This window comes from Belnapia sp. AC561, assembly GCF_979252845.1.
In genome coordinates this window covers 1-55,521 of the sequence record NZ_CEEDBP010000012.1, presented here as the reverse complement: position 1 = coordinate 55,521, position 55,521 = coordinate 1, and the positions used below count along the sequence as shown (strand labels likewise).

Genomic DNA, 55,521 nt, shown 5'->3' with positions numbered 1-55,521 from the left:
GCGAGGTGGTGATCCGCGGACCCAACGTGACCCTCGGCTACGAGGCGAACCCGGAGGCCAATGCCAAGGCCTTCACCAATGGTTGGTTCCGCACCGGGGACCAGGGCATGTTCGATGCCGATGGCTACCTGATGCTGACCGGCCGGCTGAAGGAACTGATCAAGCGTGGCGGCGAGCAGGTCAGCCCGCTGGAAGTCGATGGCGTGCTGTCCGAACACCCGGCAGTCGCCCAGGCGCTGACCTTCGGTATCCCGCACGCGATGCTGGGCGAGGAAGTCGGTGCCGCCATCGTGCTGCGCGAAGGCATGGCGGTGACGGAACGCGAGCTGCGCGACCACGCCGCGCACCACCTGGCCGATTTCAAGGTGCCGCGGAAGGTGGTTTTCCTGGACGAGATCCCGAAGGGCGCCACCGGCAAGCTGATGCGTATCGGCTTGGCCGAGAAGCTCGGCATCAAGGCCTGATGGCGATGAAGATATGCATCTTCGGCGCCGGCGCCATCGGTGGCCTCATGGCGGCCAGGCTCGCCGCCAAGGGCGAGACGGAGGTCACCGTCATTGCCCGCGGCCCGCATCTCGCCGCCATGCAGGCCAAGGGCCTGAAGCTGGTCAGCGAGGGCGAGGAGACCATCGTCCATCCGCGCTGCGTCGAGACCGCCGTCGAGGCCGGGCCGCAGGACTATGTCGTCGTCACCCTGAAGGCGCATGCGCTGCCCAAGGTGGCGCCGCAGATGCAGCCGCTGCTGGGACCAGAAACCGCCATCGTCTCGGCGGTGAACGGCATACCCTGGTGGTATTTCTACAAGCTCCCCGGCGCCTACGAGGACCGTCGCGTCGCCAGCGTCGATCCGGACGGCGCCCTTTGGGAGACGTTACACCCGTCCCGCGCCATCGGCTGCATCGTCTACCCGGCGGCCGATGTGCCGGAGCCTGGCGTCATCAACCACACCTATGGCGACCGCTTCACCCTAGGCGAGCCCGATGGCAGCCGTTCGCCACGGGCCAATGCGCTCTCGGCGGCCCTGGTCTCGGCAGGTTTCAAGGCGCCGGTGCGGCCGAAAATCCGTGATGAACTCTGGGTCAAGCTCTGGGGCAATCTGGCCTTCAACCCGCTCAGCGCGCTCACCGGCGCGACGCTCGACGTCATCACCGGCGACCCGGAACTGCGCACCGTCTGCCGCACCATGATGCTGGAGGCGCAGGGCGTGGCGGAGGCGCTCGGCACCCGCTTCGCCATCGACGTCGACAAACGCATCGCCGGCGGCGCCGAGGTCGGCGCACACAAGACCTCCATGCTGCAGGACCTGGAACGTGGCCGGCCCATGGAGATCGACGCCCTGCTCGGCGTCATCGTCGAGCTTGCCGCGCTGGTGGAGCGCCCGGCACCGACCTGCCAGACTGTCCTCGCCCTGCTGCGGACCCGGGGGCGACTGGCCGGCTGCTACTGACCTGTATCGCACCGTAACGACGGGTTGCCGGCAGGTCATGGCGGGGCCAATTGTTTCTTCGGCGCAAATCCCGCATCTTGCGCCGAGGAGAATGCCCGTGCGCAAGCCTTTGGCCGCCGCGACCCTGCTTCTGTTGCTGCCGCTGCTGGGCTGCGGCCCGGTACAGCAATTCGCCACCCTGCCGCGGGATGCCACCACCGGTGTCGGCGACCCGACGCGGGCGGCCGTCATCGGCAGCGCCTATGCCTTCGCCACGCCGGATGTCATGGCCGGGCGGCCCGAGGCTGCGGCGCGTGCCGCCGCCCAGGTGGAGTACCTCGCCACCGAGATCCCGGCCGGCCCGCGCTGGGTGGATTTCAACCCGACCGTCGGCCTGGAGTTGATGGCTGCCCGGCACGAGTTGCGCGCAGCCCTCGGCATCGCCCCTGATGCATCGCCCCAGGCTTTGGTCGATGGCCTCTTTGCCGCATCCCGGGCACTCGGCCTCGGCAATCAGGACGCCGCGCGCCTGGCCTTGGCGGCGCCGAACTTCCCTGATGCACCGGTGACCCTGCAAAGGCTTGCCGGCCTGCCGGCGCTGCCCCGTACCCGCAGCGCGACGGCCTTGACCGAGCGTGAAATGTTCCGCACGGAACAGGACAACCAGCATTCGTCCAGCGGCGGTGGAACCATGTTCTGAGCCTGCCGGATCGATAAGGAAACCACCCATGTTCAAGCCTGTCCTGCCGATGCTTGCCGTCTTGGCCTTGGGTGCCTGTGCCCTCCCGCCGCCGCCGCAATATGCCAGCTTGCCGGCTGATGCCGTGGTCGGTGCCGGCGATCCTCTGCGTTCGGCGGTCGCCAATACCTCCTTCGCCTTCTCCAGCCAGAGCCAGCTGAACGGCCGTCCGGCCCAGGCGGCGCGGGCCGTGGCGCAGATGGAGTGGCTGACGGTGGAGATACCAGGCAATCCGCGCCTGACCGGCATCTCCCCCACGGTCCTCAACCAGCTGGTCGAAGCGCGGTCCGAATGGCGCGCAGCCCTCGGTATTCCGGCCGAGGTTGAGGCGCAGCCGGTCATCGATTCGCTCTATGCCGCCGCTCGTGCGCTCAGCACCGGGCAGTCGGGCGCCGCCGCTGCTGCCTTGCCGGCGGGCATCTTCCCGCAGGGTGGCCAAGCGACGATCAATCGCCTCGCCGCGCTTCCGGGCTTGCCATTGACCAATCAGGCCGCAGTCGGCGCGACGGATGCCATCCGGCAGCGCGACGCCGCCTCGAGCCGCAGGCTTTGAGGTACGGCGCCGCGCTGCTGCTGCTTGCGGTGGCGGGCTGCGCTGAGTTGCAGCAGCCACCGCCAGCCGCAGCGCCGGCGGGATTGGCGGAGGGCGCGGTCGATCCCGGACGCGGTGCCATCACCGCCGCAGCGGCGGCCTTCGCCGAACGCGGGCGTGGCCTCATCGGGCAGCCGGAAGCTGCGGCCAGGGCCACCGCGCAACTCGAATTCGCGACTGCCGAACTCGGCCGCAATCCACGCTTCGCCTCGGTACCGGACAGCGTGAGGCGGGAGATGCTGCTGGCGCGCACCGAAGTGCGCGATGCCCTCGGCATTGCCGAAACGGCTCAGCCGGAGGAGGTGGTGGGCGCCATGCTGGCCGCCGCCCGGGCACTTCGTGCCGGCAATGCCCGGGCCGCGGCGGCAGCACTCCCCAATCCGCTGTTCCGCCCAGGCGGGGAACGCTCGGTCGCACGGCTTGGCGAGATCGGGCCCCTGCCGCAGGCCACGATCGCCACGGCGCAGGCGGCCCGCCAGCTGGAACGGATGGATGCCGAGAGCAGTTGGGTCGGGACCCGCCCGGATGAGACCGGCGGCAGCCGGATTACGACCTTCGGCCTCGGCGGCAACCAGGGCCTGGGCTACTGAGGGCGAGGGGGCTAATCCGCCCCCATCACCGTCACATAGCTGCCCGGCGCATCCTCCAGCGCCGGCAGCGCGCCGGTCCCCGGCACGCGTGCCGGCACCTGCTCCTTTGCGGACTTGTCAGCCGCCGTCACCCAGCGATGCCAATCCGGCCACCAGGAGCCGGCCAGCTCGGTCGCGCCCTTGAACCAGTCCTCGGCATCCGGCGGCAGGGTCTCATTCACCCAGTGGCTGTATTTGCCGCTCTCGGGTGGGTTCACCACACCGGCGATATGGCCCGAGGCTGCGAGCACGAAGCGCACCGGCCCGGCATAGATCTGCGTCGCCCGGTAGGTCGATTTCCACGGCGCGATATGATCTTCGCGGGTCGAGATCAGGTAGCTCGGCACCTTGATCTTCCGCAGGTCGATCTTGACCCCCAGAAGCTCCAGCGCGCCCGGCTTAACCAGGTCGTTCGCCTGGTACATCTGGCGCAGGTAGAAGCTGTGCATCTTCGCTGGCATCCGCGTGGAATCATCGTTCCAGTAGAGCAGGTCGAAGGGGAAGGGCTCCTGGCCCATCAGGTAGTTGTTCACCACGAAGGACCAGATCAGGTCGTTGGCCCGCAGCATGTTGAAGGTGGTCGCCATCTCGCGGCCCTCGAGATAGCCGCGCTTGCCCATCTTTTCCTCGAGCCCACGCAGTTGCTCCTCATCGATGAAGACGCTGAGCTCGCCGGCCTCCTCGAAGTCGGTCATGGTGACGAAGTAGGTCGCGGTCTTGATCCGGGCGTCCCGCTTGGCGGCCATATGCGCGAGCGTCGTCGCCAGCAGCGTCCCGCCCAGGCAATAGCCGATGGCATTGACCTGCCGCTCGCCCGTCGCCTGCTCGATCGCATCGAGGGCGGCATAGACGCCCTCACGCATGTAGTCGTCGAAGCCCTTCTCGGCGAGGTGCTCGTCCGGGTTGACCCAGGAGACAACGAAGACGGTATGCCCCTGGTCGGTCGCCCATTTGACGAAGGAGTTCTTAGGCCGAAGGTCCAGGATGTAGAATTTGTTGATCCAGGGCGGAAAGATCACCAGCGGCCGCTTCAGCACCGAAGGCGTGGTCGGGGCATATTGCACCAGCTGCATCAGGTCGTTCTGGTAGACCACCTTGCCCGGCGTCACCGCGATATTCTCACCGACCCGGAATTTGCTGTCATCCGTCATGCGGATGCGTAGCTGACCCTTGCCACGCTCGAGGTCGGCCAGCAGATGGCTAAGCCCCTTCAACAGGTTCTCGCCGCCGGTCTCGGCAGTTTTCCGCAGCACTTCCGGATTGGTCAGCAAGAAGTTGGATGGGCTCATCGCATCGACGAACTGGCGAGTATAGAAATCCACCTTCTGCGCCGTCTTCGGCGGCAGGCCATCGACGCCGCCGACCACGTTCTGGAAAAACCGGGCGCTCAGCAGATAGGACTGCTTGATGAAGTCGAAGACCTCATTGTCGCGCCATGCTTCATCCTTGAAGCGGCGGTCCTTCGGGTCCTCGGCGATGACCGGGGCAGGCCCGTCCTGGCCCATCATCCGCCGGGCGGTATTCTGCCAAAGGGTCAGGTAGTCCTGCCAGAAGCCGAGCTGCGCCTGCACCAGCCGCGCCGGGTTGGCCATGAGCCGCGTGGTCATTTCAAGGAAGGCGCCGCCGATGTTCAGCGGGTCGGGCGAGGCGCCACCGCCCTCCGACTGGCGCTTGAGGAAATCCGTCACGATCCTTTGGCCGCGCTCGGCCACCTCGGACATGGTGCGGGTTACCAGTGCCGGATCGGGCAGCCGGAATTGCGGGCTTTCGGGCGTTTTTTCTTCGGCCATGGGCCATCTTACGCCCTGCCGGGGCAGGCCTCCAACCTGCTTTGTGACAAGCCGCGGCTTCCCTTGCCCCGGCCTTCCGCGCTAACCCAGGCTTGATGCGGAGGCAGCAAGACGATGTGGGGATGGCAGCTGTATCGGGGGGGCCTTGGGCTCCTGGCCATGTCCCTGGCCGGTTGCGAAATTCCCAAGGAAGTAAATCCGGTCGAGATCTACCGCACCATCTCCGGTGAGGCCGATGCCGGCCGGCTGCCTCCTCCAGGCATGGACCGCCCCCGGCCCAGCCTTGGCAGCGTGCCGCCGCGGCCGGAACGCCCGCCGCCGGAAGCCCGCGACGCCATTTCCGCCGCTTTGGCATTGGATCGCAGCGAGTCCCGCGACCCGCTGGCGGCCCGGTCCCAGCCGGCGCCACCTGCCGCCGCTGCCTCGCCCGGCGATCCGCTGCTGCCTGCGGCACCTCCGCCGCGGGCGGCGCTGACTTCGGCGCCCGCCATTCCCTGGGGTGGACCGGCGCCAGCCAGCCCGCGCCCGGGCCCCGCTGTGGCGCCCGCGCCGGAGCCCACCCCACCGCCGGCCATGCCGGATTTTGCCCCGGCCCCCCCGCCGCCGGATTTATTAGGTCAGCCTCGCCGCCAGTGATGTGGTCCGCTATACGGGCGCACCGGGCGGCTTTCTGGCCCGGGTCAACCCGATCGGACCATGTCGATGACCGAGGAATTCCACCGTATCCGCCGCCTGCCGCCCTATGTCTTCGCGGAAGTGAATGCCGCCAAGGCCAAGGCACGCGCAGCCGCAGAGGACATCGTGGACCTCGGCATGGGCAATCCCGATAGCCCGACGCCGCCGCATATCGTCGCCAAGCTGATCGAGGCGGTGCAGGATCCCCGCACCCATCGCTATTCCATGTCGAAGGGCATTCCCGGCCTGCGCAAGGCGCTTGCCGGCTACTACGACCGCCGCTTCGGGGTGAAGCTGAACCCAGAAACCGAGGTCGTGGCGACCCTGGGCAGCAAGGAAGGCCTGGCCAATCTCGCGCAGGCCATCAGCAGCCCGGGCGACACCATTCTGGTGCCCAACCCCAGCTACCCGATCCATCAGTTCGGCTTCATCATCGCCGGCGCCAGCGTCCGCAGCCTGCCCTGCACGCCGGATGACGAGATGCTGTCGGCCATCGACCGCGCTGTGCGGCATTCGGTGCCGAAGCCGACCGCCGTCATCGTCAACTTTCCCTCCAACCCGACGGCGCATCTCGCCAGCATCGAATTCTACCGTGACCTCGTCGCGCTCTGCCGGCGGCACGAATTGTTCATCCTCAGCGACCTCGCCTATGCCGAGCTCTATTTCGGCAGCACACCGCCGCCTTCGGTGCTGGAAGTGCCCGGCGCCAAGGATGTCACCGTCGAGTTCACCTCGCTCTCCAAGACCTACAACATGCCCGGCTGGCGCATGGGCTTCGCCGCCGGGAATGAGCGCCTGATCGGCGCGCTGACCCGGGTGAAGTCCTACCTCGACTACGGCGCCTTCGCCCCCATCCAGATCGCCGCCGCCGCCGCGCTGAACGGCCCGCAGGACACAGTGGCGGAGATGCGCACCTTGTACCGGGAACGCCGCGACCTGCTGGTGAAGGGCCTGCATGCCGCCGGCTGGGAGGCACCCTCGCCGGAAGGCTCGATGTTCCTCTGGGCGCCGATCCCGGAGAAATTCAGGCACCTCGGCAGCGTCGAGTTCAGCAAGCTGCTGCTGGCCAAGGCGAAGGTCGCCGTCGCCCCCGGCCTCGGCTTCGGCGAGCATGGCGATGGCCATGTCCGCATCGCGCTGGTGGAGAACAACCAGCGCATCCGCCAGGCGCTGCGGGGCATCCGCAGCTTCCTCCAGGGGGACAACCTCGGCCCGGCGGATGTCGAGAAGGAGCTGAGCGGCGCATGAGCAAGCCCCTGTCCATCGCGGTCGCCGGTCTCGGCACGGTCGGCGCCGGCGTCCTCAAGCTGCTCTCGGCCAATGCCGACATCATCGCCGCCCGAGCGGGCCGGCCGATCATCGTCGGCGCCGTCTCGGCGCGCGACCGCGGCCGAGACCGTGGCGTACCGCTCGATACGGTCCGCTGGTATGACGACCCCGTCTCGCTCGCGGCCGATCCCGGCATCGATGTGGTGGTGGAACTCATCGGCGGCAGCGACGGTCCGGCGCGCGCCCTGGTCGAGGCCGCCATCGCCGCAGGCAAGCCGGTGGTCACCGCCAACAAGGCTTTGCTGGCCGTCCATGGCGCCGCCATCGCCGAACAGGCCGAGGCTGGCGGCGTTCCGCTGGCCTTCGAGGCGGCGGTGGCCGGCGGCATTCCCGCCATCAAGGGGTTGCGCGAAGGCCTCGCCGCCAACCGCATCCTCCGGGTCGCCGGCATCCTGAACGGCACCTGCAACTACATCCTGACCGTGATGCGGGAGCAGAAGCGCGAATTCGGCGAGGTCCTGGCCGAGGCCCAGGCGCTCGGCTATGCCGAGGCCGACCCGAGCTTCGATATCGACGGCGTCGATGCCGCGCATAAGCTGGCGATCCTCGCCGCGCTCGCTTTCGGCCGGCCGGTCGATTTCGGCGCGGTGCATGTGGAGGGCATCCGCGAGGTTACTGCCCTCGACATCGCCTTGGCCGGGGAGCTCGGCTACCGCATCAAGCTGCTCGGCATCGCCAGCCGGACGGATGCCGGCATCTCCGCCCGCGTGCATCCCTGCATGGTGCCGGTGGCGGCGCCGATCGCCCGGGTCGATGGCGTCTTCAATGCCGTGGTGGCGGAAGGCGACTTCGTCGGGCGGGTGATGCTGGAAGGCCGCGGGGCAGGGGCGGGGCCTACAGCCAGTGCCGTGGTCGCGGATATCATCGATATCGCCCGCAACCGACACACCCCGGTCTGGGGGGCCGCCAGTGGTGCGCTGGATGCGGCCCCCTCCGTGCCAATGGACCGCCATGTCGGCGCCTACTACCTGCGGCTGATGGTGCTGGACCGGCCCGGCGTTATCGCCGACGTGACCGGTATTTTGCGCGACCAGTCGATCAGCCTCGAATCCATGCTGCAGCGCGGCCGCGCGCCCGGTGAGGCTGTCCCGGTGGTGCTGACCACGCATGATTGCGAGGAAGCGGCCATGCGTGCCGCTCTTGTGCGTATCGCTGCGTTGGGCGCGGTGCTGGAAAAGCCGGCGCTCATCCGCATCGAGCCTCTATAACCCACATCGCAGCTCCAGGGAGCAGATCATGCCAACCACCGAAACCCAATACGGCAAGGTCGTCGACCGCAACCTGGCGCTCGAGCTGGTACGCGTGACCGAGGCCGCCGCCATCGCCGCCTCCCGCTGGATCGGCCGCGGCGACAAGAATGCCGCCGATGGCGCTGCCGTCGACGCCATGCGCAAGGCCTTCGACACCGTCGCCATCACCGGCACCGTGGTGATCGGCGAGGGCGAGATGGACGAGGCACCGATGCTCTATATCGGTGAGAAGATCGGCCTCGGAGGCGCCCCGGTCGATATCGCCGTCGACCCGCTGGAAGGCACTTCGGTCACCGCCAAGGGCGGCCCCAATGCCATCGCCACCCTGGCCCTGGCTGAGCACGGCGGCTTCCTGCACGCCCCCGACATCTACATGGACAAGATCGCCATCGGCCCCGGCCTGCCGGATGACGTGGTCAGCCTGGATGCTCCGGTCGAGACCAATCTGCGCGAGCTGGCCAAGGCCAAAAAATGCGACATCAGCGACCTGATGGTCTGCATCCTCGACCGTGACCGCCACAAGGCGATCGTCAAGGCCTGCCGCGCCGCCGGTGCCCGCATCATGCTCATCGGCGATGGTGACGTTGCCGGCGTCATCGCGGTCAGTGAGCCCGAGACCGGCATCGACATGTACCTCGGCTCGGGCGGTGCGCCGGAAGGCGTGCTCGCCGCGGCGGCGCTGCGCTGCATCGGCGGCCAGCTCCAGGGACGGCTGCTGTTCGAGAACGACGAGCAGATCACCCGCGCCCGTGACATGGGCGTCACCGACCCGAACCGCATCTATAAGGTCGCCGATATGGCCCAGGGCGACGTGATGTTCGCCGCGACCGGCGTGACCGGCGGCCCGATGCTGCGCGGCGTCCGCCGCACCGCGACCGGAGCCATCACCCATTCCATCGTCATGCGCAGCAAGTCCGGCACCGTCCGCTACGTCGAAGGGCACCACAACTTCGCACGGAAGCCGGCGTCCTTCGTCGGCTGAGCGCATGACGGAGGCGGTTCTCGGCGTCGGCCGCAGCGTCACCGGCCGCCGCTGGATCTGGCGGGAGAGCGAGGCCCGCCTGGGCCTTGCCATCGCCCAGCGCATGGAACTGCCCGAACTGATCGGGCGGCTGCTGGCCGCCCGCGGCGTAGGCCTCGAGGCCGTTGCCGATTTCCTCGAGCCTACCCTGCGGGCGATGCTGCCGGATCCCTCCGGCCTGATCGATATGGATGCCGCAGCCGGGCGTCTGGCGAGCGCGGTGCGGGAGGGCGAGACGGTTGCCGTCTTTGGCGACTACGATGTGGATGGCGCCTGTTCCGGCGCGCTGATGGTTCGCGCGTTGCGCCGCCTCGGCTGCTCCGTCACCCATTACGTGCCTGACCGTCTGAAGGAGGGCTACGGCCCCAACCCCACTGCTGTCCGTGCCCTCTGCGAGCGCGGCGCCACGCTGATCGTCTGCGTCGATTGCGGCATCGCCGCCCATGCCGCCCTGGCCGAGGCCGAGGGCCGGGCGGATGTCATCGTACTGGACCACCACAAGGCGGAAGGCCCGGTCCCTCGGGTGGCGGCCGCGGTCAACCCCAACCGGCTGGACTGCACTTCCGGCCTGCGTCACCTCTGTGCAGCCGCGGTTGCCTTTCTCGCCGTCGTCGCCCTGCATCGGGCTCTGCGGCGGGCCGGCCATTTCACCCGCATGGCGGAGCCTTCGCCGCTCGACCTGCTGGATCTGGTGGCGCTGGCCACCGTCTGCGACGTCATGCCGCTGACCGGCGTGAACCGCGCCCTGGTCACCCAGGGCCTCAAGGTCATGGCGAAGCGTGGCCATGCCGGCGTTGCGGCGCTGCTCGATGTCGGCCTGGTGCGGGACGTGCCGACGGCGCATTCGCTGGGTTTCGTCCTCGGCCCGCGGATCAATGCCGCCGGCCGGGTGGATGAGCCCGATCTTGGCCTGCGCCTGTTGCTCTGCGACGACCCGGTCGAGGCTCGCGCCATGGCCGAGCGACTCGATATCGTGAACCGGCGCCGGCAGGAGGTGGAGGCGGAGGTCCTCGGGGCCGCCTTCGCCGCTGCCGAGGTCCAGGCTGCCGCCGGACTGCCGGTTCTGCTGGTGACCGGGGAGGGGTGGCACCCCGGTGTCGTCGGCATCGTCGCCGGCCGGATCAAGGAACGCTTCAATCGCCCTGCCTGCGTCGCCGGCCTGGCCGCGGGACTTGCCAAGGGCTCCGGCCGCTCGGTGCCCGGCCTCGATCTCGGCGCCGCCGTCATTGCCGCACGCCAGGCCGGGCTGTTGGAAACCGGCGGCGGCCATGCCATGGCCGCCGGCTTCAGCTTTGCTGCCGGGCGGCAGGCCGAACTGCATGCCTTCCTGAATGAACGGCTGGCCTTGGCGACGGGCCTGCCCGGCGCGGCGGATCTCGTGGTGGAAGGGACCATGGCAGTGCCGGCGGCGACTTCCGCCCTGGCCCAGCAGGTCGCCCGTCTCGCACCCTTCGGCGCTGGCAACGAGGAACCGGTCTTCGCCTTGCCGCGCGCCCGGGTGGTCCGAGCCGACCGCATCGGCAAGGAAGGCAATACCATTCGCGCCTTTGTCGAGGGCGAGGCCGGCGGCCGGCTCAAGGCCATCTGCTTCCGCGCCAAGGAAGGCCCTTTGGCTGAGGTGCTGCTTGCGCGGAATGCCGGCGCCTTGCATCTCTGCGGGCAACTTCGCGCCGAACGCTGGAACGACGAGACCACGGCCTGCCTGCATGTCGTGGATGCCGCACCTGCCTGAAGAAGGCTTTCGCGAGACAACGCAAGGGTGTTTGCCGGCTTCGGCAGCCTTTCAGGCGGTATCGCGTTGGTCCTGTCGTAACAATCGAAGGACAGGCCATGCGCCGACTGATGAATGCTGCTCTTGTCGTCCTGGGTTTGCTTGGTGGCTCGGCAGCCCTGGCACCGGTTCAGGCGGCGATGCCAAATATTGCCGCCGGCCAGGGCATCGCCGCGACGGAAGGCATGGTGCAGACAGCGCAGTACCGTCCCCGCTATGCGCCGCCGCCGCGGCCCTATTACCGCCGGGGCTACCGGCCGCCGCCGCGGGCCTATCGCCGGCCCTATGCACCCCGGCCCCGTTATGCCCCGCCGCCACGGCCTTACTACCGCCGCTGAGGCAATCGGCAGGCTGCCTGGTCGTATTGCGCCAGGCAGCCTTCAGCGCGGCCGCATCGCGGCCCAGGCTTCGGCGATGCGGGAAAGACGATCGGGCTCGGTCGGGGCATGCGGGCTGGTCGTCCCTTCGCCCCATCCCCAGCGCCGCACCGGTCCGCTGTCCAGATGAACGAAGCCCTTGCTGGCATAGAGCCCGACGCCCCCCCGCCGTAGCGCCAGGGCGGTGTCGGCAAATCCTGTCAGCCGTGTCGCACTGACACACACGTCCAGTGCGCTGGCCCGCAGGTGCTGGCTATTGCCGGCACCGCAGACGGCCGCATTGGTTTCCGGCGTGCGGAAGCCGGAAACGACCAGGAACTCACCGGTCTGGCGCGCGCGTTGGCCCGTCTCCCACAGGATATCCAGCACGCTGGGGTCATAGGCATGCACGCTGCCGGTCCGGCTATCCGCGAGCACTTGGGACAACTCGGCCATGGCGCCCGGATCCACCGCCCGGCCGTCATGGTAGACGCCCGCGAATCGGGCCCCCGTAGTGGCATGCCGAAGCGCGAGACGGCGTGGTGCCAGTGGCACGGCTCGGGTCGCCTGAGCGCTCTCCACCCGGGTGAGGACGAGAAGCGCTGGCGCGCTCAGGACGAGTCTTCGACGATGCATGGGACAGGCCTAGCGGCCGTTCCGCGTGGCGGGAACCCGCCCTCGCGCGATCGCGTTCCCGGTGCCGCAAGCGCGATCAGCCAAGGCCGAGAATATTACGGTCTGGATGAAATTCAGCCTCTCAAACAAAACTTGAGGTTGTGATAGCCGCTATCCGCGCCTGCTTGACCGAGGGTGGCTAGACGCCACGGTTCGACCAGTGTAGTGAGCGGCGCCGCGCCACCTGAGCGTTTTCGGCATCAGGTGGCTTCTTTGCGATGTCCCCATCGTCTAGAGGCCTAGGACACCAGCCTTTCACGTTGGTAACACGGGTTCGAATCCCGTTGGGGACGCCATCCGGCCTTCTCCCGCCGAGGTTGATAGCCCGGCACCCAAGCTTGTACCGGCCGGCACCAAGCGCAGATATGGGCGACGTGGAGCGACGAGAGGCGACCAATGCAAACCCCGGATACGACAACCCAGTCCAGGGTGAAGCCCGAGCTCAAGGTCGAGCGGCCGAAGCTGCACAAGGTGCTGCTGGTGAACGACGACTTCACGCCGCGTGCCTTCGTCGTCAGCGTGCTGCGAATCCACTTTCGCATGGGGGACGATCAGGCGCAGCGGGTGATGATGACTGCGCATCAGCGCGGCGTCTGTGTCGTGGCGGTCTTCACCCGCGACATTGCCGAGGAGAAGGCGACGGCCGCGACGGAGATGGGCCGCAAGCAGGGCTATCCGCTGCTGTTTACGACCGAGCCTGAGGAATAGCGAGGTCCCGCCGCGTCACCGTAGCATCGGACCCCAGCGGAAGACCTGCAGGTCCAACCCGCAGAGCCCGGTTACGCCCCAGTGCCCGGCATAGGCCTTAACCTCCCGCAGATAGTTCGGGTCATCCGGAATGCCGGCAGGCCAATAGGGTGGGTTGAAGGTGGAGATGCCATTGATCGTCGGCAGGTGCCGCACCGCCGCGATCAGCATCGCCTCGGTGTTGTGGTTGTAAGGATCGGCCACGGCCTCACCGAAGCGGCTGGTGGTGCGTGCCGCCGAGACATAGAAGGCGGCGCAGTCTGGCGGGGCCGGTGGAACCGCAGCCAGTCGGGCCGCTTCCTCCGTACGGTCAAGGAAGAGCGGTGCATAGCTATTGGCCTGTTCCGCCAGCAATAGGCAAACCAAGCCTGCCATCGCCAGCCGTGGTAGCCGATGCGCCTCCGCCGCCAGCATCGCCGTGGCAAGCAGGACCACGGGCAGGGTGAGGAAGATCTGATAGCGTGCCACGACTCGCGCCGCCTTGGCGCCCGGCACCAACCGATAAACCAGCGACCACGGGGTGACGCCATCGACCTGCAAGGTCAGCGCCCAGGTTATAAGCGTCGCCAGGGCTATGGCCCGCAGCAGCGCGACCCGTCCCGAGGATTGGTCGCCGCCCCCACGCCAGAGCCAGATCAAGGCTGCGGCAAAACTCAGCAGCAGCAGCGGCGGCAGCCCGGTCATCCGTTCCGACCAGAAGGGCATCTCCGGCCGGAAGGCGTGGTTGCCGGCACGCACCAGCCAGCCCCAGAGGATGTTCCGCTCCCCCACATGGAAGACATCCTGCAGGCTTGGGACGTGGCGCAGCACGTCGGCCCAAGGGTGCATGCCCGTCTCCGCCGCCTTGGGCAGGTAAAGGCTGAGGAAAGGCAGCTCGACCACTGCCGCCAGGATAGCCAGGCCCAGCAGCGGCACGGCCTGGGCCCGCAGGGCAGTGGCCAGCCGGCGCCGGGCCGGGCGGCCTGCGACCAGCAGCCAGGCAGGCAAGGCCGCGGCGGCGAAGAAGGCCAGGTACCAGGCCATGTAGAAGCCGGTCAGCAGGCAGGCTGCGAAGCCCAGCGCGAAGCTGGCGCCCCAGCCGAGCAGCGCGGCGCGGCGGCCCTCCAGCAGCGCCGCCCCCATGCCATGGGCCAGCAGCAGCAGCACCGGCACGAAGCCGACGCTGAAGAGCTGCGCATGGCTGCCGCGGATGAAGAGGTTGTTGCTGATGGTGAAGAGCACCGCGGCCAGCACCGCCCAGCCCGTCGCCAGCCCGAGCGCGCGCCTTGCCAGCAGATAGGTGCCGCCGAAGCCGATGCCGCGCAGCATCGCATTGACCAGTTCGCCACTGAGAAAAGGGTCGGCGCCAAGCCTGCGGAATCCGGCATGTAGCAGCCCGAACATCAGGTACCCGTCGTTGTAGCCCAGGGTCCCCGGCACTGGGTGGAAGTAGTCGGTCTGATCCCAGGGCGAGAGCCCACGCAGCACATTCGCCCAGTGTTCGAGAATGGCGAGCTCGATCACCGCGTCATGCCGGTCCCCCAGCAGCAGGGTGAAGCCATTGCCAATCTGATTTCGGAAGAAGAAGGCCACCGCCATTAGGCCAGCCAACCCGACCAGCAGCCGCCTGAACCAGCTCGGCATCACCGTGCCGCCGCCGCGAGGCGGGCCTGCCACAGGCACAGTAGCGGCGTGACCACCAGTTCCATGCCCAGCGCGGCCAGCATCGGCGCACCGGGTGGGCCCTGCAGCGCCAGCCCAAGCAACCGGCTTAGGCCGCCGAGGACGACGATTGTTGTTAGCAGCCGGAAGCGGCCGCCATGCCGGAGCGGATCGGGCAGCGTGCTCCAGAACCCCAGCCCGAGTCCCAAAAGGAGGCCAGAGAGATAGCGAAAGTGGCTATCGATATCCGCAGACCCCGGCAGCCCGCCGGTCATCGCCGGTCCCAGCATCACCCCGGCTAGACCAGCCGAGACCGGCACCATGCCACCAAGCGCCACGGCGATTCGGAAACCCAGAAGGGAGGGAAGGGGCCCCGGCGGCATCGCCCCGGAATATTGGCTGGCCGGGCTACTCGTATGGTCGAGGCTCATACGAAAGCGATAGGGTGCCGAGTGGGTGGCACGCAAGCCTGGGGTTCATCGCCGGCAACAGCCGGGCTGCCTGCGCGACCTGCGCCGATCCCGCCGAATACCTTGGGATTCTAAAAAGCCTCGCTGGCTCCGGCGGTTGGATTCGAACCAACGACCAACGGATTAACAGTCCGCTGCGCTACCGCTGCGCCACACCGGATCAGCCGCGAGGCGGGGCCTATAGCAGGGCACCGCCGCTGTTGGAAGCCCGAAACCGGACTTCCGTACCCAAGAAAACCTCTGGAGGTCCGGGGCGGAATTGAACCGCCGTAGCAGGTTTTGCAGACCTGTGCCTAACCACTCGGCCACCGGACCGCCTGGGATCGCCCTGCGGTGCGCCTCTATCGGGCCAGCGGCGCGGCAGGTCAAGCGGGCGCGCGGCGCTGCGCTGCAACAGTGCGACTTGGCGCGATGGCAGCCGGGCCCCTATAACCCCCGCAGGGCCGCTGCGGTTCGGCACCGTGGCGACCCATGGCTCAGGCCTGGCGTCCGTCCTGCCAGGAGGTTGCCTCTCGGCTTGTGGTCCGCGGGGCGTTCGGAGGTTGTGGCTTCATGGACTACGCGGATGCGCGCAAGCGCATGGTGGACGGACAACTCCGCCCCAACAAGGTGACCGACGTCAGGCTGCTCGAGGCCATGCGTGGCCTGCCGCGCGAAACCTTCCTGCCGCGTGCCGTCCAGGCCCGCGCCTATACCGACGAGGATATCCCCCTGCCGGGTGGCCGGGCGATGCTGGAACCCATGGTCCTGGCGCGGCTGCTGCAGTTGACTGCCGTGCGCCCGGGCGATCGCGCCCTGGTGGTCGCCGCCGGCACCGGCTACGGCGCCGCCGTCCTGGCCCGGATCGGCGCCCGGGTCACCGCGATCGAGACCGATCCCGCCCTGCTCGCCATTGCCCGTGCCGCGCTGCCCGCTTGCCTGCCGGCCGGGGCGGTACGGCTCGAGACCGGTGAGCCGACCCAGGGCTTCCCAGGCGCCGCGCCCTACGATGTGGTGCTGATCGAAGGCGAGGTGCCGGAGATCCCGGCTGCCCTCGCGTCGCAGTTGGCCGAGGGAGGACGGCTGGTCGCGGTGATCGGCACCGGACGGCGTACGGGCCGGGCAGTGCTGGGCCAGCGTGCTGGCGGCAGCTTCTCGACCACCGCCGTCTTCGATTGTGCGACTGCGGCCATTCCGGCCTTCGCCCGCGCTGCGGGATTCGTGTTCTGAATGGGTAACCCCCAGGCTTTATAACGTCCAGGGTGGGTACCGGCGGTTCGGCTCGCGCCACGGGCTTCAGTGTTGTAGGACAGAACGGATGTCGCGCCGTAAGGATCAGGCCACGATGAAGCTGACCCGCCCCCTTTTGGTCCTGACCACCGCCCTCCTGGCGCCTGCCGCCCTGCTCGGGCTGGCGCCGGCGGCGAGGGCGCAGAGCCTTCCGGATGCGCTGGCCCAGGCCTATTCCAACAATCCCGCCCTGCTGGCAGCACGGGCCAACCTGCGCGCCGTGGACGAGAACGTGCCGCAGGCCTTGGCCGGCTGGCGCCCGACCGTCTCCATCAGCAGCAGCGCTGGTGTCCTCGATGGGTCCGCCCGCCAGCGCCCACGCGGCTCCCCGGGCGCCTTCTACAGCGATACCGACCGGCAGGTGTACAGCAACAGCATCACGGTCACCCAACCGGTCTTCCGCGGCGGCCGCACCGTGGCAGGCACCCGCCGGGCGGAAAACCAGGTGCTGGCGCAGCGGGCCCGGCTGCTGGCGACCGAGCAGCAGGTCATGAGCGACACCGTCTCCTCCTATGTCAGCGTCATCCGCGACCAGGAGCTGCTGCGCCTCAATATCAACAATGAACAGGTGCTGACCGAACAGCTCCGCGCGACGAACGAGCGCTTCCGGGTCGGCGAGATCACCCGAACCGACGTTGCCCAGGCGGAATCGCGCCTCGCTGGCGCCCGCGCCAACCGCGCCCAGGCGGAAGGCAACCTGCAGATCTCCCGCTCCACCTTCCAGCGGCTGGTCGGCCTGCCGCCGCAGAACCTCGTGGCGCCGCAGCCCCTGCGCCCGCCGGTTCGCAGCGCCCAGGATGCTGCCCAGACCGCGGCGCAGAACAACCCCAATGTCGTCGCCTTGCTGTTCGACGAGGCCGGCGCGCGTGACAATATCAACCTGCAGATGGCGACCCTGCTGCCGCAGGTGAACGTCTCCTCCCAGACCTTCCGCAATGACGGCGCCACCACCGCTTCCACCCGGCTGACCGGCACCCAGCTCACCGCCAGCCTGACAGTGCCGATCTACCAGGGCGGTGCCGAATACGCCCTAGTCCGCCAGGCGCGCCAATCCGCCCAGCAGGCCCGCCAGCTCGTGGACGACCAGCGTCGCACCGTGGGGCAATCCGCGACCCAGGCCTGGGAACAGCTGCAAAGCTCCAAGGCCCAGGTGGACAGCGTCCGGGCGCAGATCCGCGCGGCGGAAATCGCCCTCGACGGCGTGCAGCGTGAGGCCATTGTCGGCAGCCGCACCACCCTCGACGTGCTGAACGCGGAGCAGGAATTGCTCAATGCCCGCACCAGCCTGGTGCAGGCCCTCTCCACCGTGGTCTCGCAATCCTACGCCCTGGCCGCGACCATCGGCCGGTTGACCGCGAGCGACCTCGGCCTCGCGGTCGAGCCCTACGACATGCGGGCCTATTACAACGAGGTCCGCAACCGCTGGGTCGGCCTCGGCGATTATTCCGGCGTCGCGGAACGCCGCTGATGGCCGAGGAGGGGGCTTCCCCGCCCGGTGCTGCTGCCGCCCCCGGCGGCGATCCGAGCATGGAGGACATCCTTGCCTCCATCCGGCGCATCCTCAACGAGGATGAGCCGGGCGCTGCGGCGCCCGACCCAACGGCGGCGTCCGAGCCGCTGGCTCTGACCGAGGACATGCTGGTCGCCGAGGAGTCGGAGGCCGAGCCCGAGGCGGAGCCCTTGTCGCCGCCAGCCTCCGTCGCGGCGCCCATCCCGGTGCCAGTTCCCTTGCCCCCCGCGCCATCCCCCTTTGCGCCGCCACCACCACCACCCGCGGTTCTGGCGCTGCCGGCCGAGGCCTTGCTTGCCCCGGCTGCCGCCGCCGCCGCCAGCGCGTCCATCGGTAGCCTGGTGCGGGCCGTGTCGCAGGACCGCGACGCCACCGTCACCCGCGGCGGCCCCAGCATCGAGGACGTGGTGCGGGAGGAAGTGCGGCCGCTGCTCAAGTCCTGGCTCGACCAGCACCTGCCTGAGATGGTGGAGCGCCTGGTGCGGGCCGAGATCGAAAGGGTCGTGCGGCGCGGCCTCGGCTGAACCCCGACCAGCTCTCCCGCTTTCGCGCCCTTCGAGCAACGAGGGCTTGACGGACGCCGGGCTGCGGAGGACGGATGCCGCCATGCTGGACAAGAACCTTACCCCGGGTAGCTTCGAGACACGCCTCTATGAGGGCTGGGAACGCTCGGGCGCCTTCGCCTGCGACCCGGCCTCGGAGGCCGCACCCTTCACCATCATGATCCCGCCGCCGAACGTCACCGGCAGCCTCCATATCGGCCATGCGCTGACCATGACCATCCAGGATACCCTGACCCGCTGGCGGCGGATGCAGGGGCGGGATGCGCTCTGGCAGCCAGGCACCGACCATGCCGGCATCGCTACCCAGATGGTGGTCGAGCGCCTGCTGGCCGCCGAGGGCCAACCCGACCGCAAGCAGATGGGGCGCGAAGCCTTCATCGAGCGGGTCTGGCAGTGGAAGGCGGAATCGGGCGGCACCATTACCCGTCAGCTCCGTCGCCTGGGTGCCAGCCTGGACTGGCCGCGCGAGCGCTTCACCATGGATGAGGGCCTGTCCGCCGCGGTGCGGGAGGTCTTCGTCACCCTGCACCGCCAGGGCCTGATCTACCGCGACAAGCGGTTGGTGAACTGGGATCCGAAGCTGCAGACGGCGATCTCCGACCTCGAGGTCGAGAGCCGCGAGGTGAAAGGCAGTCTCTCGCATATCCGCTACCCGGTGGAGGGCGGTGGCGAGATCACGGTCGCCACCACCCGGCCGGAGACGATGCTGGGTGATACCGCGGTCGCGGTGCATCCGACCGATGCGCGTTTTTCGGCGCTGGTCGGCAAGATGGTCGTACTGCCGCTGACCGGCCGCCGCATCCCCATTGTCGCCGATGAATACTCCGACCCGGAAAAGGGCACCGGCGCGGTGAAGATCACCCCGGCGCACGACTTCAACGATTTCGAGGTGGGCCGCCGGCATGGCCTGGCGATGCCCAGCGTGCTGGATGCCGAGGCGCGGATGGCCATCGGCGAAATCGATGCTGAACTCGCTGCGGTCGAGGGTCTGGCCGATCCGGAATTCGTGCGCGGGCTGCAAGGGCAGGATCGCTTCGCGGCACGCAAGGCGATCGTGGCGAAGCTGGAGGAACTCGGCCTGCTGCTGCAGGTCGAGCCGCATACCCATCAGGTGCCGCATGGCGACCGCGGCGGCGTGCCGCTGGAGCCGCGGCTGACGCTGCAATGGTATGCCGATGCCGCCACCCTGGCGAAGCCGGCGATCGAGGCGGTCGAGAGCGGCCGCACCCAATTCGTCCCGAAGCAATGGGAGAATACCTTCTTCGCCTGGATGCGCGACATCCAACCCTGGTGCGTCTCACGCCAGCTCTGGTGGGGGCATCAGATCCCGGCCTGGTATGCGCCGGACGGCAGCATCTTCGTCGAGAAGTCCGAGGCGGAGGCGCTGGCGGCGGCGCGGGCGAAATTCGGCCATGATGTGGCGCTGGAACGCGACCCGGATGTGCTGGACACCTGGTTCAGCAGCGCGCTCTGGCCATTCAGCACGCTTGGCTGGCCGGAGCAGACCCCGGAGGTGGCGCGCTACTACCCCGGCGACGTGCTGGTGACCGGCTTCGACATCATCTTCTTCTGGGTTGCCCGGATGATGATGATGGGCATCCACTTCATGGGCGAGGTGCCCTTCCGCACCGTCTATATCCATGGCCTGGTCCGCGACGAGAAGGGCCAGAAGATGTCGAAATCCAAGGGGAACGTCATGGACCCCCTGGAGTTGATCGACGCCTATGGCGCCGATGCGCTGCGCTTCACCATCTGCTCGCTGGCCGGGCCTGGGCGCGACGTGAAGCTCGGCCGCAAGCGGGTCGAGGATTTCCGCAGCTTTACCACCAAGCTGTGGAATGCGGCGCGCTTCTGCGAGATGAACGGCATCGCACCGCAGCCTGGCTGGGACCCGACGAGTGCCCAGTCGGCGCTGTCGCGCTGGATCCTCGATGCCGCCAATGGCGCGGTGGTGGAGGCGACGGCAGCACTCGAGGCCTATCGCTTCGACGAGTATGCTGCGGCCTGCTACCGCTTCGTCTGGGGCAGCTTCTGCGACTGGTTCCTCGAATTCGCCAAGCCGGTCTTCAACGGGCCCGATGGTGCCGAGAAAGACGAGGTGAAGGGCGCGGCCCAGCACGTGCTGGGGGTGATCTTGCGGCTGCTGCATCCGGCCATCCCCTTCGTCACCGAGGAGTTGTGGGACCGCTTCGGCTACGGCGCCGAATGCAGCCTGATCGGCGCCGCCTGGCCCGCGGCCTCGCCGGTGACCGAGGCCGCGGCCGCGCGGGAGGAACTGGACTGGGTGGTGCGGCTGATCTCCGAGGTCCGCACGGTGCGCGCCGAGGTGAATGTCGCGCCTTCGATCACCACGCCGCTGCTGGTCAAGGATGCGGCGCCGGAAAGCCTGGCGCGGGCGGCCCGCTGGATCGACGCCATCCGCCGGCTTGGACGCGTCACCGAGATCCAGGCGCTGGAGGGCGAGGCGCCGAAGGGTGTCATCCAGGCCGTGCTGGGCGAGGCCACCTTGATGCTGCCGCTGGCCGGCGTCATCGACCTCGGCGCCGAGCGTGCCCGGCTAGCCAAGGAACGCGCCAAGGCCGAGGCCGAAGTGAAGAAGGTCGAGGCCAAATTCGCCAATGCCGACTTTGTCGCCCGCGCCAAGCCGGAGGTCATCGAGGAAAACCACGAACGGCGAGCCAACTTCCAGGCGGAAATCGCCCGCCTGGATGCGGCGATGGCCCGCATCGCCGGTTAACCCGGCGTCGCCCCGCTCTGCTTCACCAGCTGGCGCATGACCGGTTCCTGCGACCGGGCATAGCTGGCAAAATCCTCCGGCCCGATCACCCACGGCGTCGCGCCATTGTCGGTGAAGCTCTTCACCAACTCCGGGCGGCGCAGCGCGTGGTGGGAAAGGTTGGCCATCCGCTGCACCAGTGCGGGCGGCAGGCCGGCCGGGGCGATCAGCCCGTTCCAGCTGGTCAGGTCGAAGCCGGGCAGGGTCTCGGCCAGGGTGGGCAGATCAGGCAGCACCGGGCTGCGTTCCGGGCTGGTCACCGCCAGGGCACGAACCTTGCCGTCGCGGATTGCCCCGATCGGCCCGGCGAGGTTGTCCACCATCACATGTACCTGCCCGGCCAGAAGGTCGAGCAGTGCCGGAGCGCCGCCGCGATACTGCACGAAGGGCATCTCCGTGCCGGTCCGCATCTTGAACATCTCGGCCGAGAGATGCGGCGTCGTACCGGCCCCGCCGGTCGCGTAATTGTACTTGCCGGGGTTCGCCTTCAGCAGTGCCACCAGCCCCGGCACGTCGCGCACCGGCAGGTCGTTGTTGACGAACAGGATATTGGGTTGGCGGTAGAGCCCACTGATGAAGCTGTAATCCCGGCCGGGGTCATAAGGTAGGCCAGGGAAGAGTGAGGGCGCGATCGCCAGGTTGGCGACGCCGCCGAGACCCACCGTGGCGGCGTCGGCCCGGGCCTTGGCGATGGCATCGCTGCCCACCGTGCCGCCGGCGCCGGTGCGATTCTCGACGATGAATTGCTGGCCGGTGACCTGCGCCATGGCCTGGCAGAAGACGCGGCAGAGAACGTCGTTGGCACCACCCGGCGCATAGAGCGTGATGAAGCGGATCGGCTGCTGCGGCCAGGCCGCAGCTTGCCCGCGGGCCAGGCCGGGCAGCAGGGCAGGGGCGGCCAAGCCGGCCAGCAAGGCACGGCGGCGGAAGCGGGGTTCGGGCACGGTCGTCTCCCTCGATGCGGCTCTCTGGCCGTCTTGCCAACCAGTCTGCCGCGCCCGGCGGCGGCGGCGCCAGCACAAAGGGCGGAAGCCTTGGCAGTCCTGGCCCGACTGCCTAAAGCTTCGGAAGGGCCAGCCCGCCCCAAAGATGGAGGACCGCAATGACCGCGTGGGACAAGTCCAGGCTCCCCAGCCGCCACACCACCGTCGGCCCGGAGCGCGCTCCGCATCGCAGCTACTATTATGCCATGGGCCTGACCGAGGCGGAGATCGACCAGCCCTTCGTCGGCGTCGCCACCTGCTGGAACGAGGCGGCGCCCTGCAACATCGACCTCAGCCGCCAGGCGCAGTCGGTGAAGAAGGGCGTGAAGGAGGCTGGCGGCACGCCGCGGGAATTCACCACCATCACCGTCACCGACGGCCTCGCCATGGGCCACCAGGGGATGAAGTCCTCGCTGGCCTCGCGCGATGCCATCGCCGATACCGTCGAGCTCACCATGCGCGGGCACTGCTACGATGCGCTGGTCGGCCTCGCCGGCTGCGACAAGTCGTTGCCAGGGATGATGATGGCGATGCTGCGGCTGAACGTGCCGAGCGTCTTCATGTATGGCGGCTCGATCCTGCCGGGCAAGTTCAAGGGCCGCGACGTCACCGTGGTGGATGTGTTCGAGGCGGTCGGCCAGCACGCTGCCGGCAACATGTCCGACGAGGAGTTGCACGAGCTGGAATGCGTCGCCTGCCCGAGCGCCGGCGCCTGCGGCGGCCAATTCACGGCCAACACCATGGCGACCGTGAGCGAGGCGATCGGCTTGGCGTTGCCCGGCTCCGCCGGCACCCCGGCGCCTTACGAGGAGCGCGACCGCTGGGCCGCGGAATCCGGCAAGGCCGTCATGGAGCTGCTGAAGCTGAACCTCCGCCCGCGCGACATCGTCACCCGCAAGTCGCTGGAGAATGCCGCCGTCGTCGTCGGCGCCACCGGCGGTTCCACCAATGCCGGGCTGCACCTGCCGGCCATGGCGCATGAGGCCGGCATCGACTTCACCATGGACGACGTGGTCGAGATCATGCGGCGCACGCCCTATATTGCCGACCTGAAGCCGGGCGGTAAATACGTCGCCTACGACGTCTACAAGGTTGGCGGCATCCCGGTGATCATCAAGGCGCTGCTCGATGCCGGGCTGCTGCACGGCGACTGCATGACTGTCACCGGCAAGACCCTCGCCGAGAACCACAAGGACGTCGTTTTCCCGCTCGATCAGGATGTGATCTTCCCGGTCAGCAAGGCGCTCTCGCCCACAGGCGGCGTCGTCGGCCTCAAGGGCAATCTCGCTCCGGACGGCGCCATCGTGAAGGTAGCCGGGATGAAGACCCTGCGCTTCGAGGGCAGCGCGCTCTGCTTCGACAGCGAGGAGGAAGCCTTCCGCGCCGTTGACCAGCGGGCCTACAAGCCCGGCGACATCATCGTCATCCGCTACGAAGGCCCGAAGGGTGGGCCGGGGATGCGCGAGATGCTCTCGACCACCGCCGCCATCTACGGCCAGGGGATGGGCGAATCCGTCGCCCTCATCACCGACGGCCGCTTCAGCGGTGCGACGCGCGGCTTCTGCATCGGCCATGTCGGGCCGGAGGCGGCAGTCGGCGGGCCGATCGCCCTGCTGCGGAACGGCGACCGTATCGTCATCGATGCGGCGGCCGGCACCATCGACATGCTGGTGGACGACGCCGAGCTGGCGACGCGCAAAGCCGCCTGGACCCCCCGCCGCACCGACTACAATGCCGGGGCACTGTGGAAATACGCCCAGCTCGTCGGTCCGGCACATCGCGGCGCAGTGACGCACCCCGGCGGCGCGGCCGAGACGCATTGTTACGCGGACCAATAATGCGTGAGGAGGTGGCCCGCCGATTTGCGGGTCACCGCTGACCATGGGTCTGGGCGCGCTGACCAGCCGGTCGGCCGCCCCGCATCATTGTCTGCGTCTGCAAAGGCTTGGCCAAGGTTGCGCATTGTGTCGCCATGCTGCCCTGGCTTGTCTCCTGCTGCCCGCCTTTCCCGCGCATGGCCGGACTTTCACTGGCGCTGCCTGCTTTTCGTCACAGATGAAGCTTTGCATTGGTGCGTGCTTAGAGGAGCGCTCGTGATGAAACGCCTTTTGCCTCTTCTGCTGCTGCCGGTCCTGGCGCTGCTCTCGGGTTGCGTCGTCGCACCGGCCCCGGGCTACTACGCCCGGCCCTATGTCGCGCCGCCACCGCCGGTCTATGTGCGGCCCTACTACGCCCGGCCCTATGGCTACGGCTATGGATGGCGCCGGTGGTGATGCCCGCCTCGCCGCTGCGCCGCCGTTGCTTGCTTCGGGCAATGGTCGGGCTGGGTGCAGTGGCGCTTCCCGCGGCCTTGCTCGGCCCCGTCCCGGCCGCGGCCCAGCCTCGCTGGCCGCCACCGCCGCCGCCGCTACGGCTGGAGCCGCCGCCGGGCCGACCACGGCCCCGAATGGTCTGGCAACCCGGCCACTGGGTCTGGAATCGGCGTGACTATGTCTGGGTGCCAGGCCGATGGATCGGTGCCCGGCGCGGTGCCTGGGACCATGGGCATTGGGAACAGCGGCCGCGCGGCCCAATCTGGGTGCCCGGTGGCTGGCGCTGACGATGAGGCTCGGCGCCTGTCACGCAGGCGTCACTCTTCCGGTCTGCGACCGGAAGCCCTTTGCACCGTTGTCGTCCAGCATCGGTCCAGCAAAGGAGAGAATGTCATGCGCATCCTGACCATCGCCATCGCCGCCATTGGCCTGACGGCCTGCACGGTCGTCGAGCGGGAGCGGCCCCAGGCCGCGGCGCCCGCGCCGGTCATCGTCCAGCAGCCCGCGCCGCAATATGCCCCGCCAGCCCCGCCGCCAGTGGTTACCGTTCGCCCGAGCTACTGAGCAGCAGCTCCCGGCCCCGCCGGCGGCTCGCTGGCGAGGCCGGTCTGGCGCATTCCCTCAGCGAAGCTCGCACCAGACCGGCGCATGGTCGCTCGGCGTCTCCTCGGATCGCGCCACGGTATCCACGCCGCAGACCACCAGCCGCTCCGCCAGTTCCGGGCTCAGCAGCACATGATCGATACGCAGCCCCCGGTTCTGGTCGAACGCCGGTCCGTAATCCCAATAGGTGAAGGGTGCGTCCTGCGGATGCAGCGCCCGCAGCGCATCCGTCATGCCGAGGTTGGTCAGCGCCCGGAAGCGGGCCCGCGTTTCCGGCCGGACCAGCGCATCGGTCGGCGGCAAAGCGCCCGGGGTGAGGTCTGCCGCGGTTGGGCAGACGTTGAAATCGCCGAGTACTGCCACCGGGATGAAGGCATCCAATCGGCCAGCTGTCCAATCTGCGAGGCGTTCCAGCCAGCGCAGCTTATATTGGTAGCCAGCGTCGCCGCCGGAATTGCCGTTCGGGAGGTAGATCCCCGCCACCTCCATGCCTTCCGTCCGGACCGAGACGAAGCGGGCGTGGCTATCCTCCTCCTCGCCCGGCAGTACCTCTGCCGTGACCTCGAAGGAGATGCGCCCCAGCACTGCGACGCCATTGCGCCCACCAGTCTGGCCCACCGCATGGACACGGTAGCCGCTATCGGCGAATTCCAAAGCCGGGAATTCCGCCGTCTGGCATTTCAGTTCCTGGAGGAAAACCAAGTCCGGCGCATGCCGGTCGAGGAAGCGCCGCAGATGCGGCACCCGGCGGCGGATGGAATTCACGTTGAAGCTGGCGAGGCGGATCATGCCCCCAGCATCGCCCGTTCACGCCCGCTTGGGTAGGCGCTTCAGGCCACCGCGAAGCTGACGCCGCAGCCGCAGCCCGAGACGGCCTGGGGGTTGCGAACCGCGAAATGCGCGCCGATCAGCGCCTCGTTCCAGTCCAGTTCGGAGCCCGCCAGCAAGTCCAGTGAAACGCTGTCGATGAAGACCGGCGCCGCGCCGGTTTCGATCACCAAGTCATCTTCGGCCGCCTTATCCTCAAGCGCGAAATTATACTGGAACCCGGAACAGCCGCCGGCGCTGACCGAAACCCGCAGGCCGGCGCCGGGCTTGCCCTCGCGCCGGGCAATCTCGGCCACCTGCGCGGCGGCGCGGGGGGTGACATGGAAGCGGGGAAGGTTGGTGCCATCCGGCATCGGGCGCATTCTCCTGCGGGTGGCGGCGAAGCGGTCGGCCACCCAGGTCGGTTGAAGGTAACATAGGGGCGGTCATGGCGCATTTCCAACCAAGTCGCTTGATTGTCCTTGCAGGGCAGGGCTGTTAGGCACGCCCATGTCGCAGCAACCTCTTGCTCCCTGGGCCGTACACCCCGAATCCTCCCGTGGGCGGCTGCATGCGGAGCCCTCGGGCGATGCCCGCTCGCCCTGGCAGCGGGACCGCGATCGCATCATCCATACCGGCGCCTTCCGGCGGCTGCAGTACAAGACCCAGGTCTTCATCTTCCACGAGGGCGACTACTTCCGCACCCGGTTGACCCATAGCATCGAGGTGGCGCAGATCGCCCGTGCCATCGCCCGCCGGCTGCGGCTGGACGAGGATCTGGCCGAGGCGCTTGCCCTGGCGCATGACCTCGGCCATCCGCCCTTCGGCCATGCCGGGGAGGAAGCGCTGGATGCTCAGATGCGCCCCTATGGCGGCTTCGACCACAATGCCCAGTCGCTGAAGGTGGTGACGAGCCTGGAGGGACGCTACGCCGCCTTCGACGGGCTGAACCTGACCTGGGAGACGCTGGAGGGCTTGGCGAAGCACAATGGCCCGTTGCGGCGGCCGACCGCTTACATGGCCGAATACGATCGGCTGCATCCGCTGGAACTCACCACCCATGCCTCCGCCGAGGCCCAGGTCGCCGCCCTGGCCGACGACATCGCCTACAACAATCACGACCTCGACGACGGCATCCGCGCTCGGATCTTCACCCTGGAGGAAGCCGCGGCGCTGCCGCTGGTCGGAGAGGCCTTCCAGGATGTCCGCACCACCCACCCCAATATCGCTCGCGACCGGATGGTGACGGAGACGGTGCGGCGCGTCATCAACCGCATGGTGCAGGATGTGGTGCAGGAAGCCGGGCGGCGAATCGAGCGCCTGGCGCCGCGCAGCGCCGATGATATCCGCGCCGCCTCCGAACCCGTGGTCGGGTTTTCCCAGGGAATGGCCGAGGCAAATCAGGCAATCCGCGAATTTCTGTTCACCCGGATGTACCGGCATTGGCGGGTGAACCGGGCTATGCAGAAATCCAAGCGGGTCAGCCAGTTGTTGTTCCAGTTGCTGCACGGCGGCCCGCAGATGTTACCAGACGACTGGCGGGCCAAGGCCGGCGAGCCCGGCACCGCAGCCTGTGCCCGGGTGGTCTGCGACTATATCGCCGGCATGACGGACCGTTTCGCGCTCGAGGAGCATCGGCGGCTGACAGACCCGAATATTCCGGGGTGACGCTTGAGGGCTGCAGCCCGCCATGGCGGTGCCGGGCCGCCCGCGCTACACCCCGCCCACGATGACCAGCACCGATATCTTCGCCACCCTCCGCGCCCGCACCGTCACCGCTCTCCAGACGCTGCTGCCAGATCTTCCGGCAGAGGCCTTCGCCAGGGTCCAGATGGAGCCGCCGCGCGACCCCGCCCATGGCGACATGGCGACCAATGCCGCGCTGGTCGTCGGCAAGGCGGCGAGGCAGCCGCCGGCGAAGCTCGCCCAGGCCCTGGCCGAGAAGTTGGCCGCGCTGCCCGAGGTCGAGAACGCTGCCCCGGCCGGGCCGGGCTTCGTCAACCTGCGCCTGCGGGAGGAGTTTCTGCGAGCCCAGCTCCCGGCGATCCTGACCGCCGGGGAGGGCTTCGGCGATGGCGCCACCGGCGGTGGCCGCAAGGTCAATGTGGAATACGTCTCGGCCAATCCGACCGGGCCGATGCATGTCGGGCATTGCCGCGGTGCGGTGGTGGGCGACGCGCTGGCAAACCTGCTCGGCAAGGCCGGCTGGGACGTGACCAAGGAATACTACATCAACGATGCCGGGGCGCAGGTGCAGGCGCTCGCTCTCGCGGCCTATTGGCGCTACCTCCAGGTGTTGGCGACGACCCCGGAGGGCCAGTCGCTGGCGGCGGGTGACCCGGCATTGGCCGGATTCGCCGGCTCGGCTCGCAGCCGTGAGGATTTCGAGCAGGCCTTCGGCATCACCCTGCAATATGGTGGCGATTATCTGGTGCCGGTGGGGCAGGCACTGTTCACAGCCCATGGCACTGGGCTGGTGCCCGCCGCGGGCGCCCCGACACCCGAAACGCTGGAGCTCATCCGCGGCGTCACCGTCGATGCCATGATGGCCGAGATCCGTAGCGACCTCGCTGCCCTCGGCGTCCGCCACGATGTCTTCATCAGCGAGGCAGCCCTGGTCCGTGCCGGCGTCGCCGATCGGGCGATCGCCGACCTCGCTGCCAAGGGCCTGGTCTACGAGGGCGTGCTGGAGCCCCCCAAGGGCAAGCTGCCGGAGGATTGGGAGCCGCGCCCGCAGACCCTCTTCGCTTCGACCAAATTCGGCGACGACGTGGATCGGCCGCTGCGCAAGTCCGATGGCAGCAACACCTACTTCGCCAATGACATCGGCAACCACGCCGACAAGCTGGCGCGCGGCTTCGCCGAGTTGGTGCAGGTCTGGGGTGCCGACCATGGCGGCTATGTCCGGCGCATGGCGGCGGCGGTGAAAGCGCTGTCGGGTGACCACCCCGTGCCACTCGACGTGGTGCTGACCCAGATCGTGAAGGTGGTGAAGAACGGTGAGCCGGTACGGATGAGCAAGCGCGCCGGCACCTATGTGACGCTGGCCGACCTCATCGAGGAGGTCGGCCGCGATGCCGTCCGCTTCACCATGCTGACCCGCAAGGCGGATGCGCAGATGGAATTCGACCTCGACAAGGTGGTCGAGCAGTCGCGCGAGAATCCGGTCTTCTACGTCCAGTACGCCCATGCCCGCTGCCGCAGCGTGCTTCGCAGCGGCGAAGACCCGGCGCCCGCCGAGCTCGCCAGCGCTCCGCTCGATTCGCTGACCGACCCGGCCGAGCTGGCGCTGATCCGCCGCCTCGCCGCCTGGCCGCGCACCGTCGAAGCCGCTGCTCTGGCCCGTGAGCCGCATAGGATCGCCTTCTTTCTCCATGACTTGGCGGGCGATTTTCATGTACTGTGGAACAGGGGACGAGAGGATACGACCCTTCGTTTCATCCGGGGGGATGAGCCGGAGGCGACGCGGGCCAGGCTCGCGTTGGTTGCCGCTACGGCGACGGTGATTCGCTCGGGCCTCCAGGTCATGGGGGTCACGCCCGTCGAGGAGATGCGGTGAGCGACATCACGATTCCATCCTGGCGTGCGCGCCCGGAAAATCCCGGTCCCAACTGGCGGATGCTGGGGGTGGCGGGCGGCTTGCTCGGCGCGGTCGCGGTGGCGGGCGCGGTGGGTTGGGGGTTTTCCCGGATGGGGGCGCCACGTACCGTGCCGCTGATCGAGCCGGATTCCCGGCCGGTGAAGATTCGCCCGGAATCGCCCGGCGGCATGATCGTGCCGAATCAGGACCAGCTTGTGCTCGAGCCGCCCTCGGTACGCCGCGCCGCGGAACGCAATGCCGGCGTCAGCGCCCGGCTGGATCAGGGGCCAGAACTGCCGGCGCTTGAACAGTTGCGGCAGCAGGCCGCCCCGCCAGCCGCGCCGGTGCCCAATCCGGCACCCGCGCCGGTGATCCCGGCGGCTCCGGCCCCGCCGGCGGCTTCAGCCTTCAACGTTCCGGTCTTGCCGGCACCGGTCGCGCCCCCGCCCCAGCCGGCGCAGCCGCCGTCTACCCAATCCTCATCGGCGCAGCCCCAGCAGCAGGCCGCCGTGGCCTCGCCGGCCCCGCCCACGCCACCCGCCCCGGTCGTGGTGCGGCCCGGCCTAGCTCCGGTCGCCAATGGTCGGGCGATGGTCCAACTCGCTGCCCTCAGCTCGGAGGAATCGGCCCGCAGCGAATGGGAGCGGTTGCAGAAGCGGGTGCCGGAGCTGGCGGCCTTTCAGTCGCAGATCACCCGCTTCGACCGTGGCGAAGGCCAAGCGCCGCTCTATCGGCTGCGCGCCATCGGCCTCGCCAATACTGCCGCCGCCCGGTCGCTGTGCGAGGCGATGCGCGCCAAGGCGGCACCCTGCACGCCACTCGGGGGCTGAGGGTGCGGCCACGCGCAGCCATCGTCGGCATCGCCGGGACGGAGCTTTCGGCGGCGGAGGCAGCCGTCTTCCGTGCAACGCCTCCCCTCGGTGTCATCCTCTTCGCCCGCAACATCGCCGATCCCGGGCAACTCGCGGCATTGAATGCCGCGATCCGCGACCTGCTGGGCGATGAGGCGCCGATCCTGGTGGATCAGGAAGGTGGCCGCGTCGCCCGGCTGCGCGCGCCTCTCTGGCCGCAATGCCCACCGGCCGCGCTGTTCGAGGACCTCCCCGAATCGGCTGCCCGGGCCAATGCCGCGCTGCATGGGCTGATGTGCCGTGAGGCCGGATTCGATGTCGTCTGTGCCCCAGTGCTGGACCTGCGCCTGCCCGGTGCCCATGCCGTCATCGGCGACCGCGCCTTCAGCGACCGGCCTGAGGAAGTGGCACGGCTCGGCCTCGCCTGGGCCGAGGGACTGCAGCAGGCCGGCTGCATCCCGGTGGTTAAGCACGTGCCCGGCCATGGCCGAGCGCTGGTGGACAGTCACCTCGACCTGCCGCGGGTCCTCGCCACCAGCGCGGAACTGGCGCTGGATTGCACGCCCTTCGCCGCCCTGGCCGGCATCGCCGCCTGGGCCATGACCGCGCATATCGTCTATGAGGCCTGGGATGCCGACTTGCCGGCGACCCTTTCCCCGCGGGTGATCGGCGAGGTGATCCGTGGCGCCATCGGCTTCCCAGGCATCCTGGTCAGCGACGACCTCTGCATGAAGGCCTTGCGGGGAGAGGCCGGTGCTCTGGCGCGCCAATCCCTGGCTGCCGGCTGCGACCTCGTCCTGCATTGCAATGGCGACCTCGCCGAGGGCGCGGCGCTGCTGCGCGATTGCCCACCGCTCACCGACCAGGCTGCCGAACGGCTCGCCACCACCCGTGCCCGGGTGCTCGAGGCCCGCGAAATCCTGGATCCGCGGGTTCTGGTCGCCACGCGGGATGCCCAGCTTACGGCCTCGGCGTGACCGATATCCTCGGCTGGCTGCCAGAGCTTCTGGCGGCGGTCTGCGTCTCGGTGCTGGCCATCACGCTGCATGAGGCGGCGCATGGCTATGCTGCGCTCTGGCTCGGCGACGGCACCGCCCAGCGGGCAGGCCGCCTCAGCCTGAACCCACTGCGACATGTGGACAGGGTGGGTACCGTGCTGGTGCCCGGGGTGCTGCTGGTCGGCCAGTTGCTGACCCTGGGCCGGGTCGAGTTCATGTTCGGCTGGGCCAAGCCGGTGCCGGTGGACCTCCGCGCCCTGGCCAATCCACGGGTCGGCATGATGCTGGTGGCCGCCGCCGGGCCGGCGATGAACTTCGCCCTCGCCATGATCTCCGGCCTGCTGGTGCATCCCCTGGTCGCACTGGACGGGGTGGTCTCGCGTGACCTGTTGCTGGCCGGCGCACATGTCATCCAGCTCTCGATCCTCGCCAACCTCGTCCTCGGCCTGTTCAACCTGCTGCCCATCCCGCCGCTGGATGGCGGGCGGATCGTCGCCGGGCTGCTGCCACGGGCCTTGGTGCTGCCCTATATGCGGCTGGAACGCTGGGGCATCCTCATCGTCATCTTCGGCGTCTTCCTGCTGCCGCGGCTGGCGCCCGGCTATGACCCGGTCGGCTGGGCGCTGCAGAATGTCGTGCAACGGGCCTTCGATTTCGTCGTGCTGATCTCGGGGAATGCCTGATGGCGCAGCCGGTCATGCATCTCCGGCTGGAAGGCTTCGAGGGACCGCTCGACCTGCTGCTGGACCTCGCCCGGGCGCAGAAGGTCGACCTCGAGAAGATTTCCATCATCGCCCTGGTGGACCAATTCCTCGCGGTGCTGGACCAGGCCCGCAAGGTGCGGCTGGAACTGGCGGCGGATTGGCTGGTGATGGCCGCTTGGCTGGCCTGGCTGAAGTCCCGCCTTCTGGTCCCGCAGGACCCGGATGAGGAGGTCGATGCCGAGGCTCTGGCCGCGGCGCTGACCGATCGGCTCGCCGAGTTGGACCGCATGCGCCTTGCCGCCGCCTTCCTTGGTGCCCGGCAGCAGCTGGGCCGGGAGATATTCGGCCGTGGCGCGGCGGAAAACCTGCGGGTCGAGGACCGCAGCGGCCTGAACGCCGACCTGCCGGCGCTGTTGCAGGCCTATGCCGCTGCCCGCCGCCGGGCCCTCGCACGGCGGCCCTATGCGCCGAGACATCGCAAGCTCTGGACCGTGCAGGATGCCCTCGCTCGTCTCGGCGGCATGGTCGGCGCCCTGCCGGATTGGGCGACCTTGACGCGTTTCCTGCCGGATGGCCTCTCCGACCCGGTGGAACAGCGCGCCGCCCTGGCCAGCACGCTGATCGCCGCGCTGGAGACGGCCCGGGGCGGCGGGATCGAATTGCGCCAGGAACGCGCCTTCGGTCCCATCCTGGTCCGGCGGGCCCTGGCGGTGGAAGAAACGGTATCCGATGTCCGAGCAGCCTGATCCCGCCCCCGAGGCCCCGCCCATCGCAGAACTTGATTCTGCCCTCTTCGTCCATGCTCTGCGAATTGCTGAGGCCCTGGTCTTTGCCAGCGATCGCCCGATCCCGCCCGCCAAGGTCCAGCAGGCTTTGCCGCCCGGGGTGGATGCCCGCGCCGTTCTCACTTCCCTGATGGCGACTACCGCCGGCCGGCCGGTCGAGTTGGTGGAGGTCGCCGGCGGCTATGCCTTCCGCACCGCCGCCGACCTTGCCCCGGCACTGACCCGGGTGGTGGAGGTACCGCGCAAGCTGCCCCGGGTGGCGATGGAGACCCTGGCCATCATCGCCTACCACCAGCCGGTGACCCGGCCGGAGATCGAGGAGATCCGCGGCGCCACTCTCTCCCAGACCACGCTCGAGGCGCTGCTGGAGAACGGTCTGATCGCCCCCCGCGGCCGCAAGGAAGTGCCGGGCCGCCCCAGCCTATGGGGCACCACCCCGCGCTTCCTCGAGCAGTTCGGTCTGAAGGGCCTCGGCGACCTGCCCCGGCGCGAGGAATTGGTCAGCGAGCCCGGCCCGCTCTTCCGGGCCCCGGCCATTCCGGAATGACGCTGCGGCTGTCCGGCATCCGCCATGCCTATGGCAGCCGGACCGTGCTGCATGGCGTCGACCTTGATGTAAGTGCGGGGGAGATCCTCTGCCTGCTCGGCCCATCCGGCGACGGCAAGACCACGCTGCTGCGGCTGGTCGCGGGGCTGGAGCCGCTGCAGGCCGGGCGAATCGAGTTGGGCGGCGTCGTGGTCGGCGAACCGGGGCGGGACCTCCCGCCGGAGGACCGCCGCGTTGGCTTCGTCTTCCAGGACTACGCGCTGTTTCCCCACCTGACCGTCGCCGACAACGTCGCCTTCGGCCTGCACCGGAGCCCGAAGGGGGAAAGGGCCTGGCAGGTGGCGGAGGCACTGGCCCGGGTCGGCCTAGAGACCCATGCCAAGGCCTTTCCGCATATGCTTTCGGGTGGCCAGCAGCAGCGGGTGGCGCTGGCCCGCGCCCTGGCGCCGCGACCGCAGGTGCTGCTGCTGGACGAGGCCTTCGCCTCGCTCGATGCCCGGCTGCGCGAGCAGGTCCGCGACGATACCCTCCATGTGCTGCAGACCGCCGGCGTCCCGGCGCTGATCGTCACCCACGACGCCGAGGAGGCGATGTTCCTCGCCGACCGGATCGCCCTGATGCGGGCCGGCCGGGTGGTGCAGCTCGGCACGCCGGAACAACTTTACCTCCACCCCGCCGAGCCCTTCGTCGCAACCTTCCTCGGTGAGGTGAACCGCATGCCGGCCCGGCTGCGCGGCGCCTGGGTGGAAACCGCGATGGGCCTGCTGCCGCGACCGGCCGGATGCCCGCTGCCCGATGGCCCGGCTGAGCTGCTGTTGCGCCCGGAAGGGCTGCGGGTCGGCGTTCCGGATGGCATGCCGGCGGCGGTCGAGGCCTGCCGGCTGCTCGGGCCGACCACCCTGGTGCATCTCACGGTTGCGGATGGGGCAGGGGGCCTGCTCCATCTGCATGCCCGGCTGCCGCCCGGCGCAGTACTGGCACGTGGACAGCAGGTGACGGTTGCGATCGACCCTGAACGGGCCTTCGTATTTCCCGCAGCGGCTCCCTAGATTGGCGCCGCGGGGCTATCCTGCTAACGGGAAGGTGCCGCGTAATCTGGGAGCAGCTCCCTCAGCGTGGCTGGAGACGGTATGTTCGATTTTGCCTGGTCCGAGATAGCGCTGATCGGCGTCGTGGCGCTGGTCGTCATCGGCCCGAAGGACCTGCCCGAGGCAATCCGCGGCGTGGCGCGCGGAATCACGAAGCTGCGCCGCATGGCCAGCGAATTCCAGGGTCAGGCCGATGAGCTGGTGCGTGAGGCGAACCTCGACGAGGTGCGCAATTCCATCAATGAAATCCGCAACTTCAATGTGCGGGACCAGCTCACCAAGGCGGTGGATAAGGATGGGTCGATCCGCAAGACCTTTACCGAGGATCCGCTGAAGCCGGACTACACCCCCTATACGCCACAGCCGGTAACGCCGGCGACGGTGACCGAGCCGCCGCCGGGTGCCATGGAAGGCGCCAGTGCCAATTTGGGCAGCGCTGGCCTCGACAGCACCGAGCCGGCCGTCAAGCCAGAGCCCGCGGCCCCGGCCTTCATTCCGCCCGCCTTCGTGCCCCCGCCGGCTGCCGCCACGCCGCCTCCTGTGGTCGCCGCGCCGGCGGGGCCGACCCCGGCCACGCCCGCCTTCGTGCCTCCGGCCGATCCGGCCCCCGCGCCGTCCACCCAGACCCAGAGCTGAGACCCCGAACCAGTGTCGCGCGATCCGGAAGATACCATCGACGATAAGCCGATGCCGTTGCTCGAGCACCTGATGGAGCTGCGCACGCGGCTGCTCTGGTCGGTCGGCGCCTTCGGCATTGCTTTCGCAATTTGTTATTACTTCTCGGCCCAGATCTACGGCTTCCTCGCCCAGCCGCTGGCCGACATCCTGCAACAGCAGGGCGGCGGCGAGCGGCGGATGATCTTCACCGCCCTCTACGAGGCCTTCTTCACCTACCTGAAGGTCGCCTTCTTCGGCGCCACTTTCTTCAGCTTCCCGATGTGGGCGACGCAGCTCTGGCTCTTCATCGCGCCCGGCCTGTACCGGTCCGAGAAGCGGGCGGTTACACCCTTCCTGGTCGCCTCGCCCTTCCTGTTCCTGGCCGGGGCGGCGCTGGCCTATTATTTCATCTTCCCTCTGGCTTGGCGCTTCTTCATCACCTTCGAGACGCCGCCGGGCGAGGGCGCGTTGCCCATCCAGCTCGAGGCGAAGGTCAGCGAATATCTTTCGCTGGTCATGCAGATGATCCTGGCCTTCGGCATCTCCTTCCAGCTGCCGGTACTGCTCACGCTGCTCTGCCGCGTCGGCATCCTCAGCGTGGAGACGCTGAAGAAGGGCCGCCGGTACGCAATTGTCGGCATGTTCGTGATTGCCGCGGTGCTGACGCCGCCGGACGTCATCAGCCAGGTCGGCCTCGCCGTACCGCTGCTGGCGCTTTACGAGCTGTCGATCCTGGCGGCGACCTGGATGGCCCGCAAGAAGCCCGAAGATACGAAGAAGACCTGAGCCATGCATGACATCCGGCGAATCCGCGAAGCGCCCGAGGCCTTCGACGCGGCGATGGCGCGGCGTGGTGTCGAGGGAATCGCCAGCCGAGTGCTGGAGATCGATGGCACCCGCCGCAGCACCATCCGGGCACTGGAGGAGAAGCAGGCCCGCCGCAACGCGCTGGCGCGTGAGATCGGCCAGGCCAAGCGCAGCGGCGGCGACAGCACCGTGCTGGAAGCGGAGGGCGTCCGCCTGCGCGACGACATGGCCGCGCTGGAACAGGAGACCAAGACCCAGGATGCAGCGCTGGAACTGACCCTGGCCCAACTGCCCAATGTTCTTGACGCGGAGGTCCCCGAAGGCCGCGACGAATCCGCCAACGTCGTCCTGCACCAGCACAGTGAGCCACCTCGGCCCGACTTCACGCCGAAGCAGCATTTCGAGATCGGCGAGGCCCTCGGCCTGATGGACTTCGCCAGTGCCGCCAAGTTGGCCGGCACCCGCTTCACCGTCTTGAAGGGCATGCTGGCGCGGCTCGAACGCGCTCTCGGGCAATGGATGCTGACGCTGCATACGGAACAGCACGGCTACTCCGAAACCGCTGTCCCCTACCTGGTCAATGCCGCGACCATGTACGGCACCAGCCAGTTGCCGAAATTCGAGGAAGACCTCTTCAAGACCACCGACGGCCGCTATCTCATCCCCACCGCCGAGGTGCCGCTGACCAATCTGGTGCGGGAGGAGATCGTCGCCGAGTCTCGGTTGCCGATCCGCCTGACGGCACTCTCCCCAAGCTTTCGCTCGGAAGCCGGCAGCGCCGGGCGGGATACCCGCGGGATGCTGCGCCAGCACCAGTTCCACAAGGTGGAGTTGGTCTCCATCACCCGGCCGCAGGACAGCGATGCCGAGCATGAGCGCATGACGCGATGCGCCGAGACCGTCCTGACCGAGCTCGGCTTGGTCTGGCGCCGCCTCTTTCTCTGCGCCGGCGATACCGGCTTCAGCGCAGCCCGTACCTACGACCTGGAGGTCTGGCTGCCCGGCCAGCAGATGTGGCGGGAAATCTCCTCCTGCTCCAACTGCCGGGATTTCCAGGCCCGCCGCATGAATGCCCGCTACCGCCCGGCGGAGGGGAAGGGCACCGCCTTCCTCCACACGCTGAACGGCAGCGGCGTGGCCGTGGGCCGTGCCCTGATCGCGGTGCTCGAAACGCACCAGCAAGCCGACGGCAGCGTGCTGGTGCCCGAGGTCCTGCGCCCATGGATGGGCGGCGTGGAGCGTATCGCCTAAGGCCGTTCAGCCCAGGCGCCGCAGCTCCGGCGCCAGCTTCTGCGCGAAGAAATCGCAGAACCTCGCCTGATCCGGCCCGATCTGGGTCATGATCAGGTGGTCGAATCCTGCCTCCCGGAATTTCCGCAGATTGGCCAGGTGCTGCTCCGGATCCGGGCCGCAGGAGACGTTCTCGGCCACCATCGCCGGCGTCACATGCTTGGTCGCCGCAGCGAAGCTTTCCACGCTCGGCAACTCGGCCTGCACCGGCCAGCCGGTGACCGACCAGCGGAAGTAGTGATGCGCGGTTTCCTGGGCTGCCGCCTCGGTTTCCCCATAGCAGACGGAGACTTCGGCATAGCAGGGGCCCTGGCCCCCGGCGCCCCGGTAAGCCTCTACCAGGTCGGCGCGCGGCTCGGTGGCGATCATCCCCTCCGCCTTCCGCGCCGCCATGCGGGCCGCCTCCGGACCACCGGCCGCCAGGATCACCGGCGGCTTCCGCTCCGGCCGATCGAACAGCTTCGCATGGTCGAGCTGGAAATGCTGGCCGCGGAAGTTGGTCAATCCGGCGGAGAGCAGGCCCTGGATGATCTCGATCGCTTCGCTCAGCCGCTCGTGCCGTTCCGACATGCCCGGCCAGCCGGCACCCGTGACATGCTCGTTCAACCGTTCCCCGGCGCCTAGGCCGAGGGTGAAGCGGTCGTCGCTCAGCAAGGCGACCGTTGCAGCGGCCTGGGCGATGATGGCCGGGTGATAGCGCTGGATTGGGCAGGTGACCGCCGTCATCAGACCGATGCGGCTGGTGGCCTGCGCCGACGCACCCAGCACGGACCAGGCGAGGGGGGCATGCCCCTGTTCCTCGATCCAGGGAGAGAAATGGTCGGAGATGGCGGCGAAGTCGAAGCCGGCTTCCTCCGCCTTCACCAGGTTGCGGACCAGGGCCTTCGGGCCATGCTCCTCCGACATCAGCTTGTAGCCGAGCTTCACCATAGGGGCTGCCTCCATCCAGGCCATGCCGGGACGGCCGGCCGGCGTTTCGGCCAGGGCAACGCGGACGCCCCCACCCAGGTTCGGATGTTGCGGCGCAGCGAAGAGGAAGCTTCACTGTGCGCCTGACCGTAAAGGCCCACCCCATGAACCGGCCGCTGCTCGCCGTCTCCTTCCCGCTCCATGCCGCCGCCCGCGCCACCTTGGACGAGGAAATTGGCGAGGCGGCCGAAATCGTCGCCTTGCACGACCTTGGCCCCACCGAGCGGATTGCGATCCTTGCTCGTGCCACGATCCTGCTCGCCCGTAATACCGGCAGGGAATTGCAGCCGGGCGAAGCGGGGCTGCTGGCCAAGGCGAAACTTGTCCAGTTCATGACCGCCGGCGTCGACTACATCCCGCTCCGCGCCCTGCCCGAGGATGTGCCCATCGCCTGCAACGGCGGCGCCTATGCCGAACCCATGGCGGAGCATGGGCTGGCCATGGTGCTCGCTGCCGCCAAGCGCCTCGCCATCGAACAGGCGGCGATGCAGCAGGGGGTCTTCAACCAGTTCGCCAACAACCGCATGCTGGCCGGCGGCGTCTGCGGCATTCTCGGCTTTGGTGGCATCGGCATCGCCATGGCGCGGCTGATGCGGGCCATGGGCATGCGGATCCACGCTATCCGCCGCAGCGGCACCAGCGAGGAGCCGGTGGATTGGATCGGCACGCCGGACCGGCTGGATGAGATGCTGGCGGCCAGCGACGTGCTGGTGCTCAGCCTGCCGCTGACCAATGCCACGCGCGGCAGCATCGATGCCCGTGCGCTCCGCGTCATGAAGCCCGACGCCATCCTGGTGAACCTGGCCCGCGGCGAGATCGTGGCGGAGGAGGATCTGTACCGGCATCTGCTGGCGAATCCCGGCTTCACCGCCTGCATCGATGCCTGGTGGATCGAACCGGTGCGGCACGGCCATTTCCGCATGGACCAGCCCTTCCTGGATCTGCCCAATGTCATCGCCTCGCCGCATAACTCGGCCTCGGTGCATGGCATCCAGGCTGTGGCGCTGCGCCATGCCGCGACGAATATCCGGCGGGTGCTTGACGGGCTGCCTCCTGCCAATCTCATCGGTGTCGCGGAACGGGAAGCTGCCCCGCCCGAGTAACGCGGCCGGCGTCGCGTCGGGAGGCCGTCTGCCGCGTTCAGCCGTGGCGGATGTTCCGCAGTCCGTCCCTACGTGAAGACCCGGCCCGGCCGGGCGCCGGAGCCCTGTGGCAATATTCGAACTTCTGCTGGCCCTGTTGGCCGCCTGCGTCGTCTTGGCCGTGGTGGCCCGCCTACTCGACCTGCCGCTGGCGGTGACGCTGGTGATCGGCGGCATGGGAATCGCCTTCATCCCAGGCCTTCCGTCGCTGGTGCTGGACCCGGATCTGGTGCTGGCGCTGTTCCTGCCGCCGCTGTTGCAGATCAGTGCCTACCGGACCGATTGGCCGGCCTTCCGCGACCACCTGCGGCCGATCCTGCTGCTGGCGATCGGCGCGGTTTTCTTCACGGCCGGGTTGGTCGCGGTGATGGCCAGGCTGCTGGTACCGGAACTGCCGTGGTGGGCGGCGATCACCCTCGGTGCCATCGTCGCCCCCCCGGATGCCGTGGCCGCCGCCTCCATCCTGAAGCGGTTTCGGCTGCCGAAGCGGATCGTCACGGTGCTCGAGGGCGAGAGCCTCATCAACGATGCCTCTTCCCTGGTGCTGTATAAATTCGCGGTCGCGGCGGTCGGGATGGGCACGGTCGACTACACCGATGGGGCTTGGCAATTCATTGTGGTGGCACTGGGCGGTGCAGGCATCGGTTGGCTGATCGGTCGGGCCGCGATGTGGATCTTCCTCCACCTGGAGGATACCCTGCTCGACCTCACCATCAGTATCCTGGCCGGCTTCGCCGCTTATCTCACCGCTGAGGCCTGTCATGTCTCCGGCGTCCTTGCGGCCGTGGCCTGCGGCCTGGTGCTCGGCCGCCAGCAGCATGCCGAATTCACCGCACGGACCCGGATCGAGCTGGTGGCGGTCTGGGGCTTCCTCGAATTCGCGCTGACCAGTCTGGTCTTCATGCTGATCGGGCTACAGTTGCGGGACATCCTCGGCCGTCTGGCCGCTTATGAAACCGGGCAACTCATCCTCGTAGCGGGGGCGATGGCGGCGACGCTGATCTTCAGCCGCTTCGCCTGGGTCTTCGCTGCCGGCTGGCTGCCGCGGGCCCTGTCGCCGGCGCTGCGCTCGCGCGACCCCATGCCGCACTGGAGTCATTCGGTGGTCATCGCCTGGACCGGGATGCGGGGCGTGGTGAGTCTGGCCGCGGCCCTGGCCCTGCCCGAGCATTTCCCCGGCCGCGACCTCATCCTGTTCCTGGCCTTCTGCGCCATCTGCGCGACGCTGCTGTTTCAGGGCACCACGCTGGGCTGGCTGGTGGGTCGGCTTGGCGTGGTGGGCGACAAGCAGGTCCTGCCCGAGCCGGAGACCGCCGAGGCGCGGGCCGAGATCGCCACCGCCGCGCTGGAGGCGGTGCGGGAGCGGCTGGACGACTCCAGCAATGCCGACGAGGCTTCGGCGGCAGCGGAGTTGGTCCAGGAATACGAGGTCCGGGCGGAACGCGCGAGCATCGAGGGGCAGGATCTGGAAGCGAAGGGGGCGCAGCTCGAGGCCCAGCTTCAGCTCCGGTTGGTCGCCATCCAGGCGGCGCGGGACAGGCTGGCCGAGCGCACGGATGCGCTGGATGGCGAGGCGCATCGTGCCCTGGTGGATGAACTGGATCTGGAGGAACAGCAGATCAGGCGCGCGCTCGACGCCTGATCAAGGTGTCTCGGGAGAAACCTCAGCCCTCGACCCGCACCGCGTCGGTGATGACCGGGCCTGTGGCCTCTTCCGTGGCGGCGATCCAGACCTTGGGCTTCGCCGCCTCGAAGGCACCGAAAGGCGAGGCGAAGGCGACCTCGGCAGCGTCGCGGCCGATCCCGATCCGGACCAGACCATCGGGCGCCGCCTTCCGCGTCGCATCGAAGATGTACCAGGCACCGCCGCCGGGGCCCTGCAGCCAGGCCTCAAAGACCGCGTGGAAATCCGGCGGGTCGAGACGCCAAGCATAGGCGCTGACGTAGCGGGCCGGTATGCCCATGGCGCGGCAGCAGGCGATGGCCAGATGCGAGAAGTCGCGGCAGACGCCGGCCCGCTGCAGGATTGTATCCATGGCCGAGCTCTGCTCGTCCGAGCTGCCAGCTTGGTAGTCGACGTGGTCGTGGATCCAATTGCAGATGCCGTTCACCCGTGCATAGCCGGGGGGCAGCCCGCCAAAAGTCTTCTGTGCAAAGGGCGTCAGCCGGTCGGCCTGGCAGTAACGGCTGGGGTAGAGGTGGGGATAGACCTCAAAGGGCAATTCGCCGGCCGGCACCTCGGCAATGGCTGCGGGATCATCGAGTCCCGGGGAGAGCGAGACGGTCGCCTCGTAGCGAAGGGTGAAGGCGCCGGCCGGGGCCATCACTCGGAGATAGCGGTTGCCGCTCTCGGGCTGGATCCAAACCTCGCGAGGTAGCTCCGGGGGGAGGCTCAGCGCCTCATGGCGCAGGTTTTGGATCGCGGTTCGCGCGACCTCGATATTGAAGAGGATCGGCGCCGGTTGCGGCAGCGAATAGGACAGTTCGCAGCCAAGTCGAAACTCCATCGCACCACTCTCCCAGTTCGTCGAGGGAGTAGCAAATCATGTGCCGCTGGCGGGCCGGGCGGTGGTCACCGCCCGGCCAAGCTGCATTGGTCAGTCCATGTTCACCATGATGGTCTTCTTGTGGGTGAAGTGCTCCAGCATCGCTTCCAGCGAGGCTTCCTTGCCGAGCCCGCTGGACTTCACGCCGCCATAGCTGAGGTTCGCCTGGACGACGAGGTTCTGGTTGATCTGCACCAGCCCTGCCTCCAGCCGATGCGCCAAGTCCAGCCCGACCTTCAGGTTGTTGGTCCAAAGGCTGGCCGCCAGGCCGTATTCGCTATCGTTGGCCTCGGCCAGCACCGCTTTCGGCTCATCGAAAGGCGCCATGACGGTGACCGGTCCGAAGATCTCCTCCCGCACCAGCCGGCTGTCGGGGCCGAGGCCGGTGAAGATGACGGGCTGGATGAAGAGTCCCTTCTTCAGCGCCGGGTCGCTCGGCATGGCGGAGCAGACATGCGCAGTCGCGCCGGCAGTCGCCGTCCCCTCCTCGATGAAGCCGCGCACCTTGGCGAGCTGGTCCTTGCTGACAATGGTACCGATGTCGGTCTTCTCGTCCAGCGGGTCGCCCATGACCATGGCATCGACCGCGGTCTTCATCGCCGTCACGAATTTGTCGAAGATCGGCCGTTCCACATAGATGCGGCTCGCCGCCGTGCAGCTCTGCCCCTGCCGGGTGAAGCGCATGGAGGTCAGCGCGCCGGAAACGGTCTTGTCGAAATCGCAATCGGCGAAGACGATCATCGGCGACTTGCCGCCGAGCTCCAGTGTGACGGGAATGAGCTTCGCCGCTGCCGCGCGGGCGACGATCTTGCCGGTCTCGACGCTGCCGGTGAAGGTCACCTTGCGGACCAGCGGATGCTCGACCAGCGGCGCGCCGCATTCCGGGCCAAAGCCCGAGACCATGTTGAAGACGCCGGGCGGCAGGATGCGGTTCATCAGCTCGCAGATGCGGAGCACCGCGAGCGGTGCCTCCTCGGCCGACTTCACCACCACCGCATTGCCGGCGACCAGGGCAGGGGCCACCTTCAGCGCCATCAGCAGCATCGGCACGTTCCAGGGGATGATCGCCCCTACAACGCCGAGTGGCTCACGCACCGTCACGGATAGGACATTCGGCGCGAAGGGCACGCTCTCGCCTTTCAGCTCGCTGCCCAGGCCGCCGAAGAATTCGAAGACATCGGCGACGACGCCGGCCTCGACGCGCGATTCCGTCCGCAGCGCCTTGCCGGTCTCGAGCGCGATGAGCCGCGCCAGTTCCTCGACATGGTCCTTCAGCAGCGCGGCGCAGGCATGCACCATGGCACCGCGCTTGCGCGCTGGCACCTTGGCCCAGGCCTTCTGTGCCTTGGAGGCGGATTGCACCGCGGCATCCACATCGGACGCATCGCCTTCGGCAGCGTGGGCCACCTCGATGCCGGTTGCGGGATTCACCACAGCGAAGGTCGCGCCGTTCCGGCCGGGCACATAGCCGCCGTCGATGAAGTGGAAGCCCGAGAGCGACTTCGCCAGGGCGAAGGGGTCGAGGCTGGGGGCAGCGGGGGTGTGCTGGGGCCGGTCGAGCATGGATTTCCTCCCGGGATGGCGGAACATTGAAGGGGCCAGACCATGGGCCGCCGTCCCCACAAGGGCAAGTCAGCCAAGCCAAGCTTTCGGCCGCCCCCCGCAGGCTGATAGGATGAACCCAGGGTTATCGACAGGAGACGCAGCGCGTATGGCAGGCACAGTCTCGACGGCGACCGCCTCGCGCGGATGGCTGGAATGGGTGTGGTCCTCGGTTGCCGATCGCGGCCGGGCCTATGCGGATGTTCCTGCGGCCGGGCTGCCCCCGCTGGACCGCGCCTCCCGCCTGGCGGAAGCCCTGCTGTCGGAGCGCGGCGAGGCGTCCGGCGCTGCCGTTGCCCGCGAATTGCACGACAGCATCGCGGTATTGGCGCCGGAGGACCGGGTCGCCTTCCTGACCAAGCTCTCGGAAGGCTTCGGGCCCGACCCGGACAAGCTGCGCATCGCTGCCGAGGCCTGGCTCGCCAACCCCGGCCCCGACGTCGCCGCCCGGCTGGCCGAAGCCGCCGAGCCGCCGCGGCAGGAGCTGATCCGTCGCATGAACATGGCGCCGGGCGGCACCGCCCGTCTGGTCAAGATCCGCGAGGAATTGGCCACCCTGGCCCGGCAGCACCCGGCATTGCGGGTGCTCGACAGCGACCTCAAGCACCTGTTCACTTCCTGGTTCAACCGCGGCTTCCTGGAACTTCGCCGGATCGATTGGCAGACCCCGGCCGCGGTGCTGGAGAAGCTGATTGCCTACGAGGCGGTCCACGAGATCGCTGGCTGGGACGACCTGCGACGGCGCCTGGCGGCGGATCGCCGTTGCTTCGCCTTCTTCCATCCGGCGCTGCCGGGGGAGCCGCTAATTTTCGTCGAGGTCGCCCTGGTCGCCGGCCTCGCCAGCGCCATCCAGCCGTTGCTGGGGCGGGAGGCCCCGGCCGGCGATGCCGCCCGGGCCGATACCGCCATCTTCTATTCCATCTCAAATTGCCAGGAAGGGCTGCGCGGGATCTCCTTCGGCAATTTCCTCATCAAGCAGGTGGTGGAGGAGCTGAAGGCCGAGCTGCCGCAGATCACCCAGTTCTCCACCCTCTCGCCGGTGCCGGGCTTCCATCGCTGGCTGGACCGGCAGCTCGCCTCTCCTCCCGAAGGCGGCGTCTTCCGCGCCGATGAGGTCGCCGCCCTGACCGCCGGTGGCGAGCCGGATGCGACGGCGGCCTTCCAGGCCCTGACCGCCGGCGCTTGGTGGCAGGATCCGGTGCGGGAGACGGTGCTGCGCCCGGTGCTGCTTCGCCTGGCCGCCTGCTACCTGACCCGGCCCAATACCGGCATGAGCGGCATCGACCCGGTGGCCCGCTTCCACCTCGGCAATGGCGCCCGGCTGGAGCGGATCAACTGGCTCGGCAATACCGCCCAGCGCGGGATGCGGGAGAGCCACGGCATCATGGTGAATTACCTCTATGATCCCGAGACGATCGAGGAGAACCACGAGCGCTTCGTCCGCTCCGGCCAGGTCGCTCGCTCGGCCGCGGTGGAGGCATTGCTGGCCCTACCCGCAGCCGCCAAGGCGACGACCAGCCGGCTGACAGCGCGGCTGCCGCGGTTGCTGGGCGGTGACGAAAAGGCAGTGGCGCGGCCGGCTTAGGGGCGCCCGTCGGGCGGGGGTTTGCTCTAGTCGCGCCCCGACGCTTGGTGCATGACGGCAGCGACGATGCCCGCCAAGAGGAAGACGATCATGCAGGAAGCACCTGGCCCCCAAACGACGGGGCCCCAGCCGACAGGACCCCTGAAGGGCCTCCGCGTCCTCGACCTCACCCGCGTCCTCGCCGGCCCCACCTGTACCCAGATGCTGGGCGACCTCGGCGCCGAGGTCATCAAGATCGAGCGGCCGGAAGCCGGCGACGACACCCGCGGCTTCGCCCCGCCCTTCGTGCCGAATACCCGCGAGAGTGCCTATTTTGTCGGCGTTAACCGCAACAAGAAGTCGGTCACGCTGGATATATCGAAGCCGGAGGGCCAGGCGATCATCCACCGCCTGCTGGAATCCTGCGACATCCTGGCTGAAAACTTTAAGGTCGGTGCACTGGCCAAATATGGTCTGGGCTGGGAGCAGCTTTCGAAGAAGTACCCGCGACTGATCTACTGCTCCATCACTGGCTTCGGCCAGACCGGCCCCTATGCGCCGCGCCCGGGTTATGATGCGCTGATTCAGGCGATGGGTGGCGTCATGTCCCTGACCGGGGAGCCTGATGGCTCTCCGCAGAAGGTCGGCGTGCCCGTCGCCGACCTCTTCGCCGGCCTCTACGGCTGCATCGGCATCCTCGCCGCCGTGAACCACCGCAACAGCACCGGCCAAGGCCAGCAGATCGATATCGGCATGCTCGATACCCATGTGGCCTGGCTGGCCAACCAAGGCATGAACTACCTGGCGACCGGCGAGAACCCGCCGCGGCTCGGCAACCAGCACCCGAATATCGCGCCCTACCAGGAATACCCGACCAAGGACGGCTACATCATTCTCGCCGTCGGCAACGACCCGACCTTTGAGCGGTTCTGCAAGGCCAATGGCCTGGAGCATCTGCTGAGCGACGAGCGCTTCTCAACCAACCCCAAGCGCGTCGCCAACCGCGGCTTGGTGACCGAGACGCTGACCCCGGTGATGAAGTCGAAGACCACCGCGGAATGGATCGACGTGCTGGAGGCGCTGAAGATCGGCTGCGGCCCGATCAACACGCTGGAACAGGTCTTCGCCGATCCGCATGTCGTCGCCCGCAACATGACGGTCGAGATGCAGCACGCCAGCGGCGAGACGGTGAAGGTCATCGCCAATCCGGTGAAGCTTTCCGCGACGCCGCCCGACTATCGCAGCCCGCCGCCGGTGCTGGGCCAGCACACGGATGAGATCCTGGGCGGCCTGCTGGCCATGCCGGCTGCCGAGATCGCCGCGCTGCGGGACAAAGGCATCCTGTAGTCACCACGGATGGGCCGGTAATCCGCGACCCACCCACGTGCCGAGGCCGACGCCGGGGTAACGCCAGCCGTTCCCCGGCGTTGTCCCCAGCATGATCCCTTCGCCGAAGCCCTTTGCGCCCCGCCCGCCCTGGCTGGGCGCTACCCTGCAGACCCTGCGCGCACTGCGTTGGCCGATCCCGAACCGCCTGCCGCCCGGCCACCGGCTCTGGCTGCCCCTGGCCGATGGCGACGCCCTGGCCGCCAGCCTGCATCTGCCCCAACGCATGGCCCGGCAGCCCTTGGCCGTGCTGGTCCATGGCATGACCGGCAGCGAGGAGGACCCTTATCTACGCGAAGCGGCGGTCGGCTTGTTGCGCCGCGGCTTTCCCGTGCTGCGGCTCAATCTCCGTGGCTCCGCCCCTAGCCGTGCGCGCAGCACCAGCCACTACCACCTCGGCCGCAGCCAGGATCTCGCAGAAGCGCTGGAAGTCCTGCCGCAGGCGTTGACAGGGCAGGGGGTCGTGCTCGCAGGCTGGTCGCTCGGCGGCGCCCTGGTGCTGCAACTACTGGCGCAGGAGACCGCGGCCCTGCCGCCGATCCTCGGCGCCGCCGCCATCTGTCCGCCGTTGCAGCCGGAACTCGCCCATCGCGCCATCGATGCCCAGCCGATCCTCGGTCGCGCCCTGCTGGCGCTCTACCGGCAGGAAGTCCTGGCGGTGCCGGCCCGGGATCTGCCGGAGCCACTCCGCCAGGCAGCGCTCACGGCCACCTCCCTGGTGGAGTTCGAAGCGACGGTGACGGCTCCCCGCTTCGGCTACCCCTCCTATGCCGTCTATTGCGAGATGAACCGGGCGGCGGCGGCCCTCCCGCGCATCCGGGTGCCGACCCTGCTGCTCATGGCGGAGGATGATCCCATCGTGCCGATTGATAGCCTGGCTGGGATCGATTGGGCGGCCTGTCCCGCGGTGGCGCCTCTCTCGATCGCTGGCGGCGGGCATTGCGGCTTCTACGACCGCGCGGAAGACAGTCTTTCGGTGAGGACGATCGGCGCCTTCTTCGAAGGGACCGCTGCCCTGCAGTAGCCCATCGGTATAATGTTGAATTAAAAACAGTATGTGGCTGCGTGGCCACATGATTCTAGGGAAGCCTTGGCCGACCGCTTCGACGAGTTGCTGCAGATTAATGATTGCGCCATAAAAAGCCGAGCAGCACCGGCGCCAGAATTTACCAGTCTTCAAGAAAAAGCCCGGCTGCCTTCTGCCCGATTTTGTCGGTTGCGGAAATCATAATTGAATATCGGCAAGTCATAAGGCCGAGGTCGGGGGATATGACAATGATGCGGACTATTATGCTCGGGTGCACGGCTCTGGCCGGCGCCGGCCAGTTTGGCATTGGCCCGGCGCTGGCACAGGAAGCACCGACGATACGGATCGGCGGCTTCTTCCGCGCCTATTATGGCAATACCCAGCAAAGCGGCCGCAACTCCACCGTGCCGACGACCTTGCCGAACAACGTGGCCAGCGCTTCCGGCAACCTGCCGGCCAATGGTTCGGGCATCGCCCGGTTATCGAAGAACGACTTCAGCACCGATGCCGAGGTACGCGTCCTGGTCAATGGCAAGGTCGCCAATGGCCTCACCTATGGCGCGGTGGTGGAGATCGCCTTCAACCAGGCCGAGGGCCGCAACATCCTCCAGCAGCGGGCCAGCAGCGGCAAGACCACCGCCAGCATCGACGAGGCCTATGCCTTCGTCGCCTCTCCGACCTTCGGCCAACTCCGCTTTGGCGACGAGGATGGCCCGGTCGGCGGCCTGATGAACAGCGGCGTTGTCACCAACTTCGGCTCGGGCGGCATCTACGGGGACCGCGAATCCTTTGTCGTCCGCCAGGCCAATGCGCGGACCATGACGTCCCCCGGCGCGATCGGCGACAGTACGAAAATCATCTATCTCTCGCCGCAATTCTTCGGCTTCGACTTCGGCGCCAGCTTCGCCTTCAATTACAATGAGGGCGAGGATACCGGCTGCCCGAGCAATGCCTCCTCCGGCTGGTGCGACACTGCCTATGCCTTCACCGGGGCCAGCGCCATCGGCGTTCCCGCCGCCGGTGGCGGCTTCGCGGTGCGGCGCAATGAGCATCAGGCGGCCTTGCGCTGGCGCGGCAGCCTGGCGGGCGTCGGGCTCGCCTTCACCGGCGGCTATGTCGGTGCCGGTGCGGCAAGGGAGCTGACCACCACCGGCACCCAGGCACGGGTTTTCAATGCCATCAACGTCATGCAATTCGGCGCCCAGGCCTCGGCCCGGGGATTCACCCTCGGCGTGCAATACGAACACGGCGACGCGAATTATTTCTGGGGCAACACCCTACGTGGCGACCGGCCGATGGACCAGCTCTTCGCCGGTGCCAGCTATACCAACGGCCCATTCAGCTTCGGCGGCAACTACGTGATCGGCACCTTCGAGGGCGCCAGCCGCTCCAGCTTCAGTGCCGCCGAAGCGAATGCCTCGGGCGGGCGGAACAACCTCGTAGCCAATCCGGCAGGGACGGCGATGATGCGTCGCCTCGGCTTCGGCGTCGGCGGCAACTACCGGATTGGCCCGGGCCTCGACCTGCTTGCCGAATTCAGCAGCTATACCGTTGCCGAACGGGGCCGCGACCTCGACCCGCAGAATGCTGGGGTGCAGGACCGGTCGACCACCAAGGTCTTCCTGGTCGGCACCCGTCTGGCCTTCTGAAGGCGCGCAGCTGGAACACGCCGGCGGCTCAGTACCCCGGCCGCGGCGTCAGCTCCATGACCACCTGGTCCAGGCCGCCATCGACCAGGATCTCACCACCGGTGACGTAGCTGGATCGTGGGCTGGCGAGGAAGATCACCGCATCGGCGATATCCTGCGGGGTGCCGATGCGCCGTGCCGGCAGCATCTGCTCCCGCCGCTCCTTCACGCCCGGTGCCTGGTAGAAGGTTTCCGACATCGGTGTGCGGATCAGCCCGGGGCTGACGATATTGCTGCGGATCCCATCCGGCCCCCATTCCAGCGCGAGTTGGCGCGACAGCATTGCAACGGCGGCCTTGCTCGGGGAATAGCCGCCGCTGCGCGGCTGCGGGTTCGAGGCGGCGATGGAGGCGATATGCACCAGCGCCGCAGGCCGCCCCAGCATCTGCGGCCGGAAAGCCTGGGCGCAGAGCAGGTAGCCGGTCAGGTTCACCGCCAGCAGGGTATTCCATTCCTCCAGCGGCAGCTGCGCCAGCGGTCCGGCCCGCAGAATGCCGGCATTGTTCACCAGGATATCCGCCGGGCCGAGCTTGTCGGCACAGGCCCGTGCCGCATCGGCGATGCTGGCTTCGGATCCAGTATCGCAGGCGATGGCGGCCACCCGGCCTCCGGCCGCGGCCAATTGCTGCTCGATCGCCCGCAGCCCCTCGCGGTCCCGGTCGAGCAGCGCAACTGCGGCGCCTGCCTCGACAAAGGAGGCGGCGATGGAACGGCCCATGCCGCCCGCGGCCCCGGTGACGACAGCGATCTTGTCTGCGAGGCCGAGCCAATCGGTATTCATGCGCTACCCTCCCGCTTTTGCGCCGATGAGACGCGGGGCGGGAAGGGCGGTCAAGGGGCCCTGCGGTCCGGTGTCAGCGCTGGCGCAGCACCTCGGCCGCCTCGATGGCGAAATAGGTCAGCACGCCATTGGCACCGGCCCGCTTGAAGCCCAGCAGGCTTTCCAGCATCGCCCGTTCGTGTTCCAGCCACCCGTTCCGAACGGCGGCCATGATCATCGCGTATTCGCCGGAGACTTGATAGGCGAAGGTCGGCACGCCGAAGCGGTCCTTCACCCGCCGTACGATATCCAGATAGGGCATGCCAGGTTTGACCATGACCATGTCGGCGCCCTCGGCGAGGTCGAGCGCAACTTCGCGCAGTGCCTCGTCCGAATTGGCCGGGTCCATCTGATAGGTCTTCTTGTCACCGCGCAGTGCCTTGCCGGACCCGACCGCATCACGGAACGGGCCATAGAACGCGGAGGCGTACTTGGCGGCATAGGACATGATTCGCGTATCGATCAGTCCCTGCGAGTCCAGCGCGGTGCGGATGGCAGCGACGCGGCCATCCATCATGTCGGAAGGCGCGATGACGTCGATCCCCGCCGCCGCCTGGTTCACCGCCTGCGTCACCAGGATGGCGACGCTGTCGTCGTTGTGGACGTATTCGCCGGCGGTGGTGTCGCGGATCACCCCGTCATGCCCATGGTCGGTATAGGGGTCCAGCGCCACGTCGCCGACCAGCCCAAGTTCGGGGAATTCGCGCTTCAGCAACCGCGCCGCACGGCACATCAGGTTGTCCGGATTCAGTGCCTCGGAGCCCTCGGCATTCTTCAGCTCCGGCGGCGTCATCGGGAAGATGGCGACGGCGGGGATGCCAAGATTGACCGCCTTCTCCACATGCCCCGCCAGCCGGTCTATGGAAACGCGGACGACCCCGGGCATGGAGCCGACATCGGTGGTCTGGCACTCGCCCTCGCGGACGAAGATCGGCCAGATCAGGTCATCGACCGTCAGGCTATTCTCGGCATTCAGCCGGCGGGTCCAGGCATCCCGCCGATTGCGCCGCATGCGGGTATTCGGGAAGCTCCCGACCGGCGATCCGATGGTCATGCGGCCTCCAGCGCCTGGGTGAGGTCGGCGATGATATCGTCGATATGCTCGATGCCGATCGAGAGCCGGACATAGCCCGGTGTCACCCCGGTCGACAGCTGCTCCTCGGCCGAAAGCTGGCTATGCGTGGTGGTCGCCGGATGGATCGCCAGCGACCGCGCATCGCCGATATTGGCGACGTGATAGAACATCGTCAGCGCATCGATGAACTTCGCGCCCGCTTCCGCTCCGCCTGCCATCTCGAAGCCCATCAGGCTGCCATAGCCGCCCTTCAGCGCCGCATCGGCACGGCGCTTGGCTTCGCCGGTCTGCACGCTCGGATGGATCACCCGGGTCACCTTGGGATGCGCCGAGAGGAAGGCTGCGACCTTCAGCGCGTTGGCGCAATGCCGCTCCATGCGCAGCGGCAGCGTCTCCAGCCCCTGGAGGAACATGAAGGCGTTGAAGGGCGACATGGCGGCACCGAGGTCGCGCAGGGTGCAGGTCCGCATGCGCAGGATATAGGCGATGGGGCCGAGCGGCTTGGCCGCCTGCGACCAGACGGCGCCATGGTAGCTCGGGTCCGGGCTATTCAGGGTGGGGAAGCGGTCGCCACCGGCCTCCCAGTCGAAGTTGCCGCCATCCACCACGATGCCACCGATGCTGGTGCCATGCCCGCCGATGAATTTCGTGGTGCTATGCATCACCACCGCGGCGCCGAGCGCCAGCGGCTTGCAGAGGATGGGTGCGGCGGTATTGTCCATGATCAACGGCACGCCGAGCTTCCGGCCGATGGCCGCCACCTCCGCGATCGGGAAGACCTGCAGCTTCGGGTTCGGCAGGGTTTCTGCATAGTAGCAGCGGGTCCGGGCGTCGGTGGCGCGGGCGAAGCCCTCCGGGTCGGCCGGGTCGACGAAGCGGACCTCGACGCCGAACTGCTTCAGCGTATTGGCGAACAGGTTCCAGGTGCCGCCATAGAGATCGGTCGATGAGACGATGTTGTCCCCGGCGGCGCAGAGGTTCATCACGCAGAAGCTGGTCGCCGCCTGGCCGGAGCCGACCGCCAATGCCGCCGCACCGCCCTCGAGAGCCGCGATCCGCGTCTCCAGCGCATCGCAGGTCGGGTTCATGATGCGGGTATAGATATTGCCCAGCTCCGCTAGGCCGAAGAGCCGCGCCGCGTGGCCGGTATCCTGGAACTGGAAGCTGGTGGTCTGGTGGATCGGCACCGCGACCGAGCCGGTGGTGGGATCCGCCCGATGGCTGCCGCCATGCAGGGCCAGGGTCTCTGGGCTGGTCCAATTGGGCATCTTGGCCTCCGTACGCGCATCTCTCCGCTGACGAAGTCGTGCCACTTGTCGCGCTTCCGGGAAAGGGGCGCCCGCGGGCCATCTTCGGCAGCCGGACAGGCGACGTGCCGCTTTGCCTGTCATTCGGATGATCCACCCTCATCGTGTATTGGCGAGCCCCCCGCACCATTCCTTTTTTGTTCGCTGGAAGTTCTGCGCGTCTGGAGCGGCACCTTCGCCTCCGCAAACATCTTTCTATGCTGTGTAAATTATGCACCTGAGTCGGGAAGACGATGAGTGACTTATCCTGGCACTTTGTCAAGTAATTTACATTACGGTCCTTCTTCGGCTTTTACCGCTTGCCAAGCTTCTTCCATCCGCTCTAGCGACACATCCGCTGGGCCCAGACCCTCTGCTGCCAGACGTTGTTCAAGCCCTTGGAAACGACGTTCGAATTTGGCATTGGCGCCACGCAGGCATTCCTCCGGATCCAAATCGAGCTTTCGCGCCAGATTGGCGAGGACGAAGAGCAGATCGCCCACCTCATCCGCCATTCGGACCGGATCTGCCGTTGGCAATTCAGCCCGCAGCTCGGCCGCTTCTTCCTCAAGCTTCTCGAAGACGCCACCGATATTCGGCCAGTCGAACCCAACCCGCGAAGCTCGCCGAGTCAGCTTGGCGGCGCGTGTGAGGGCAGGGAGGTTGGTCGGTACCCCCGCCAGCGTTCCCGTCTCGGCCCGGGCAGCCCGCTCTACCGCCTTCTGCGCTTCCCAGGCGACGGTCTGGGCTTCGGCATCGCGCGCCGCCGCTTCGCCGAACACATGCGGATGTCGACGAATCATCTTGTCGCCGATGCCAGCCGCCACCTCCGCGAAACCGAAATGCCCGAGCTCCTCCGCCATCTGCGCGTGGTAGACGACCTGGAACAGCAGATCCCCCAGTTCATCCAGGAGGGCCGAAAAATCCGGCCCGCGCCGGATCGCGTCCGACACCTCATGCGCCTCTTCAATCGTATAGGGCGCGATCGAGGCAAAATCCTGGACCTGGTCCCACGAACAACCATTCGGCGCCCGCAAACGAGCCATGATAGACAGTAAACGAGAGAGAGCAACCTGCGTGCGGGCCGAGTCGGGCATGAGTATTCCTTAAGGTTCGGGTGAGGGGATCGGCCGATATCAATGCCATCCCGTATCTGATGCCGCCATGCTGCCCACAACGCCGCATAACGGAGGACGTCATGATCCGCATCCTGTCAGCCGCCCGATCCCGATGGCACTCGCCGGCGCCTATTCCCAGGACTAGGCCTGCACGCCGAGTCGCGGGACGGTCGAAAACATCGAGCGTGGGCTGGCCACACCGCACCAACTGCGCTTTGCCCAGCTCGGTGTCTATGTCCGGGAAGCCGCCTGTCGCCCTGAGGAATCTCGCCAACCGATGCTGATGCGCCAGGACTTCGCTTGCGAGGGGCTCTGGATGATGACCATGAACGACTAGCTGACCGGTTTCGGCGATGTACTGGGCCTCGCCCGCCGCATCCCCTTCATCCGCCCGGGGGACGGCGGACGCGACCGCGGTCATCACCGCAGTGGCCGAGAGCAGGGAAGGGGGTCACCCAGGACGACCAGCGGGATTCATTGCCAACGCTAGGCGTCTGAGCGCCGGAGCGGCCGAACAACTCGCCACTGCCGCAAAATCGACCGAGCGTGCGGGCGAAAGGCAGCTCAATAATTGAATCCATTCCGCATTCTCGCGCAATACTCGGGCTGCCATTCGCAGGGAGGCGGACGATGAACGGGTTGGATCAACTCTACCGGTGGAATGCCTGGTTCGATGCGCAGACCCCAAGGTACCGCTTCGATCTGGCAGTCTGGGCGGTTGTGATACTGGGCCTGCTGAACCTGCTGCTGACCCTGGCATTCGGCATGGCCTTCGGCCTGCTACTGTTGCTCGGCCTTATCCTCGCCAATGTGGCGCGGCTACCTTATGCGTTGGGGGAATTGCCGCCGCCGGCCACGGCGGCGCACCTGGCCGGGGCGGAACGGCTGCAGGCTTGGCATCGCCGCATCACCGGCGCGCCCGATGATGTGGTCTCGCTACCGATCCTCGGCGTCGCCTTGGCAGCGATCCTTGGAATGGGCTCGCTGGCCGCGCTCAGCGCCAAGGCCGGGCCAGGCTTCGGGATCCTGTTCATCCTCGCGGTGGTCAATGCGCTGGTGGTCATCCGTGGCCACGTGCCGGCCAAGCTGCCGCCTGAAGCTGTGCCGGTACCACCACAGCCGCTCGCCATTGGCCAGGACCGGCAGCAGTCCAGTCTGGCGTGAGAAGGGAGGCCGCGGCCGCTGGGCGCGGCCTTATCCCCAAATCTAATTACCGCATAAGATATATTATGGAAAATAAAGACCTGGGGATAAAGCCGTGGAGAAGCTGTGGGTAGCGTGTTCCATCGCTTGACCGTGTCTTCCCAGACCCGGGCTGCTCAGGTGAGCGGCACGTCCAGCACCATGCCGTCATGCGCCGGCTCGATTCCCGGCGGCAGGTCGCGCAGCAGCGCGGCGTAGTCCATGCCCGGCCCCATATGCGTCAGCACGGTGCGCCGCGGCTTCAGTCTCGCTACCCACTCCAGCACTTGGTCCAGGTTCGCGTGCACCTTGTGTGGCCCACGCTGGAAACAGCCGACCACCCAGGTGTCCAACCCCTCAAGCGCCGGCATGCTTTCCTCCGGCAGCATCACCACATCGGTCGAATAAGCAAAGCGACCGATCCGGATGCCGAGCGTATCCATCACCCCATGATCCTGGCGGAAGACTTCAACCGGCAGGCCGGCCGCCTCGAAGCGATCGCCATAGGCCACCCGTTTCTGCTCCAGCGCCGGCCGGTAGAAGAACGGCGGCGTCGGGCCGATGAAGGCGTAATCGAAACGATCATCCAGTTTCTGCATGGTGGTCCGGGTGCCATAGGCGTCCAGCGCCTGGCCGATGACCCGATTGACCTGTCGCAGGTCATCGATGCCGAGGCAGTGATCGGCATGGGCATGGGTGAAGATGATCGCATCCAGCTTCGCTGCCCGCGCCGCTAGCAGCTGTTCCCGCATATCCGGTCCGGCGTCGATTAGCAGCCGCCGCCCATCGGGCCCCTCCAGCAGTGCTGAGGTTCGGGTCCGCCGGTTGCGCGGCTCGGCCGGGTCACAGTCCCCCCAATTACCCCCCTCGCCCTC

General features: G+C 68.0%; 53 protein-coding genes and 3 tRNA genes (1 of these 56 only partly in view). 39 read left to right on the top strand and 17 right to left on the bottom strand.

What is annotated here, in order from left to right; all coding sequences use genetic code 11:
* From AC0IW9_RS12225 to AC0IW9_RS12205, 5 genes are all read left to right on the top strand, one after another.
* Positions 1 to 464 carry the end of an acyl--CoA ligase gene (locus tag AC0IW9_RS12225; RefSeq protein ID WP_471648524.1) on the top strand. It extends 1,054 nt beyond the left edge of the window, so only the last 464 of its 1,518 coding nucleotides appear in the window; the start codon falls outside the window, past its left edge; the stop codon is at positions 462 to 464.
* Entirely contained in the window at positions 464 to 1,447 is a 984-nt protein-coding gene (locus AC0IW9_RS12220) for a 2-dehydropantoate 2-reductase (RefSeq protein ID WP_471648523.1), read from the top strand. Before AC0IW9_RS12225 ends, AC0IW9_RS12220 begins: the two co-directional genes overlap by 1 nt.
* Positions 1,448 to 1,544: 97 nt before the next feature.
* Positions 1,545 to 2,126 carry a hypothetical protein gene (locus AC0IW9_RS12215; RefSeq protein ID WP_471648522.1) on the top strand — a complete coding sequence of 194 codons (582 nt, stop codon included), beginning with the start codon at positions 1,545 to 1,547 and terminating at the stop codon, positions 2,124 to 2,126.
* A 124-nt stretch (positions 2,127 to 2,250) separates the two neighbouring features.
* On the top strand, positions 2,251 to 2,718 hold the full coding sequence (locus tag AC0IW9_RS12210) for a hypothetical protein (protein ID WP_471648521.1): 468 nt from the start codon (positions 2,251 to 2,253) through the stop codon (positions 2,716 to 2,718).
* Positions 2,715 to 3,347 carry a hypothetical protein gene (locus AC0IW9_RS12205; RefSeq protein WP_471648520.1) on the top strand — a complete coding sequence of 211 codons (633 nt, stop codon included), beginning with the start codon at positions 2,715 to 2,717 and terminating at the stop codon, positions 3,345 to 3,347. Before AC0IW9_RS12210 ends, AC0IW9_RS12205 begins: the two co-directional genes overlap by 4 nt.
* A gap of 11 nt (positions 3,348 to 3,358) precedes the next feature.
* Here the strand turns inward: AC0IW9_RS12205 and phaC are convergent, their stop codons facing one another.
* Positions 3,359 to 5,176, bottom strand: a complete 1,818-nt coding sequence (gene phaC, locus AC0IW9_RS12200) for a class I poly(R)-hydroxyalkanoic acid synthase (RefSeq protein WP_471648519.1) — start codon at positions 5,174 to 5,176, stop codon at positions 3,359 to 3,361.
* A gap of 159 nt (positions 5,177 to 5,335) precedes the next feature.
* On the opposite strand from phaC, the gene AC0IW9_RS12195 reads away from it, so the two are divergent.
* The 6 genes from AC0IW9_RS12195 (at position 5,336) to AC0IW9_RS12170 (ending at position 11,560) form a co-directional block, all read left to right on the top strand.
* The gene (locus AC0IW9_RS12195) at positions 5,336 to 5,812 is read left to right on the top strand and encodes a hypothetical protein (RefSeq protein ID WP_471648518.1); all 477 of its coding nucleotides are present in this window, start codon (positions 5,336 to 5,338) and stop codon (positions 5,810 to 5,812) included.
* Positions 5,813 to 5,878: 66 nt separating this feature from the next.
* Positions 5,879 to 7,099 (top strand): LL-diaminopimelate aminotransferase, encoded by a 1,221-nt coding sequence (locus tag AC0IW9_RS12190; RefSeq protein ID WP_471648517.1) that lies wholly within the window; start codon positions 5,879 to 5,881, stop codon positions 7,097 to 7,099.
* A complete protein-coding gene (locus AC0IW9_RS12185) occupies positions 7,096 to 8,388 on the top strand; it encodes a homoserine dehydrogenase (protein WP_471648516.1) in 1,293 nt (430 codons plus the stop codon). The genes AC0IW9_RS12190 and AC0IW9_RS12185 overlap by 4 nt, the downstream gene beginning before the upstream one ends.
* Positions 8,389 to 8,416: 28 nt before the next feature.
* Positions 8,417 to 9,412 carry a class II fructose-bisphosphatase gene (glpX, locus tag AC0IW9_RS12180; protein ID WP_471648515.1) on the top strand — a complete coding sequence of 332 codons (996 nt, stop codon included), beginning with the start codon at positions 8,417 to 8,419 and terminating at the stop codon, positions 9,410 to 9,412.
* 4 nt (positions 9,413 to 9,416) lie between these two features.
* Positions 9,417 to 11,183: a single-stranded-DNA-specific exonuclease RecJ gene (gene recJ / locus AC0IW9_RS12175; RefSeq protein ID WP_471648514.1), complete on the top strand. Its 1,767-nt coding sequence runs from the start codon at positions 9,417 to 9,419 to the stop codon at positions 11,181 to 11,183.
* A 98-nt stretch (positions 11,184 to 11,281) separates the two neighbouring features.
* Positions 11,282 to 11,560: a hypothetical protein gene (locus AC0IW9_RS12170; RefSeq protein WP_471648513.1), complete on the top strand. Its 279-nt coding sequence runs from the start codon at positions 11,282 to 11,284 to the stop codon at positions 11,558 to 11,560.
* 42 nt (positions 11,561 to 11,602) lie between these two features.
* Here AC0IW9_RS12170 and AC0IW9_RS12165 read toward each other — a convergent pair whose 3' ends face one another.
* Entirely contained in the window at positions 11,603 to 12,214 is a 612-nt protein-coding gene (locus AC0IW9_RS12165; RefSeq protein ID WP_471648512.1) for a YcbK family protein, read from the bottom strand.
* A gap of 259 nt (positions 12,215 to 12,473) precedes the next feature.
* Here AC0IW9_RS12165 and AC0IW9_RS12160 point away from each other — a divergent pair.
* A tRNA-Glu gene (locus AC0IW9_RS12160) sits at positions 12,474 to 12,549 on the top strand.
* Between the two features lie 100 nt (positions 12,550 to 12,649).
* The gene (gene clpS, locus AC0IW9_RS12155; RefSeq protein ID WP_471648511.1) at positions 12,650 to 12,961 is read left to right on the top strand and encodes an ATP-dependent Clp protease adapter ClpS; all 312 of its coding nucleotides are present in this window, start codon (positions 12,650 to 12,652) and stop codon (positions 12,959 to 12,961) included.
* 15 nt (positions 12,962 to 12,976) lie between these two features.
* Here the strand turns inward: clpS and AC0IW9_RS12150 are convergent, their stop codons facing one another.
* The 4 genes from AC0IW9_RS12150 to AC0IW9_RS12135 form a co-directional block, all read right to left on the bottom strand.
* On the bottom strand, positions 12,977 to 14,623 hold the full coding sequence (locus AC0IW9_RS12150) for a hypothetical protein (protein WP_471648510.1): 1,647 nt from the start codon (positions 14,621 to 14,623) through the stop codon (positions 12,977 to 12,979).
* Positions 14,623 to 15,024, bottom strand: a complete 402-nt coding sequence (locus AC0IW9_RS12145; RefSeq protein WP_471648617.1) for a DUF4345 domain-containing protein — start codon at positions 15,022 to 15,024, stop codon at positions 14,623 to 14,625. Before AC0IW9_RS12145 ends, AC0IW9_RS12150 begins: the two co-directional genes overlap by 1 nt.
* Positions 15,025 to 15,196: 172 nt before the next feature.
* Positions 15,197 to 15,271 (bottom strand) — tRNA-Asn (locus tag AC0IW9_RS12140).
* Between the two features lie 81 nt (positions 15,272 to 15,352).
* Positions 15,353 to 15,426: transfer RNA gene (locus tag AC0IW9_RS12135), tRNA-Cys, on the bottom strand.
* A gap of 237 nt (positions 15,427 to 15,663) precedes the next feature.
* Here AC0IW9_RS12135 and AC0IW9_RS12130 point away from each other — a divergent pair.
* From AC0IW9_RS12130 to AC0IW9_RS12115, 4 genes are all read left to right on the top strand, one after another.
* On the top strand, positions 15,664 to 16,320 hold the full coding sequence (locus AC0IW9_RS12130; RefSeq protein ID WP_471648509.1) for a protein-L-isoaspartate O-methyltransferase family protein: 657 nt from the start codon (positions 15,664 to 15,666) through the stop codon (positions 16,318 to 16,320).
* Positions 16,321 to 16,435: 115 nt separating this feature from the next.
* The gene (locus AC0IW9_RS12125) at positions 16,436 to 17,848 is read left to right on the top strand and encodes a TolC family outer membrane protein (protein WP_471648508.1); all 1,413 of its coding nucleotides are present in this window, start codon (positions 16,436 to 16,438) and stop codon (positions 17,846 to 17,848) included.
* Positions 17,848 to 18,414 (top strand): DUF2497 domain-containing protein, encoded by a 567-nt coding sequence (locus tag AC0IW9_RS12120; RefSeq protein WP_471648507.1) that lies wholly within the window; start codon positions 17,848 to 17,850, stop codon positions 18,412 to 18,414. Before AC0IW9_RS12125 ends, AC0IW9_RS12120 begins: the two co-directional genes overlap by 1 nt.
* 82 nt (positions 18,415 to 18,496) lie before the next feature.
* Complete coding sequence (locus tag AC0IW9_RS12115; protein WP_471648506.1) at positions 18,497 to 21,190, top strand: valine--tRNA ligase; 2,694 nt, start codon at positions 18,497 to 18,499, stop codon at positions 21,188 to 21,190.
* On the opposite strand, the gene AC0IW9_RS12110 is transcribed toward AC0IW9_RS12115, so the two are convergent.
* Positions 21,187 to 22,173: a Bug family tripartite tricarboxylate transporter substrate binding protein gene (locus AC0IW9_RS12110; protein WP_471648505.1), complete on the bottom strand. Its 987-nt coding sequence runs from the start codon at positions 22,171 to 22,173 to the stop codon at positions 21,187 to 21,189. The two genes, AC0IW9_RS12115 and AC0IW9_RS12110, sit on opposite strands and share 4 nt — an antisense overlap.
* Before the next feature lie 158 nt (positions 22,174 to 22,331).
* Here AC0IW9_RS12110 and ilvD point away from each other — a divergent pair, with 158 nt between their 5' ends.
* From ilvD to AC0IW9_RS12090, 4 genes are all read left to right on the top strand, one after another.
* On the top strand, positions 22,332 to 24,050 hold the full coding sequence (ilvD, locus tag AC0IW9_RS12105) for a dihydroxy-acid dehydratase (RefSeq protein WP_471648504.1): 1,719 nt from the start codon (positions 22,332 to 22,334) through the stop codon (positions 24,048 to 24,050).
* A gap of 258 nt (positions 24,051 to 24,308) precedes the next feature.
* On the top strand, positions 24,309 to 24,485 hold the full coding sequence (locus AC0IW9_RS12100; RefSeq protein WP_471648503.1) for a hypothetical protein: 177 nt from the start codon (positions 24,309 to 24,311) through the stop codon (positions 24,483 to 24,485).
* Complete coding sequence (locus AC0IW9_RS12095) at positions 24,470 to 24,811, top strand: hypothetical protein (RefSeq protein WP_471648502.1); 342 nt, start codon at positions 24,470 to 24,472, stop codon at positions 24,809 to 24,811. The genes AC0IW9_RS12100 and AC0IW9_RS12095 overlap by 16 nt, the downstream gene beginning before the upstream one ends.
* A 106-nt stretch (positions 24,812 to 24,917) precedes the next feature.
* Positions 24,918 to 25,088, top strand: a complete 171-nt coding sequence (locus tag AC0IW9_RS12090) for a hypothetical protein (protein WP_471648501.1) — start codon at positions 24,918 to 24,920, stop codon at positions 25,086 to 25,088.
* 57 nt (positions 25,089 to 25,145) lie between these two features.
* Here AC0IW9_RS12090 and xth read toward each other — a convergent pair whose 3' ends face one another.
* Positions 25,146 to 25,913 carry an exodeoxyribonuclease III gene (xth, locus tag AC0IW9_RS12085; protein ID WP_471648616.1) on the bottom strand — a complete coding sequence of 256 codons (768 nt, stop codon included), beginning with the start codon at positions 25,911 to 25,913 and terminating at the stop codon, positions 25,146 to 25,148.
* Positions 25,914 to 25,957: 44 nt separating this feature from the next.
* Positions 25,958 to 26,308, bottom strand: a complete 351-nt coding sequence (locus AC0IW9_RS12080; RefSeq protein ID WP_471648500.1) for a HesB/IscA family protein — start codon at positions 26,306 to 26,308, stop codon at positions 25,958 to 25,960.
* 136 nt (positions 26,309 to 26,444) lie between these two features.
* Here AC0IW9_RS12080 and AC0IW9_RS12075 point away from each other — a divergent pair, with 136 nt between their 5' ends.
* The 11 genes from AC0IW9_RS12075 (at position 26,445) to serS (ending at position 37,202) form a co-directional block, all read left to right on the top strand.
* Entirely contained in the window at positions 26,445 to 27,602 is a 1,158-nt protein-coding gene (locus AC0IW9_RS12075) for a deoxyguanosinetriphosphate triphosphohydrolase (protein WP_471648499.1), read from the top strand.
* Between the two features lie 22 nt (positions 27,603 to 27,624).
* The gene (locus tag AC0IW9_RS12070; protein WP_471648498.1) at positions 27,625 to 29,493 is read left to right on the top strand and encodes an arginine--tRNA ligase; all 1,869 of its coding nucleotides are present in this window, start codon (positions 27,625 to 27,627) and stop codon (positions 29,491 to 29,493) included.
* On the top strand, positions 29,490 to 30,344 hold the full coding sequence (locus tag AC0IW9_RS12065; protein WP_471648497.1) for an SPOR domain-containing protein: 855 nt from the start codon (positions 29,490 to 29,492) through the stop codon (positions 30,342 to 30,344). The genes AC0IW9_RS12070 and AC0IW9_RS12065 overlap by 4 nt, the downstream gene beginning before the upstream one ends.
* Positions 30,345 to 30,346: 2 nt before the next feature.
* Positions 30,347 to 31,342, top strand: coding sequence for a beta-N-acetylhexosaminidase (gene nagZ / locus AC0IW9_RS12060; protein WP_471648496.1), 996 nt, complete (start codon positions 30,347 to 30,349; stop codon positions 31,340 to 31,342).
* A complete protein-coding gene (locus tag AC0IW9_RS12055) occupies positions 31,339 to 32,046 on the top strand; it encodes a site-2 protease family protein (RefSeq protein ID WP_471648495.1) in 708 nt (235 codons plus the stop codon). Before nagZ ends, AC0IW9_RS12055 begins: the two co-directional genes overlap by 4 nt.
* Positions 32,046 to 32,813, top strand: a complete 768-nt coding sequence (locus AC0IW9_RS12050; protein ID WP_471648494.1) for a segregation and condensation protein A — start codon at positions 32,046 to 32,048, stop codon at positions 32,811 to 32,813. Before AC0IW9_RS12055 ends, AC0IW9_RS12050 begins: the two co-directional genes overlap by 1 nt.
* On the top strand, positions 32,797 to 33,399 hold the full coding sequence (gene scpB, locus AC0IW9_RS12045; RefSeq protein ID WP_471648493.1) for an SMC-Scp complex subunit ScpB: 603 nt from the start codon (positions 32,797 to 32,799) through the stop codon (positions 33,397 to 33,399). Before AC0IW9_RS12050 ends, scpB begins: the two co-directional genes overlap by 17 nt.
* On the top strand, positions 33,396 to 34,448 hold the full coding sequence (locus AC0IW9_RS12040) for an ABC transporter ATP-binding protein (RefSeq protein ID WP_471648492.1): 1,053 nt from the start codon (positions 33,396 to 33,398) through the stop codon (positions 34,446 to 34,448). Before scpB ends, AC0IW9_RS12040 begins: the two co-directional genes overlap by 4 nt.
* An 81-nt stretch (positions 34,449 to 34,529) precedes the next feature.
* Positions 34,530 to 35,123: a Sec-independent protein translocase protein TatB gene (gene tatB, locus AC0IW9_RS12035; protein WP_471648491.1), complete on the top strand. Its 594-nt coding sequence runs from the start codon at positions 34,530 to 34,532 to the stop codon at positions 35,121 to 35,123.
* Between the two features lie 51 nt (positions 35,124 to 35,174).
* Positions 35,175 to 35,930 (top strand): twin-arginine translocase subunit TatC, encoded by a 756-nt coding sequence (gene tatC / locus AC0IW9_RS12030; RefSeq protein ID WP_471648490.1) that lies wholly within the window; start codon positions 35,175 to 35,177, stop codon positions 35,928 to 35,930.
* Between the two features lie 3 nt (positions 35,931 to 35,933).
* On the top strand, positions 35,934 to 37,202 hold the full coding sequence (serS, locus tag AC0IW9_RS12025) for a serine--tRNA ligase (RefSeq protein WP_471648489.1): 1,269 nt from the start codon (positions 35,934 to 35,936) through the stop codon (positions 37,200 to 37,202).
* Positions 37,203 to 37,208: 6 nt separating this feature from the next.
* On the opposite strand, the gene AC0IW9_RS12020 is transcribed toward serS, so the two are convergent.
* A complete protein-coding gene (locus tag AC0IW9_RS12020; protein WP_471648488.1) occupies positions 37,209 to 38,186 on the bottom strand; it encodes a TIGR03557 family F420-dependent LLM class oxidoreductase in 978 nt (325 codons plus the stop codon).
* A gap of 101 nt (positions 38,187 to 38,287) precedes the next feature.
* Between AC0IW9_RS12020 and AC0IW9_RS12015 the strand changes: the two genes are divergently transcribed.
* Both AC0IW9_RS12015 and AC0IW9_RS12010 read left to right on the top strand, forming a co-directional pair.
* The gene (locus tag AC0IW9_RS12015; protein WP_471648487.1) at positions 38,288 to 39,313 is read left to right on the top strand and encodes an NAD(P)-dependent oxidoreductase; all 1,026 of its coding nucleotides are present in this window, start codon (positions 38,288 to 38,290) and stop codon (positions 39,311 to 39,313) included.
* A 106-nt stretch (positions 39,314 to 39,419) separates the two neighbouring features.
* Positions 39,420 to 40,994: a Na+/H+ antiporter gene (locus AC0IW9_RS12010; RefSeq protein ID WP_471648486.1), complete on the top strand. Its 1,575-nt coding sequence runs from the start codon at positions 39,420 to 39,422 to the stop codon at positions 40,992 to 40,994.
* A 22-nt stretch (positions 40,995 to 41,016) separates the two neighbouring features.
* On the opposite strand, the gene AC0IW9_RS12005 is transcribed toward AC0IW9_RS12010, so the two are convergent.
* Both AC0IW9_RS12005 and AC0IW9_RS12000 read right to left on the bottom strand, forming a co-directional pair.
* The gene (locus tag AC0IW9_RS12005) at positions 41,017 to 41,859 is read right to left on the bottom strand and encodes a transglutaminase-like domain-containing protein (protein WP_471648485.1); all 843 of its coding nucleotides are present in this window, start codon (positions 41,857 to 41,859) and stop codon (positions 41,017 to 41,019) included.
* A gap of 90 nt (positions 41,860 to 41,949) precedes the next feature.
* Entirely contained in the window at positions 41,950 to 43,461 is a 1,512-nt protein-coding gene (locus AC0IW9_RS12000) for an aldehyde dehydrogenase family protein (protein ID WP_471648484.1), read from the bottom strand.
* A gap of 148 nt (positions 43,462 to 43,609) precedes the next feature.
* Between AC0IW9_RS12000 and AC0IW9_RS11995 the strand changes: the two genes are divergently transcribed.
* The 4 genes from AC0IW9_RS11995 to AC0IW9_RS11980 all read left to right on the top strand — a co-directional run bounded on the left by AC0IW9_RS11995 (position 43,610) and on the right by AC0IW9_RS11980 (position 49,126).
* Positions 43,610 to 45,085 (top strand): malonyl-CoA decarboxylase, encoded by a 1,476-nt coding sequence (locus AC0IW9_RS11995; protein ID WP_471648483.1) that lies wholly within the window; start codon positions 43,610 to 43,612, stop codon positions 45,083 to 45,085.
* Between the two features lie 90 nt (positions 45,086 to 45,175).
* Complete coding sequence (locus AC0IW9_RS11990) at positions 45,176 to 46,411, top strand: CaiB/BaiF CoA transferase family protein (protein ID WP_471648482.1); 1,236 nt, start codon at positions 45,176 to 45,178, stop codon at positions 46,409 to 46,411.
* A gap of 91 nt (positions 46,412 to 46,502) precedes the next feature.
* Positions 46,503 to 47,474: a YheT family hydrolase gene (locus AC0IW9_RS11985; protein WP_471648481.1), complete on the top strand. Its 972-nt coding sequence runs from the start codon at positions 46,503 to 46,505 to the stop codon at positions 47,472 to 47,474.
* Positions 47,475 to 47,725: 251 nt separating this feature from the next.
* Positions 47,726 to 49,126 (top strand): porin family protein, encoded by a 1,401-nt coding sequence (locus tag AC0IW9_RS11980; RefSeq protein WP_471648480.1) that lies wholly within the window; start codon positions 47,726 to 47,728, stop codon positions 49,124 to 49,126.
* Between the two features lie 28 nt (positions 49,127 to 49,154).
* Here AC0IW9_RS11980 and AC0IW9_RS11975 read toward each other — a convergent pair whose 3' ends face one another.
* From AC0IW9_RS11975 to mazG, 4 genes are all read right to left on the bottom strand, one after another.
* Positions 49,155 to 49,946, bottom strand: a complete 792-nt coding sequence (locus AC0IW9_RS11975) for an SDR family NAD(P)-dependent oxidoreductase (RefSeq protein ID WP_471648479.1) — start codon at positions 49,944 to 49,946, stop codon at positions 49,155 to 49,157.
* Between the two features lie 73 nt (positions 49,947 to 50,019).
* The gene (hemB, locus tag AC0IW9_RS11970; RefSeq protein WP_471648478.1) at positions 50,020 to 51,039 is read right to left on the bottom strand and encodes a porphobilinogen synthase; all 1,020 of its coding nucleotides are present in this window, start codon (positions 51,037 to 51,039) and stop codon (positions 50,020 to 50,022) included.
* A complete protein-coding gene (locus AC0IW9_RS11965; RefSeq protein ID WP_471648477.1) occupies positions 51,036 to 52,328 on the bottom strand; it encodes an O-acetylhomoserine aminocarboxypropyltransferase/cysteine synthase family protein in 1,293 nt (430 codons plus the stop codon). The genes hemB and AC0IW9_RS11965 overlap by 4 nt, the downstream gene beginning before the upstream one ends.
* A gap of 311 nt (positions 52,329 to 52,639) precedes the next feature.
* Positions 52,640 to 53,443: a nucleoside triphosphate pyrophosphohydrolase gene (gene mazG, locus AC0IW9_RS11960; RefSeq protein ID WP_471648476.1), complete on the bottom strand. Its 804-nt coding sequence runs from the start codon at positions 53,441 to 53,443 to the stop codon at positions 52,640 to 52,642.
* Between the two features lie 651 nt (positions 53,444 to 54,094).
* On the opposite strand from mazG, the gene AC0IW9_RS11955 reads away from it, so the two are divergent.
* Positions 54,095 to 54,628, top strand: a complete 534-nt coding sequence (locus AC0IW9_RS11955; RefSeq protein WP_471648475.1) for a hypothetical protein — start codon at positions 54,095 to 54,097, stop codon at positions 54,626 to 54,628.
* A gap of 155 nt (positions 54,629 to 54,783) precedes the next feature.
* Here the strand turns inward: AC0IW9_RS11955 and AC0IW9_RS11950 are convergent.
* Positions 54,784 to 55,521, bottom strand: a 738-nt coding sequence (locus AC0IW9_RS11950) for an MBL fold metallo-hydrolase (protein ID WP_471648474.1), incomplete at its 5' end; no start/stop codon positions are given.

Excerpts from the sequence above, each read along its gene's own strand:
- AC0IW9_RS12220 (WP_471648523.1), top strand. The coding sequence starts at position 464 with ATGGCGATGAAGATATGCATCTTCGGCGCCGGCGCCATCGGTGGCCTC.
- phaC (WP_471648519.1), bottom strand. The coding sequence starts at position 5,176 with ATGGCCGAAGAAAAAACGCCCGAAAGCCCGCAATTCCGGCTGCCCGAT.
- AC0IW9_RS12195 (WP_471648518.1), top strand. The coding sequence starts at position 5,336 with ATGTCCCTGGCCGGTTGCGAAATTCCCAAGGAAGTAAATCCGGTCGAG.
- AC0IW9_RS12190 (WP_471648517.1), top strand. The coding sequence starts at position 5,879 with ATGACCGAGGAATTCCACCGTATCCGCCGCCTGCCGCCCTATGTCTTC.
- AC0IW9_RS12185 (WP_471648516.1), top strand. The coding sequence starts at position 7,096 with ATGAGCAAGCCCCTGTCCATCGCGGTCGCCGGTCTCGGCACGGTCGGC.
- glpX (WP_471648515.1), top strand. The coding sequence starts at position 8,417 with ATGCCAACCACCGAAACCCAATACGGCAAGGTCGTCGACCGCAACCTG.
- recJ (WP_471648514.1), top strand. The coding sequence starts at position 9,417 with ATGACGGAGGCGGTTCTCGGCGTCGGCCGCAGCGTCACCGGCCGCCGC.
- AC0IW9_RS12170 (WP_471648513.1), top strand. The coding sequence starts at position 11,282 with ATGCGCCGACTGATGAATGCTGCTCTTGTCGTCCTGGGTTTGCTTGGT.
- AC0IW9_RS12165 (WP_471648512.1), bottom strand. The coding sequence starts at position 12,214 with ATGCATCGTCGAAGACTCGTCCTGAGCGCGCCAGCGCTTCTCGTCCTC.
- clpS (WP_471648511.1), top strand. The coding sequence starts at position 12,650 with ATGCAAACCCCGGATACGACAACCCAGTCCAGGGTGAAGCCCGAGCTC.
- AC0IW9_RS12150 (WP_471648510.1), bottom strand. The coding sequence starts at position 14,623 with ATGCCGAGCTGGTTCAGGCGGCTGCTGGTCGGGTTGGCTGGCCTAATG.
- AC0IW9_RS12145 (WP_471648617.1), bottom strand. The coding sequence starts at position 15,024 with ATGCCGCCGGGGCCCCTTCCCTCCCTTCTGGGTTTCCGAATCGCCGTG.
- AC0IW9_RS12130 (WP_471648509.1), top strand. The coding sequence starts at position 15,664 with ATGGACTACGCGGATGCGCGCAAGCGCATGGTGGACGGACAACTCCGC.
- AC0IW9_RS12125 (WP_471648508.1), top strand. The coding sequence starts at position 16,436 with ATGAAGCTGACCCGCCCCCTTTTGGTCCTGACCACCGCCCTCCTGGCG.
- AC0IW9_RS12120 (WP_471648507.1), top strand. The coding sequence starts at position 17,848 with ATGGCCGAGGAGGGGGCTTCCCCGCCCGGTGCTGCTGCCGCCCCCGGC.
- AC0IW9_RS12115 (WP_471648506.1), top strand. The coding sequence starts at position 18,497 with ATGCTGGACAAGAACCTTACCCCGGGTAGCTTCGAGACACGCCTCTAT.
- ilvD (WP_471648504.1), top strand. The coding sequence starts at position 22,332 with ATGACCGCGTGGGACAAGTCCAGGCTCCCCAGCCGCCACACCACCGTC.
- AC0IW9_RS12100 (WP_471648503.1), top strand. The coding sequence starts at position 24,309 with ATGAAACGCCTTTTGCCTCTTCTGCTGCTGCCGGTCCTGGCGCTGCTC.
- AC0IW9_RS12095 (WP_471648502.1), top strand. The coding sequence starts at position 24,470 with ATGGCGCCGGTGGTGATGCCCGCCTCGCCGCTGCGCCGCCGTTGCTTG.
- AC0IW9_RS12090 (WP_471648501.1), top strand. The coding sequence starts at position 24,918 with ATGCGCATCCTGACCATCGCCATCGCCGCCATTGGCCTGACGGCCTGC.
- AC0IW9_RS12080 (WP_471648500.1), bottom strand. The coding sequence starts at position 26,308 with ATGCCGGATGGCACCAACCTTCCCCGCTTCCATGTCACCCCCCGCGCC.
- AC0IW9_RS12075 (WP_471648499.1), top strand. The coding sequence starts at position 26,445 with ATGTCGCAGCAACCTCTTGCTCCCTGGGCCGTACACCCCGAATCCTCC.
- AC0IW9_RS12070 (WP_471648498.1), top strand. The coding sequence starts at position 27,625 with ATGGCGGTGCCGGGCCGCCCGCGCTACACCCCGCCCACGATGACCAGC.
- AC0IW9_RS12050 (WP_471648494.1), top strand. The coding sequence starts at position 32,046 with ATGGCGCAGCCGGTCATGCATCTCCGGCTGGAAGGCTTCGAGGGACCG.
- scpB (WP_471648493.1), top strand. The coding sequence starts at position 32,797 with ATGTCCGAGCAGCCTGATCCCGCCCCCGAGGCCCCGCCCATCGCAGAA.
- AC0IW9_RS12040 (WP_471648492.1), top strand. The coding sequence starts at position 33,396 with ATGACGCTGCGGCTGTCCGGCATCCGCCATGCCTATGGCAGCCGGACC.
- tatB (WP_471648491.1), top strand. The coding sequence starts at position 34,530 with ATGTTCGATTTTGCCTGGTCCGAGATAGCGCTGATCGGCGTCGTGGCG.
- tatC (WP_471648490.1), top strand. The coding sequence starts at position 35,175 with ATGCCGTTGCTCGAGCACCTGATGGAGCTGCGCACGCGGCTGCTCTGG.
- serS (WP_471648489.1), top strand. The coding sequence starts at position 35,934 with ATGCATGACATCCGGCGAATCCGCGAAGCGCCCGAGGCCTTCGACGCG.
- AC0IW9_RS12020 (WP_471648488.1), bottom strand. The coding sequence starts at position 38,186 with ATGGAGGCAGCCCCTATGGTGAAGCTCGGCTACAAGCTGATGTCGGAG.
- AC0IW9_RS12005 (WP_471648485.1), bottom strand. The coding sequence starts at position 41,859 with ATGGAGTTTCGACTTGGCTGCGAACTGTCCTATTCGCTGCCGCAACCG.
- AC0IW9_RS12000 (WP_471648484.1), bottom strand. The coding sequence starts at position 43,461 with ATGCTCGACCGGCCCCAGCACACCCCCGCTGCCCCCAGCCTCGACCCC.
- AC0IW9_RS11995 (WP_471648483.1), top strand. The coding sequence starts at position 43,610 with ATGGCAGGCACAGTCTCGACGGCGACCGCCTCGCGCGGATGGCTGGAA.
- AC0IW9_RS11990 (WP_471648482.1), top strand. The coding sequence starts at position 45,176 with ATGCAGGAAGCACCTGGCCCCCAAACGACGGGGCCCCAGCCGACAGGA.
- AC0IW9_RS11985 (WP_471648481.1), top strand. The coding sequence starts at position 46,503 with ATGATCCCTTCGCCGAAGCCCTTTGCGCCCCGCCCGCCCTGGCTGGGC.
- AC0IW9_RS11980 (WP_471648480.1), top strand. The coding sequence starts at position 47,726 with ATGATGCGGACTATTATGCTCGGGTGCACGGCTCTGGCCGGCGCCGGC.
- AC0IW9_RS11975 (WP_471648479.1), bottom strand. The coding sequence starts at position 49,946 with ATGAATACCGATTGGCTCGGCCTCGCAGACAAGATCGCTGTCGTCACC.
- hemB (WP_471648478.1), bottom strand. The coding sequence starts at position 51,039 with ATGACCATCGGATCGCCGGTCGGGAGCTTCCCGAATACCCGCATGCGG.
- AC0IW9_RS11965 (WP_471648477.1), bottom strand. The coding sequence starts at position 52,328 with ATGCCCAATTGGACCAGCCCAGAGACCCTGGCCCTGCATGGCGGCAGC.
- mazG (WP_471648476.1), bottom strand. The coding sequence starts at position 53,443 with ATGCCCGACTCGGCCCGCACGCAGGTTGCTCTCTCTCGTTTACTGTCT.
- AC0IW9_RS11955 (WP_471648475.1), top strand. The coding sequence starts at position 54,095 with ATGAACGGGTTGGATCAACTCTACCGGTGGAATGCCTGGTTCGATGCG.